Genomic DNA, 57,671 nt, shown 5'->3' on the forward strand with positions numbered 1-57,671 from the left:
CGTCCTCGCCGTCGGTCACCAGCCGGACGCGCAGCATGTCGTGCCGGTCCACCGCTGCGGTGAGCACCGCGATGATCTGGGCGCGCTCGATACCCACCGGCAGTTCCAGGACCGCGGTCTGGGCGAAGCGATCGTAGTTGCCGCCGCGCTCCAGCATGTAGTGCGTGATCGGCGGGAGCGGCAGTTCGCCGACGCCGCCGCCGGGCAGTTCGTCCAGGGTCACCGCGGTGCCCGCCGCGTCGGCGGCCGCGGCCAATGCCGCGACCGTGCGGTGCTCGAACACCTGCAGCGGGGTGCAGGTGATGCCCTGCTGCTTGGCGCGCGACACCAGCTGGATCGCCAGGATGCTGTCCCCGCCGAGCGCGAAGAACGAATCGTCGGCGCCGACTCGCGCCTCCCCGAGCAGTTCGCCGAAGATCGCGGCCAGCTGCTGTTCGGTCGGCGTTTCCGGCGCGCGGTACGCGGTGCGGTCGGCGAGGAACTCCGGTTCCGGCAGCGCCTTGCGGTCCAGCTTGCCGACCGCGTTGAGCGGGATCTCGTCCAGCACGACGAATGCCGTGGGCACCATGTAGCCGGGCAGGATATCGGCGGCGAAGGCGCGCACCTTCGCCACGTCGAGCTCGTATCCGGGTGCGCGGACCAGGTAGGCGGCCAGCGCGGTCGCGCCGGTGGGGCCGGGCACGCCGAGCGTCACCGCGAAGTCCACGCCCTCGGCCCGGCCGAGCACCGCGTCGATCTCGCCGAGCTCGATGCGCTGTCCGCGCACCTTGACCTGGAAGTCGGTGCGGCCCAGGTACTCCAGTTCCGGGCCCACGTCGCCGCGGATCCAGCGCACCAGGTCGCCGGTGCGGTACATCCGTTCACCCGGCGCGCCGAACGGGTCGGCGACGAAGCGGGCGGCGGTGAGGCTCGGCCGCGCGTGGTAACCGCGAGCCAGCGATGGTCCGGCGAGATACAGTTCGCCCGCCACGCCGATTGGGACCGGTCGCAGCCGGTCGTCCAGAACCAGCGCTTCGGTGCCCTGTACCGGGGTGCCGATGGTCACCGTGGCGCCCACCTCCAGCGGCGCACCCGTTGCCCAGATGGTCGATTCGGTGGGGCCGTACAGGTTGACCATGCTGCGCCCGGTGGCCCAGCGTTCGACTAGTTCGGCGCCGACCGCCTCGCCTGCCACCGAGAGCACCCGGACGCTGGTCACCTCGGTGGGATCAAGGGTGGCCAGCGCGGACGGGGTGATCACCAGGTGGGTGACCTGCTCGGTGTCGATCAGCTCGGCCAGCGCGCTGCCGCCGAACACCTCCGGCGGTGCGACCACCGACGCGCCGCCGGAGCCGAACGCCATGAGCGCCTCGAACACCGACGCGTCGAAACTCGGCGACGCCACCTGCAACACCCGGGAGTGCTCGTCCAAGCGCAGCGATGCCTTCTGCGCCGCGACGAGATCGGCGATACCGCGATGCGAGACCGAGACGCCTTTCGGCGTGCCGGTGGAGCCGGAGGTGTAGATCATCCATGCCGCGTTGTCCGGCCGGACCGGCGCGGGCAGTTCGCGCTCGCGCAGCGGACGGCTGCTCGCGGCGCTCCAGCGTTCGACGACGGCGAGGTCGTCGAGCACCAGCCAGTCCGTGCTGTCGGGCAGCATCGGGCGGAACGCGGCCAAGGTCAGGCCCAGTGCCGCGCCGGAGTCGGTGAGCATGTGGTCGATGCGCTCGACCGGGTGCTTCGGATCGACCGGAAGGAACGCCGCGCCCGCCTTCGCCGCGGCCCACATCCCGGTGAGCAGTTCCGCGGAGCGTGGCAGACCCAGCGCGACAACCGTTTCCGGTCCGGCGCCCGACTCGAGCAGGACTCGGGCCAGGCGGTTGGCGTGCGCGTCGATCTCGGCGTAGGTGGTGACGTGCCCGCCGACCACCAGGGCGACGCGATCCGGGTACCGCCGCGCGGTCTCGCTCAGCAGGTCCGGCAGGGTCACGGCCGCGACGGACGCGGGCCCGCGCACGGGCACCAGCGTGGCGAGCTCGGCCTCGTCGAGGATGTCGATATCGGCGATGCGAACGTCGGGCCGGGAAAGCACCGTCGTGAGCACGCGCCGCCACCGGGCGGCGAAGGAGGCCGTCGTCGCCTCGTCGAACAGATCGGTGGCGTAGGTCAGCACGGCGTCGATGCCCGCCGGACCGCTGTCGGCGAAGCGCTCGCGCAGATCCAGGGTCAGGTCGAACTGGGAGGCGTCGCGCTCGAAGTCCTCCACCTCGAACCGCAGGCCGGGCAGTTCCAGCACCGGTTCGACGAAGTTCTGCAGCGACAGCGAGACCTGGAACAGCGGGTGGTGCGCGGTCGATCGCGCCGGATCCAGCACCTGGACCAGCCGCTCGAACGGCACATCCGCGTTGGCGAAGGCGTCGAGGTCCGCGGACCGCACCGTGTCCAGGAACGTCGCGAAGCCCGCTGCCGAATCCACCGGGGTGCGTAGCGCGAGAGTGTTGACGAACATGCCGACGAGCTGGTCGAGCGCCTCCTCGCCGCGTCCGGCGACCGGGGTGCCGATCAGCACGTCGTCGGTGCCGCTGAGGCGCGCGAGCAGGACCGCGAGCGCGGCGTGCACGACCATGAACGGGCTGACGCCGTGCGCGGCGGCGAAATCCACCAGCGCCCGGTGCGTCTCGCCGTCGACGGTGAAGCCGAAGTCGGCGCTGTGCATGGTCTGTACCGCCGGGCGCGGCCGGTCGGCGGGCAGTTCCAGCACATCGGGCGCGCCCGCCAAGCTCTTACGCCAGAAGCCGATCTGGTGGGACGCCAGCGACTCCGGGTCGGTCTCGTCGCCGAGCACCTCCCGATGCCAGAGCGCGAAATCGGCGTATTGCACCGGCAGCGGAACACGGATGGCGTGCCCGCCGCAGGCCCGCTCGGAGTAGGCGGCGACCAGGTCGGCGGCCAGCGGCGCCATCGACGCGCCGTCCGCGCTGATGTGGTGCACCACCAGCACGACGACGTGCACCGGCGCAGTGGCGGCCGAGATCTCCTCGGGGCCCGCGGTATAGCTCGACGTGACCGGCGCGGTCCCGGCTACGGGCCCGGACGAGACCGGCGCTTCACCCATGGCAGGAGCCGACGACACCGGTGCCGCACTCGCGGCGGGCTCGGCGCCCCCGTGGATGCGGAACAGGCCCACCCGCAGCGGCGGCTGGGCGGCGAGATCGAAGCCGGTGCCCGCCAGCTCGGTGATCCGCTCGCGCAGCGCGTCGCCGTCCTCGGTGTCGACCACCGGCATGGCGGGCACGGCCACGTCCGCACCCACCACCACCTGACGGGGCCCCTCCGCGTCCGCCGGGTACAGCGTGCGCAGGCTCTCGTGCCGGTCGACCACGTCGACGAGCGCGGCGCGCAGCGCCTCGACGTCCAGATCGCCGGTGAGCCGCAGCGCCACCGCGATGTTGTAGGCGGGTGAGGCCGGATCCATCCGGTTGAGCACCCACATGCGCTGCTGCGCGGGGGACAGCGGAACCCGATCCGGCCGGATGCGCGGCGCGAGGGCGAACCGGCCGGGCGTCGCGCCGGTGGCGGGTATCACCCGGGCGGACAGCTGGGCCACGGTCGGCGCGTCGAACAGATCGCGCAGCGCGATCCGCGACCCGAGCGCCGCGTTCACCCGCGCCACGACCTTCGTCGCGCTCAGCGAGTTGCCGCCGAGCTCGAAGAACGACTGGTCGACGCCGACGCGCTCGCGGTCGAGCACCTCGCCGAACACCGCGGCCACCGCCTCCTCGACCGGCGTGCTGGGCGCGAGGTAGGGCCGGTGGCTCGCCGCGAAGTCCGGCACCGGAAGGGCTTTGCGATCGAGTTTGCCGACCGGGGTGAGCGGAATCGAGTCCAGCACGACGAGGTAGCCCGGCACCATGTAGCCGGGCAGTTCGGCGGCCACCCGCGCGCGCAGCCGCTCGACGTCCAGTCGCACGCCCTCGGCGGGCAGTACGTAGGAGACCAGCACGGTGGTCCCGGCCGGGCCGGGGCGCCCGATGGTCACCGCGTACTCGACCTCGTCGTCGCGGGAGAGCACCGCGTCGATCTCGCCCAGCTCGATGCGCAGGCCACGGATCTTGACCTGGAAGTCGCTGCGGCCCAGATATTCCAGCTCGTACCCGCCGTCGTCCTCGACCCAGCGCACCATGTCACCGGTGCGGTACATCCGCTCGCCGGGTTCGCCGAAGGGGTCGGCGACGAACCTGCTCGCGGTCATCTCGAACCGGTTGAAGTAGCCACGCGCCAGGGCCGCGCCCGCCAGGTACAGCTCACCGGGCACCCCCACCGGCACCGGACGCAGCCAGGCGTCCAGCACCACGGTGGCGGCGCCGCGGATGGGTCCGCCGATCGTGATCGGCTCGCCGGTGCGGAGTTCGCCGGGCCCCGTGGCCCAGATGCTGAACTCGGTGGGGCCGTACAGGTTCACCATGCGCCTGCCCGGTGACCACCGCTCGATCAGCTCCGGCGTCGCCGCCTCGCCCGCGACCGCGAGCACGCGCAGGTGCTCCAGGCCGGTGGGATCCATGGTGGCCAGCGCCGAGGGCGTGATCACCGCGTGGGTGACGCGCTGGGCGCGCAGCAGGGTTTCCAGTTCCGCTCCGCCGTAGACGTCCGGCGGCGACACCACCAGCCTGCCGCCCGCGCCGTGGGCGATGAGCAGCTCGAACACCGAGGCGTCGAAGCTGGGAGAGGCCACCTGGAGCACGCTGGCGGTGGGCTCCAGACCGAGCGTCTCCCGTTGCGCGGCTACGAGATTCGCGATGCCGCGGTGGCTGAGCAGCACGGCTTTCGGCTTGCCGGTGGAGCCGGAGGTGTAGATCAGGTACGCCGTCTGGTCCAGATCGATCGGCCCGCCGCGCTCCTCGTCGGTGATCGGCGCTTCGGAGACCGTCATCACCCGGCGGATGGTGTTGAGGTCGTCGAGCAGCAGCCAGTCGATCGTGCCGGGCAGCGTCTCGCCGGTGGCGGTGACCGTCACGCCGATCGGAGCCTTGGAGTCGCTGAGCATGTGCTCGATGCGTTCCACCGGGTAGTTCGGGTCCAGCGGCGCGAAGGCAGCGCCGGTCTTGGCCAGCGCCCACACGGCGATCACCGATTCCAGTGAGCGGGTCAGCGCCAGCACGACGAACACCTCGCGCCCGACCCCGCGGCGCAGCAGCACCCGGGCGTAGCGGTTGGACCACGCGTCGAGCTCGCCGTAGGACATGGTGAGCTCACCGGCGGTGATCGCGATCGCGTCCGGATCGATCCTCGCGCCCGCGCTGAGCAGTTCGGGCAGGGTGGCCTGCGGCACCGACTCCGGGCCGCGCACCGGCACCAGCGCGGCGCGCTCGGCGTCGTCGCAGTACTGCAGTTGGGAGACCAGCGCGCGCGGGTTGTCCCCGAGCTGGGTCAGCAGCCGGACGAAGCGATCCAGCAGCGGACGCGCCTGCTGCTGCGGAAGCTGGCCGGCCATGTACTTCAGCGTGATCCGCAGCGTGTCGCGGCCGTCGTCGCCGCGCAGCGGGATCACCATCAGATTCAGCGGATACGGCGTCGCGTCGGTGCCTTCCACGTCGAGCACCCGCATGCCCGCGATGTCCAGCGCCTGGGACAGCGCTTCGCGATCGATGGGGTAGGACTCGAACACCGTGAGTGTGTCGAACAATTCGGCCAAGCCCACCGCCTGATGGATGGCGGCCAGTCCGACGTGCTGATGGTCCATCAGGCGCGCCTGCTCGGACTGGACGCGGGCGAGCAGGTCGGCCACCTTCTCCGCCGGATCGAGCCGCACCCGCACCGGCAGCGTGTTGATGAACAGACCGACCATCTCCTCGACCCCGCCCAGTTCCGGCGGACGCCCCGAGACGGTGCCGCCGAACACCACGTCGGTGCGGCCGGTGAGCATGGCCAGCAGCATCGCCCACGCGGCCTGCACCAGGGTGTTCACCGTCGCGCCGGCCTCCCGTCCCGCGGTCTCCAGCCGGGCCACGGTGTCGCGGGACAGGTCGACGGAGAGCATTCCGGTTTCGGTCGATTCGATCCCGGCGAGGGTGGGCACCGCGCGGGTCGGCGCGTCGATACCGGCCAGCGAATCGGTCCACGCCGCGAGGGATTCGGCGTCGTCCCTGGTCGCCAGCCAGGTCAGGAACTCGCGGTAGGAGTGCGCGGGCGGCAGGGCCGCGGTGTCACCGTCGGTGACGTAGAGGGTGAGCAGTTCGCGCACGAGCAGCGGCGTCGACCACCCGTCCAGCACCAAGTGGTGGTTGGTGAGCACGAAACGGTAGGTGTCGGGGGCGATCCGGATGAGCGTGCAGCGCAACAGCGGGGGGCGGGTGAGTTCGAACCGGGTGCGGGCATCCAGTGCGACCAACCGGTCGAGTTCCCCGGTGCGTTCCTCCGCGTCGGTGATGCCGGTGAGATCCGCTTCCCGCCAGTCGATCTCGGCGTCGGCCAGGACGAGCTGACGGGGGCCGTCCTCGGTCTCGGCGAAGGCGACGCGCAGGTTCTCGTGTCGGGTCACCAAAGCCTGTGCGGCGCGGCGCAACCGGGCCGCGTCGACGGTGCCCGCCAGGGTGAGCAGCGACTGCACCGTGTAGCCGTCGGCGGTGTCGGAGTCGTACAACGCGTGGAACAGCAGCCCGTACTGCAGCGGCGAGAGCGGCCACACGTCGGCGAGGCCGGGGTAGTCGCGCTCCCAGGTGTCGATCTGCGCCTGGGTGACGGCGACCAGGTCGAAGTCCGACGGCGTGCGTCCGCCCGCGCTCGCGGATCCGGCGTGCGCGGCCAGCGCGCCGAGCGCCTGCCCCCACAGCGCGGCGAGTTCGCCGAGATCCGCCGGGTCGAAAAGTCTTCCGGCGTAGGCCCACGTCACCTCGAGGCCCGCGTCGGTGAGCACGGCGTTGATGTCCACCGCGGCGGCCAGCGGCGCGCGGTCGTCCTGGGTGGCGGCGAACCGGCGCGGCAGCCACGGCTGCGCCTCCCCGCCGGTGGACGCGCGGCCCAGGTAGTTGAAGCTGATCTGCGGGGTGGGCGCGTCCGCGAGCGCCGCCGCGGTCTCCGGGACCAGGTAACGCAACATGCCGTACCCGATGCCCTTGTCCGGCAGGGTGCGCAGCTGTTCCTTGGTCGCCTTGATCGCGGCGCCCGCCGCGGCCCCGCCGGCGAACGCATCCGCCACATCGATGCCGGTCAGGTCGACCGCGGCGGGGTAGACGCTGGTGAACCAGCCCACCGTGCGCGCGACATCGGCGCCCGGCACAACGGTCTCCGAGCGGCCGTGACCCTCCAGTGTGAACAGCGTGGAGGTACGTCCGCGCCACCGCGCGAGCGCCAGCGCGAGCCCGGTCAGCAGTACGTCGTCGGCGCCGCAGTGGAACCGGTCCGGCGCGGTGCTGAGCACCGCGTGCGCGACATCCGGCGGCACGACGGTGGACAGATGCGCCATGGTGCCCACCACATCGAGGGCCGGGTCCATCGGCGCCGACCCGAGCGCGGGGTCGGGCGTGGCCAGAACGCGTTGCCACAGCGGCAACTCGCCCGCGCGGGTAATCGCGTGCTCGCGCTGCCCGTGCGCCCAGCGCCGGAAGGAGGTGCCGACCGGCGCGAGCTCACCGCCCAGCGCGGCGGTGGCCAGATCCGGCAGCAGGATGCGCCAGGAGACGCCGTCGGTGACCAGATGATGCAGCACCAGCCACAGCAGGGGCGCAGCGCCCGCGCGGTCGATCCACACGAAACGCGCGACCACGCCCGCCTCCGGGTCGAGGTGGTCGGCGGCGCGCTGCAACGCATGCTCGCAGGTCGCCTCGGCATCCGCGCCCGCGGTCACGACCTCCAGCAGGGCGCCCGCGTTCACCGCACCGGCTTCGGCGACCACCCAGCTCCATCCGTCACCGGTGCGGCGCAGCGTCGAACGCAGCAGGTCGTGCCGGTCGAGCAGTGCTTGGAGCGCCGTGACGAGACCGGCGTGCTCGGTACCGGGGGGCAGCTCGATCAGCACCGCCTGGGCGAAGCGCCGCCAGGTGTCACCGGCCTCGAGCATCGCGTGCACGATCGGCGTGAGCTCCACCTCGCCCATCCCGCCGCCGGGCAGTTCGTGCACCACCGCGCTCGGGACTTCGGTGGCCACCGCGGCCAGCGCGGCGACGGTCTTGCGTTCGAAGACATCCCGCGCGCCGAATCCGAGTCCGGCCGCCTTCGCCCGCGACACCAGCTGGATCGAGACGATGCTGTCGCCACCCAGCGCGAAGAAGCTCTCGTCGGCACCCACCGATTCCAGGCCGAGCACCTCCGCGAACAGGGCGGCGAGCGTCTCCTCCCTCGGCGTGGACGGCGGCCTGCTCGTCGTCGTGCGCGCGCCGAATTCCGGTGCGGGCAGCGCCTTGCGGTCCACCTTGCCCAGCGGCGTGAGCGGCAGTTCGTCGAGCACCGTGACCACGGCGGGAACCATGTAGGCCGGAAGCGATTCCCCTGCGGCGGCTTTCAACGCCTCGGGCTGCGGCTGCGCTCCCGGCTTCGGCAGCACATACGACACCAGCGCGGTGGCGCCCGAACCGGTTTCGACGCCGAGGGTGAGCGCGAAGTCGACGTCGGGATGCCGCTGCAGGGCGGCGTCGATCTCGCCGAGTTCGATGCGGAACCCGCGCACCTTCACCTGGAAGTCACTGCGTCCCTGGTACTCCAGTTCGACGCGCCCGTCGTTGTACACCCAGCGCACGAGGTCGCCGGTGCGGTACATGCGCTCGCCGATCGCGTACGGATTCGCGACGAAACGATCGGCGGTCAGCCCGTTGCGCCGGTGGTAGCCGCGGGCCACGCGGGGTCCGGCGAGGTAGAGCTCACCGGTGGTGCCCGGCGGCAGTGGACGCAGCCACGGGTCGAGGACCACGGCCGCTACGCCGCCGGCCAGACCGCCGATGGTGACGGGGCCGTCCGGCGTCAGCGGGGCGCTGAGCGTCACGGTGATGGTGGTCTCGGTGGGGCCGTAGCCGTTCAGCAGTGTCCGGCCCGACCACTTCGTGACGAGTTCGGGCGGGCAGGCGTCACCGCCGACGATCACGGTGCGCAGTTCGGGCAGGGTCGCCGGATCGAGCGATCCCACGACGGCCGGGGTCACGTTGAGGTGGGTGACGCGGTGGGCGCGCAGCACCCGGGCCAGCTCCTCGCCCGCGTACGCCGCGGGCGGCACCACGGCCAGCGTCGCGCCCGCGGCGAGCGCGACCAGGATTTCCTCGACCGAGATGTCGAAACTCGGCGATACGGCGTGGGCCACAACGGAACTCGCGTCGACGCCGAATCCGGCGCCGGAACTCGCCACCAGGTCGGCCAGCCCTCGGTGCGGCACGGCCACACCTTTGGGGAGCCCCGTTGAGCCGGAGGTGTAGATGATGTAGGCGACGTGGTCCGGGCGCAGCGCGGTGAGCCGCTCGGCGTCGGTCAGCGGCGCTGCGCCCCGCTCGGCCATTTTCCGCTCGGTGTTCTCGTCATCGAGTACCAGCCAGGACACCCTGCCCGGCAACGCCTTTCGGGCGGACGTGGTCGTGATGCCCGCGACGACTCCGCTGTCGCCGATCATGTGCTCGATCCGGTCGGCCGGGTAGGTCGGATCGATCGGCACGAAGGCCGCGCCGGTCTTGACCACCGCGATCGTCGCCAGGACCGACCGGAGGGACCGCGGGATCGAGATCGCCACCGTGCGCTCGGGGCCGGCGCCCGCGGCGATCAGCACCCGGGCCAGCCGGTTGGTGTAGTCGTCCACCTGCCGGTAGGTCAGCGCGGTCTCGTCTTCCACGAGCGCGGTCGCCAGCGGGTCACGGGCCGCGCCCTCGGCGAGGATGCTCGGCAGCGTCCGTGCCGTCTCGCCGAGCGGCCCGCGCGCGGGAGCGAAGTCGGCGCGCTCGTCGTCCGACAGCACCGACACTCCGGCCAGCGGCGCGTCCGGCCCCGCGGCCAGGAAGCGGTGCAGGAACGACAGGAAACGGCGATGCTGCCCGGTCAGCTCGGCGTCGGAGTAGAGGTTGCCGTTGGCCTGGAAGTCGATGTGCGTGCTCTCGCCGCCGACGCCCGGATACAGGTTGACGAACAGGTCGTCGATCAACCCGGAGGTCAGCACGTGCAGCCGTCCGGTGACCGGGCCGAGCTGGATCCTGGTGTCGACCATCATCAGGTTCACCGTGGGGCCGAACGACCCGGCCTCGTCCATCGGCCAGCCCAGATCCCGGAAGATGTCCTCCTGCCGGTAGCGCTGGCGCCGCAGTGCCCCGGTCAGCTCACCCTGGGCCGCCCGGATCACGTCGCCGACCGTGGTGGCCGGCGTCAGCCGCAGCCGCAGGGGGACGACATTGGCGATCATGCCGCCGGAACGCCGCAGCGTCGCGGTGGTGCGCGCGGAGACCGGCAGGCTCAGCACGACCTCCGGCGAGCCGGTCATCGCGGACAGGTACGCGCCGAACGCGGCGACCACGGTCGGCGCGACACCGGAGGAGAGCTGCTCGGCGACGGCGTCCAGCAGTCGCGCGGTATCGGCGGGCAGCGCGCCCGCGACCCGGCTCGGATGCCCGTTCACACCCGCGGTGCGGCCGGCCAGGCTCACCGGATCGGCCATCCCGTCCAGATGCGCGAGCCAGTGCTCCCGGTCTGTGCCGAACCGCTCCGAGCTGCGGTAGGCCAGATCGGCCTCGACGATCTTGCGCAGGTCCTCGGCCTTCGCCGGTGGCGCTTCGCGGCCCTCCACGGCGGCGTTGTACAGCTCGCCGGTGCGCTGCACCATGGTCAGCGCGCCCATGCCGTCGAGCACGATGTGGTGGATGCGCGAGTACCAGAACCAGCGCTGCGCGCCGACGCGCAACATCGCGATCCGCACCAGCCGGTCGCGGGTCAACTCCAGCGGTGCCTCGTACTCCGCGCGCATCCACGCGCGCGCGGCCGCCTCCGGATCGGGTTCGGAGCGGAAGTCGAGCGTTTCCAGGCTGTCGTCGAGGGTGGTGTCGACGAACTGGAACGGATGCCCCTCCACTTCGATCAGGCGGAGGTAGCCGGTGCCGAACTCGCGCCCGGCCTGCCGCGCCGAGCGCGCCAGCAGGTCGAGATCGATCGGTCCGTTCAGTTCGACGTACTGGGCGATGGAGATCGGAGTGTCACCGGCGACATGCTGGGCGAACCAGATGCCGCGCTGGGCCGCCGACAGGGCGAAGGCCCCGTCGGGGAGCGCTGTGTCCGAATCTTTCACCGAAAGGGAAGGCTGTTGCATGACGTGTCCTACGTTCTGACCGTGGTCGGGCTACCCGGCGAGGACCGCCCGCAGCCACCGCGGTAGCGGTAGTACCTGCCGCCGCACAGCACGCGGCACCTCAATTCTGGACCGGCGTGGTCGGCGCTGCGGGGGTATTGCGCACACTGCGCGACCCGAACATCGCTGTTCGGGTCGCGTTCGGAGGGATATGCCCGCTCAGGCGGCGGCCGGCAGAAGATCCAGGTCGGACGCGCGCAGCGGCGCGGCGGAACTGGTCAGGTAGCGCTGCAGGGTGGAGCGCTCGTCCAGCACCAGCCAGGTGATCCGGTCGGCGTGCTCGGGCTGCTGGTCCTTGGTGGTGACGCCGACCGTGGTGCCGAGCGCGTAGGAGCCGTCATCGGTGACCGGGACGGTGATGGCGCCGATCTTCATGGCGGCCCGCTCGGCCACCACGGACTCGATGGGCTGGTCGATCGCCACCGCGATACGGGTGCCCGGTCCCGCGCCGATGCGCAGCAGCAGCCGGGCCAGGCGATTGGACCAGCGATCGAGCTCGGCGTAGGTGAGGTCGCAATCCGCGGTGGACACCACGACCGCCTGCGGGTCGACCTCGGCGACGGGCTGTGCGATCGGCAGGGCGTACAGGTTGTCGGCGAGCGAATCGGTCAGCGTGTGCATGTCGTGTCCTCGAGAGTCGATTGAGAGGTTCTTGGCGTACCTCTTAATCTCGTCCTCGAAGGGGCTTTCCGACAGCAACCCCAGCGCTGGTCCGCGCACTCCCAGGGTGGGGGAAACCGCACCCAAGGGGGTGGTGACGGTCAGTCGGTCACGTAGCCGTTCAGCGTATTGCGCAGATCGGTGAGCAGGGCGCGGGCGGCGGTGAGGCCGTCGCCGTGCCAGACGCTGTCCTCCACGGCGAACACTCGGCGATCGGTGGCGGCGCCGAGTTCCTTCCACTCGTCGGTGCGCAGCACCGCCTCGGCGTGCTTCTTGCCCTCTGGGCCCGCGAGGATCACGTAGATCAAATCGCCCTCCACCTTCGTGGCGAACGCGTCCTCGTGCACGTCGAACGAAGCGCCGCGCTGAGCCGCGGGACGCTGCACGCCCGCGTCGGCGAGCACCTGGCCGGAGAAGCTGTCGCCGCCCTGCACCCGCTCGGCGTCGGCGGTGAACCTGACGACCGACGCCTGGGTCTGGCCCGCCGCCAGCGCCACACCGGTGTCGCGCGCCTCGGTGCGGTAGTTCTGCAACGCGGTCTCCGCCGCGCCGCGACGTCCCAAACCGGCCGCGAACGCCGCGAATTCGGCCTGCCAGCTGTCGTTCGAGCCGACCAGCACCGTCGGGGCGATGGCCTGTAGCGCCGCGAAACTCGCCGACTGCGTGGGGATCTCGCCCAGAATCAGGTCGGGGTGCAGGCTCGCGATCCGCGCCGGGTCGGGCTGCGCGGCGGTGCCGACGGCGGGGATCTTCAGCACGCCGGTGCCGAGGTAGTCCGGCTGCGGACTGGGCCCGTCCATCGTCACCGTGCCCACGACTCGCTCCCACAGACCGAGTGCGCAGACCGCGTCCAGCGCGGAGGTGCTGAGCACGACGACGCGCTGCGGGTCGGCGGGCACCTCGGAGACGCCCGCCGCATGGGTGACGCTGCGGGTGGCCTCGCCCGCCGGATCCGGCGCGCTCGGCAGCGCGCACGCCCGGGTGGTGTCGCGCTCGAGTCCCACCACGCCCGCGCCCGCGATATTGGTGGTGGTGCGCACGATGGACGCGGCGTCGTCGGTGGTGCCGCCGCACCCGGCCACGAGGAGCGCGGCGCACCCCGCCACGATCGCCCGGAACCGGTGACCGCCCGCGCTGCTGCGCGACCGGACCGCGCGAATTCGGCCGCGTACATGCAAAACGTCGCTCACCGGCATGCGAGTGAGGGTACATGTCGGCGCCGGTCGTCCCATGGGTGAGGTCGGAGCCGTGAACGTCCGCGCACCGGGGTTCGGTGTGCGCCGGGGTCGGACCGTCCGCGGCCCGAAATCGAAGGGATTCAGGCTCGATTGCCGCCGATGCTGAAGCGGGCGCCGGTGGCGTCGGCGACCGCGGACATGCGGCCGTAGGGGGTGTCCTCGGGCGGGGAGAGCACCGAGCCGCCGAGTTCGACGAGGCGTTCGACGGACTTGTCCACGTCGTCGGCGCCGAAGTAGACCGTCCACCCCGCGGGGGCGCCCTCGGGCAGGAATGCCGAGGCGTCCATGACCCCGCCCAGCATCGGGCTCTCGGCGTGGATGGTGGAGTAACGGAACTCCGGAGCGTCGGAGATGGTGAAGACGTCCGACCAGCCGAAGACTTCCCGGTAGAACGCCAGCGAGGCGTCGTAGGTGCGGGTGTGCAGCTCGAACCAGGACGGCGCGCCCGCGTGATCGCGCCACTGGCCGCCCGACACCAGACCCATGGTCTCGAACCCGGGGAACGTCCCGGCCTGCCAGATTCCGACGCCCGCGCCTCCGACGTCGCCGAGCACGGCCATCGTGCCCAGTTCGCCGACCGCCATCGGCGGCACCACCAGCGACGCCCCCGCCGCGCTCGCCGCATCGGCGATGGCCTGCGCGTCGGGACCTGCCAGATACACCGTCCACTGCTCCGGGCTGTCGGTGTCGCCGGGCATCCTGGCCATCGCGCCCGCCACCGCCCGCCCGTCCTTGCGGAAGGTGACATACCCGCCGAACTCCTCGCCCGCGCTCTCGGCGGTCCAGTCGAACAGGTCGCGGTAGAACGCGATACTGCGATCGAGGTCGGAGCTGTACAGATCCACCCAGCAGGGATCGCCGGGCTTGCGGCCATTCGGTGTCGTCATCACTGGTCTCCTGGTCGAGAGGGAAGTCGTGTCACCGATACAGACGACCGTCGCCCACGGAACTCATCGGCCCCCACCCCGCCGAGTGCGACCCCTGGATGGCCGACCCCCGGCGCAAGGGCGCGAATCGCGCATACCCACCAGCGTCGAACTTGCCGACTTCCCGCTGACCCACCCCCACGCTGCCCGAACCGGCCGCGAAGCCGTCTATGTCGGCGTCACCCGGCACCGCAAGCATCCAGCTCATGGATTGTCGCCGACGCGACCACTCGGCCCAGCCGCGTCTTTCGAGCGAAGCGAAACCGAGCATGTGCCGTTCGCGAGCCATGAAGGGGCCGCGAACACGCCGCGCCGCAGGCGCGGCCGAACAACCCCGCCAAACAAATACGACAGAGAGTAGGACCCGTTCGGTCGGCTCGGGAGGCGCGGGTTTACGATTCGAAGAGCGCAAGCGAACTGTCGTCTGTCCCGACATAGGGATGGATGCGATCAGCGGAGCCTGCGGAGCGAATTGAAGGCACCTTTCAGGAGGATCAGTGACTGCCGTAGAGCCCCAGCCAGTCCCTCAGTTGGAAGCGACTCGGCCTTATCCGGCTCGGACCGGGCCGAAGGGCTCGTTCATCTACAAGATGGTCACCACCACGGACCCCAAGGTCCTGGGTGTCATGTACCTGACCACGTCGATGGGCTTCTTCCTCATCGGTGGCCTGATGGCCCTGCTGATGCGCGGTGAGCTGGCCCGGCCGGGCCTGCAGTTCCTCTCCACCGAGCAGTTCAACCAGCTGTTCACCATGCACGGCACGATCATGCTGCTGTTCTACGCGACCGCGATCGTGTTCGGCTTCGCCAACATCATCCTTCCGCTGCAGATCGGCGCCCCCGACGTCGCCTTCCCGCGCCTGAACGCCTTCAGCTACTGGCTGTACGCGTTCGGCGCCAGCATGGCGACCGCGGGCTTCATCACCCCGGGCGGCGCTGCGGACTTCGGCTGGACGGCGTACGTGCCGCTCACCGACATCCTGCATTCGCCCGGCGTCGGCACCGACCTGTGGATCCTGGGCCTGGCGGTGTCCGGTCTGGGCACCATCCTCGGTGGCGTGAACATGCTGACCACCGTCGTCTGCCTGCGCGCTCCCGGTATGACCATGTTCCGGATGCCGATCTTCACCTGGAACATCGCCGTCACCAGCGTCCTGGTGCTGCTGGCCTTCCCGCTGCTGACCGCCGCGCTGTTCGGCCTGGCCTACGACCGCCACCTGGGTGGCCACATCTACGACCCCGCGACCGGCGGCATCCTGCTCTACCAGCACCTGTTCTGGTTCTTCGGCCACCCCGAGGTGTACATCATCGCGCTGCCGTTCTTCGGCATCGTCTCGGAGATCTTCCCGGTCTTCTCGCGTAAGCCGATCTTCGGTTACACCACGCTGGTCTACGCCACGCTCGGTATCGCCGCGCTGTCCATCGCGGTGTGGGCGCACCACATGTACGCGACCGGCGCGGTGCTGCTGCCGTACTTCTCGTTCATGACCTTCCTCATCGCGGTCCCGACCGGTGTGAAGTTCTTCAACTGGATCGGCACCATGTGGCGCGGTCAGCTCACGTTCGAGTCGCCGATGCTGTTCTCCATCGGCTTCATCGTCACCTTCCTCTTCGGTGGTCTGTCCGGCGTCATCCTGGCCAGCCCGCCGCTGGATTTCCACGTCACCGACTCGTACTTCGTCGTGGCGCACTTCCACTACGTGCTCTTCGGCACCATCGTGTTCGCCACCTACGCGGGCATCTACTTCTGGTTCCCGAAGATGACCGGCCGGATGCTGGACGAGCGCCTGGCGAAGTGGCACTTCTGGACGACCTTCATCGGCTTCCACACCACCTTCCTGGTCCAGCACTGGCTGGGCGCCGAGGGCATGCCGCGCCGCTACGCCGACTACCTGCCCGGCGACGGCTTCACCACGCTGAACACGATCTCCACGATCGGCGCCTTCGTGCTCGGCGCGTCGATGCTGCCGTTCCTGTGGAACGTCTTCAAGAGCTACCGCTACGGCGAGGTGGTCACCGTGGACGACCCGTGGGGCTACGGCAACTCCCTCGAGTGGGCCACCACCTGCCCGCCGCCGCGGCACAACTTCTACGAGCTGCCGCGCATCCGCTCCGAGCGCCCCGCGTTCGAGCTGCACTACCCGCACATGGTCGAGCGCATGCGCGCCGAGGCCCACGTGGGCTGGGGCGCGGGCAAGCACGCGACCGAGCTGCACGAGCCGAACGCCCTGGCGAAGTAGGGCGTTTCCGCGCCGGGGCAACGCGCGGGCGACGTCCGGCCCCGCCGTAGGATTCATCGCGACGAGTGTGCACCCGCTGGTCATCAGCGGGTGCACACTCGTTTGTGGAGATCAGTACGCACCGTGCGTTGCGACAACGACGTCCAGCACAGCGACGGCGAACATCGAACATGGAGCGCATCAGTTGGCCGACACCACCGTCCTCGTCACCGTCACCGGACCCGACCGCCCCGGTGTGACCTCCGTGCTGCTCGCGGCCATGTCCCGGCACCATGTGAGCCTGCTGGACGTGGAGCAGGTCGTGATCCGGGGCAGGCTGACCCTGGGCGTCCTGGTCACCTGCCCGACCGACGCCGAGGCGTTGCAGGACGAACTCGAAGAGGCCATGAACACCGTCGGCATGCACGTCGACGTGGAAGTGGACGCGGCGATCGGCAGGCAGCCGATGTCCACGCACGCGGTGGTGATCCTCGGGAGTCCGGTCACCGCGCGGGCGTTCAGCGCGGTGTCACGGCAACTGGCCGTCTTGGGCGCCAATATCGACACCATCCGCGGTATCGCCGACTACCCGGTGACCGGCATGGAGCTGCTGGTCACGGCGACCGACTCCGGCCCGGACACCGACTCGCGGCTGCGCACGGCGCTGGCCGAGGTCGCCGTGGCCGAACAGGTGGACGTCGCCGTGGAGCGGGCCGGGCTGGCCCGCCGGGGCAAGCGGCTGATCGTGTTCGACGTCGATTCGACGCTGATCCAGGGCGAGGTCATCGAGATGCTCGCCGCGCACGCGGGCGTGGAGGACGAGGTCCGCAAGGTCACCGAGGCCGCGATGCGCGGGGAGATCGACTTCGCCGAATCGCTGCGGCAGCGGGTCGCGACGCTGGCCGGGCTGGACGAGTCGGTGATCGAGGAGGTGGCCGACCGGATCGAGCTGACCCCCGGCGCGCGCACGACCATTCGCACCCTGCGCCGGATCGGTTTCCGCTGCGGCGTGGTGTCGGGCGGCTTCCGGCAGGTGATCGAGCCGCTGGCGCACGAACTGGAGCTGGACTTCGTGCAGGCGAACACGCTGGAGGTCATCGACGGCAAGCTGACCGGCCGCGTCGTCGGCGAGATCGTCGACCGTGCGGCCAAGGCGACCGCGCTGCGCAAGTTCGCGGCCGAGGCCGGGGTACCGATGGAACAGACCGTCGCCGTGGGTGACGGCGCCAACGACATCGACATGCTCAACGCCGCCGGGCTCGGGGTCGCCTTCAACGCCAAGCCCGCGCTGCGCGAGGTGGCCGACGCCGCGCTCTCGCATCCGTACCTGGACGCCGTCCTGTTCATCCTCGGGGTCACCCGGCACGAGGTGGAGGCCGCCGACGCCAGGGACGGCCTGCTGCGCCGCGTTCCGCTGGGCTGAGCGGTCCGGAACCGAGCATCCGGACGACTCGCGGCCTGCCGCTGCGCAGATCACGATCGGTAGGCTCGCCGCGAGTTGATCATTCGCCGATCGGAGGACAGGTGCGCGAGTCCCTGCTGGTTCTGCTGCTCTGTTCGACGGTGGTGGGTTGCGGCAACGACTCGCGCGAGACCCATCCCGCCGAGGACGCGAAACCGGTTGTGCGGGTTGGTGATGCCGACGACGGGCAGCAGCGGCGGCTGCTGGTCGGACAGCGTCTCGTGGTCGCCCTGCCAGCCAACCCGTCGACCGGATACTCCTGGAGTGTCGCGCAGATGGATTCGTCGGCGGTCCGGCAGGACGGCGAGGCGGATTACGAACCCGATCCGGCCGTGCCGGTCGCGCCGGGCGCGGGTGGCACCGCCGTATGGAACTTCGTTGGAGTCGAGGCCGGTGTCACCCCGTTGAAGTTGGAGTACACGCGTCCGTGGGACCAGGGCTTGGCACCGGCACGGACGTTTTCGTTGACGATCGAGGTGCAGTGATGACGCGCATTCCGGAATGTGGCGCCGAAGTCGGGCGCGGCGCAGAGAATTCCACGGCCGCCCCATCCGACCTCGCCGCGGCGACCTCGGATATCGCGACATTCCATGCCAGGCATGCGGAGCTGGCGCGCGGCTACCACGGCGCGGGCGATCCGGACGACCCCGCCATGGTGCAAGCGATGCAGATGGTCCTGCACCTGCCCAAGGCCGATCCGCCCCCGCGCAGCGCGTTGCTGGCAGCGGCCGCGGCCGCCGCGGTGGCGCTGTGCCTGGACGAGCGGGTCGGGCCCGGCGGCGAGTGGGAACAGCCGTATCTCGCATGGAAGCGGTCGCGCATTCGCAAGGTGGCCCGGCGGGCGCGCGGCGCGCAGTGGCAGGCCACCTGCGCGGTACCGGGCGTCACCGTCGAGATCGACGGCGCGCAGGCGCGCGCGTTGGTCCCCGGACCGGTGGGCGAGGTCGATCCGCGGATCAAGCGTCTGCAAATCGGCGGCACCGATCTCGAGCACGACGCTCCCGGGCCGCCCGATCCGCTCCTGCCGGTGCTGTGGGTGAACGCCGCGCTCGGGATGACGCTGGGCAAGACGGCCGCGCAGGTGGGTCACGCGAGCATGCTGCTGGCCGGTGCGTTGCCGGTCGAGCACGCGCTGCGCTGGGCGGAACTGGGCTTCAGGTGCGCGGTGCGCGAAGCCGACCCGCCGCGCTGGGCGTCGCTGGCCGGGCAAGTGGCCGAGGGCGGTGCGGTCGCCGTGCGCGACGCCGGATTCACCGAAGTGGCGCCCGGCTCGATGACGGTGATCGCGGTGCCCGCCCGAACCTGGTGAAACCTCCTGCGGCGTCCCCGTCGTGGGCGTGTCGGTGCGGCGGCCGACGCGGTCGTGACAGCGGCGTTCCGGCGTAGATCCGACCGACCGGCTCGGTTTTCCCTCCCCGCGTTGGCAAGTGTCCCCTCAGGTGGGCCAAGATGGAGCGCGTGCCGCAACCGGATCCCGATCTGCTCATCGATTTCACCGACGTGACCGTCCGCCGCTCGGGCCATACTCTCGTCGGTCCGGTCACCTGGCAGGTCGAACTCGACGAACGCTGGGTGGTCCTCGGTCCCAACGGCGCGGGCAAGACCTCGCTGCTGCGGATGGCCGCCGCCGAGATGCACCCCACCGCGGGCGTCGCCCATCTGCTCGGGGAGCGGATCGGGAAGGTGGACATCAACGAGTTGCGTCCGCGCATCGGCCTGTCCTCGGCCGCGGTGGCCAGCCGGGTTCCGATCGATGAGAAGGTCAGCGACCTGGTGGTGTCCGCGGGCTACGCGGTGCTCGGCCGCTGGCGGGAGCGCTACGACGAGATGGACACCGACCGCGCCATCGACATGCTGGAAAGCCTCGGGGCCGAACATCTCTCGGACCGCACCTACGGCACGCTGTCGGAGGGCGAGCGCAAACGGGTGCTCATCGCCCGCGCGCTGATGACCGATCCCGAGCTGCTGCTGCTCGACGAACCGGCGGCGGGCCTTGACCTGGGCGGCCGCGAGGAACTGGTGGAGCGGCTCGGCGATCTCGCCGCCGACCCGGACGCCCCCGCGATCGTGCTCGTCACCCATCACGTGGAGGAGATTCCCCCCGGCTTCACCCACGGCCTGCTGCTCAACGAGGGCGAAGTGGTCGCGCAGGGACTGCTGTCCGACGTGCTCACCTCGGAGAACCTCAGCGACGCCTTCCGCCAATCGATCGCGCTGGATCGAGTCGACGGACGCTACTTCGCGCGCCGCTCGCGCCGCGCGGGCCGGCACCGCACCCGCTGACTCGGACGGTGTCCGTCGCTCACCAAGCGCGCGTTAGGGTGCAGGGGTGAGTGAGAAAGAACCGCAGGCAGACTCTCAGCAACCGATCAAAGACGCGTCGACGGTGATGCTGGTGCGCGACGGCGCCGACGGGCCCGAGATCTTCCTGCAGCGCCGGGTCGGCGCCATGGCGTTCGCCGCGGGCATGACCGTGTTCCCCGGCGGCGGCGTCGACCCGTCCGACGGAACCGCGGACATCGCCTGGTCCGGGCCCGAGCCCGCGTGGTGGGCCGAGCGGTTCGCCACCACCGAGGCCAGGGCCAAGGCGCTGGTCTGCGCGGCCGTCCGGGAGACGTTCGAGGAGTGCGGCGTGCTGCTGGCAGGCCCGACCGCCGACAGCGTCGTCTCCGACACCACCGGTTACCGGGACGCGCGCGGCAGGCTGGAGCGCAGGGAATTGTCGCTGGCATCCTTCCTCGCCGAGGAGGAACTCGTCCTACGCGCCGATCTGTTACGGCCGTGGGCGAACTGGATCACCCCGGTCATCGAGCCGCGCCGCTACGACACCCGGTTCTTCGTCGCCATCCTCCCGGAGGGGCAGCTCGCCGACGGCGCCACGTCCGAGGCGGCGGAGGTGCGGTGGAGCACCCCCGCCGAAGCGCTGGCGCGCTGGCGTTCCGGCGCCGACGTGCTGCTGCCGCCGACCTGGACACAACTGGTCGAACTCGGCGAATTCCACTCCACCGCCGACATCCTGGCAGCGCAGCGGGCGATCGATCCGATCCTGCCGGTGCTGGCCGATTCGGACGGCAGACAGTTGCTCTCCTTCCCGGACAACCACCGCTACTTCGCCGATCTCCCCGACGCCGGGCGCCTCAAAGGTTCCGTGCGGCCCTGACGGGGTGCCCCTGCCCCACGTGGAGGTTGGGCGCGGTTTGCCTCCGGCGAATGCCGCTTGCCGCCGCTCTCCGTCCTCAGGGCTGACCAAAGGTGCCGGTGCGCACCCGGTAGCGTGGCCTGCCATGGCCGAATTCGTGACCCTGGAGCTGCCCGAGGGCGATGCCGCGCGCGGCGTGGCCGTCCTGCGGTTCGCCCGCCCGCCGATGAATCTGCTGAACGCGCAGCTGGTGCGGGAACTGGCCGAGGCGGCCGACGCCGTCGCCGCCGACCCGGGCGTTGCCGCGGTGGTCGTGTACGGCGACGAACGGGTGTTCTCGGCGGGTGACGACGTGGCCGAACTGTTCGGTCTCGGCAGTGATCAGGCCGCCGCAATGGCGGCCGACTTGCAGCAGGACCTCGGTTGCCTGGCCCGGATCCCGCAGCCCACGGTCGCGGCGATCAGCGGTTACTGCCTCGGCGGTGGGCTGGAGCTGGCGCTGGGCGCGGACCGCCGCGTCATCGGTGACAACGTCAAGCTGGGTCTGCCGCAGATCAAGACGGGCTTGATCCCGCTCGCGGGCATCCGTCGGCTCGCCCTGCTGATCGGACCGGGCCCGGCCAAGGACCTCGTCTACACCGGTCGTTTCGTCGAGGCGGACGAGGCGAAGGCGCTCGGCCTCGTCGACGAGGTCGTCGCGCCGGACGACGTGTACACCGCCGCGATGCGGTGGGCACGCCAGTTCACCGACGGTCCCGCCCGCGCCCTGGCCGCCGCCAAAGCGGTCTTCGAAGCAGGTCCGCACGGCCTCGATCGCGCCCGTGGCGAGTGGTCGGCCCTGTTCACGACCGAAGATCGCCTGATAGGAACAGGTTCCTATCTGACCGACGGTCCGGGGTCGGCGGAATTCGTGGGGCGATAGCAGGCGTCAACTGCGGATTTGGGTAGGCTTGCCGACCATGACGGTACGTCCCGACGACCCCGCGCCGAACCCGCACGCCACCGAGGCAGAGGTCGAAGCAGCGCTCAAGGATACGAAGCTGGCCCAGGTTCTCTACCACGACTGGGAGGCCGAGACCTACGACGACAAATGGTCCATCTCCTATGACGAGCGCTGTATCGAGTACGCGCGCGGCCGGTTCGACTTGGCCGTGGGTCCCGCGCCACTGCCTTACGGCAAGGCGCTGGAACTGGGCTGCGGTACCGGCTTCTTCCTGCTGAACCTGATGCAGGCGGGCGTGGCGAAGTCCGGCTCGGTCACCGACCTGTCGCCGGGCATGGTCAAGGTCGCGCTGCGCAACGCGCAGCACCTCGGTCTGGACGTGGACGGCCGGGTCGCCGACGCGGAGACCATCCCCTACGACGACGACACCTTCGATCTGGTGGTCGGCCACGCGGTGCTGCACCACATCCCCGACGTCGAGCTGGCGCTCAAGGAGTGCCTGCGTGTGCTCAAGCCGGGCGGCCGCTTCGTGTTCGCCGGCGAGCCGACCACCGTCGGCAACTTCTACGCGCGCTGGCTGGGCCGGATCACCTGGAAGGCCACCACCACGGTCACCAAGCTGCCGATGCTCAGCGACTGGCGGCGTCCGCAGGAGGAGCTGGACGAGTCCTCGCGCGCGGCCGCCCTGGAGGCGGTCGTCGACCTGCACACGTTCGATCCGCGCGCCCTGGAGGCGATGGCCCGCTCGGCGGGCGCCGTCGAGGTGGCCGCCAAGACCGAGGAATTCGCGGCCGCGCTGTGGGGCTGGCCGGTGCGCACCTTCGAGGCGGCCGTGCCCGCCGAGAAGCTCACCTGGCGCTACCGGATGGCGATGTACCGCGCTTGGCTGGGGTTGAGCTGGGTGGACGAGAACGTCATGCGCCGTGTGGTGCCGCGCCAGTTCTTCTACAACGCCATGATCACCGGCGTGAAGCCGAGCTCCGCCGGAAAGTAGTGGGCCGCGCTACCTCTCGCGACCGCATCGCCGACCTGGGCAGCGACCATGCTGCCCAGGTGAGACGGCCCGCGTCTGCGCGTCGGAACCTGGAGATGGGGCGCCACCGCAACGGTGACCGGACCAAGGCTCACGGGATCGCCACAGAAATTCGGGAACAGGTCGCCGTTGAGATCACCCGCACCGGCAACCCGAGCCGGGCCGTCGCGACGACTCGGGTTGCGGTCCCGACACCCGGACTCAGGCTGGTCGGCACGGTGCGGACGACTACGGGAGCTCGGTAGTGGGCTACCGCTTCACCCGTGATGATGTCGGGTACCTCGGTAGCGCGATCGGCCGGGACGCGCTGGCCGAGGCGGATCGGCTGGCGCTCACCCCGGCGACGCACCTGCGGGATCTCGAGTTCGTGCGTCGCGCGCACGGCGACCGGGCGGCGGCCCTGATCGAGACCGTGCGATTGCGGCGCAGAGCCGCCGCGAAACTCCTCGACGCCGGGCAGTGGCTCCTCACCGACGACGCGCTTCAGCAGGCCACCCCGACGCTCGTGGCACGGCAGCGGGCCACCCGGCTGGCCGGGCGGACGGTGCACGACGTCACCTGCTCGATCGGAGCCGAACTCGTCGAGCTGGCCCGGGTGTGCCCGGCGGTGCTCGGCAGCGATCTGGACGAGGTGCGGCTGGCGATCGCCGCGCACAACCTGGGGGCGCACCGGCTCGGAGCGGGGGAGCGGGCCTGCCTCACGTCCGCCGCCTCCCCGTCGGAGCTGACCCGGAATGTGATGCTGATCAGGGCGGATGCGCTGCGTCCGAGTAGTCGCGACACCGTGATCATCGCCGACCCGGCCCGGCGCGCCGACGGCCGCCGCACGCACGACCCGGCCAAACTCCAACCGCCGCTGCCGGATCTGCTCGCGGCCTACGCCGCCCGTGATATCGCCGTGAAATGCGCTCCCGGTCTGGACTTCGACCGGCTCGACTGGTCCGGTGAGGTCGAGGTGGTCTCGCTCGACGGCTCGGTGCGTGAGGCGTGCCTGTGGTCTCCAGGGCTCACCGAGGCCGGAGTGACCCGTCGCGCGAGGGTGCTCTCGTCCAAGGGCGGCGGGTGGACCATCACCGATGCCGAACCCGACGTCATCGAGGAGCGCCCGCCGGGGCAGTGGATCATCGACCCGGACGGCGCCGTCGTGCGTGCCGGACTCGTGCGTCATTACGCCGCGAAACACGGCTTGTGGCAATTGGATCCGCGCATCGCCTATCTCACCGGAGACACCGTCCCCGAGGGTGTGCGTGGCTTCCGCATCCTCGACCGCATGGACTTCCGCGAGAAATCCCTTCGCGCCGAACTCCATCGCCGCGACTGCGGCCCTCTCGAAATCCGCACGCGAGGCGTGGATATCGACCCCGATGCGCTCCGTTCGCGCCTCAAACTCCGTGGCACTCGACCGCACACGCTGGTGATCACACGAATCGGCCGTGCCGCGACGGTCTTCCTCTGTTCCACCCCGTGACGATCCGGCTGCGTCGCGCGCTACGCCGGGAGTTTCGCGACGACGAGTCTCGCCGCGGCGGCCCACCGTCGGTCTGTCGGCGGGGCGGACAGATTGCTGCCGACGAGAAAGACGCGGACGACGAACCGGTCGGTGAGGACCCAAGCCTGCGGGAACTCGGCCTTCGCTTCGATGAGGACCGATCGCCCGATCCCCGGGAGTTCGCGCGTGGTCGGACTCTTCAGCCGCGCGATGGTCGCCTCGGTCACCGAACCCTGTTGCGGCCGCATCACCTTGATCGATGCGGTGAAGGACAGAATCCCACCGGCGGTGAGGTAGTAGGTGCAGCTTCGGCCGTAGGAACCGTCGTCGCGCTTGGTCTTGGTGTCGTGCCCGTCGCCGAGGCTCACCTCCGCCAAGGCACTGATTTCCGCCCCGCTCAGAACACACTCGTCATCGACGGCGTGTTCCTGGAACGGATCATCGGCGACCGGCGCCGGTGTGGTTGTCGCGGCCCGGCTCTGCGACGCTGCCACCGGACGCCCGTCGACCGTGCCGGCGCACGCCGCGGTAGACGTGAGTAGAGCGATAGCGACTACCGTCGCCCCGCCGAGACGCGCAAGAATCCCACTCTTCGCCAAAGTTCCCCCCTCGGACCAGCACACAACAAGATCGAGGCGACTCTACCGCCGACTCGGCCGCGCCGACCAACCGCGCTGCCGCGGCCTCAAAGATGCCATTCGCCACTTCGCGGTCCGGCTCAGACGAAGACCCGCCCGGCGTACGAGCGGGGGTGAGAGGACCGACGATGCTTACTTCTCCGGCGCGAACGCGAAGATCTCGCCGATGCGGGTGGCGACCACGACCTCGCCCTTCGCGCCGACCGATGTGCCGGTGGTGGTGCCCTTCGCGCCCGGCAGCACATCGGAGTCGAGGGTGGCTCCGGTCTGCGTGTCGAAGGTGACGAGGTTCAGGCCGTCGCCGATCGCCGCGACGGCGTAGCCGGTGTCGCCCGCGGTCTGCGCCGCGGAGCCGCGCAGCGCCAGATCCTTGCGCTCCCAGACGGTTTCCACCGCGTCGCCGTTGTCCCGCAGCCCGAGCAGGTAGCCGTCGTCGCCGGAGGGGATGATCAGGCCGTCGTCCGACACCGAGATGCCCCCGCGCGGCGTCCAGTCCAGCCGGTGGACCCACTTGGTTCGCCCGTCGGCGGTGTCCAGGGCGATCAGGCGGTTGTTGTTGTCGCCCACGTAGAGGGTGGCGCCGTCGGCGGACAGGGCCGGGCTGGTCGCGCTGCCGCCGAGCAGCAGTTCGGCGCTCCACTCCCGCACGAGCTTCTCGCCGGTGTAGCGCAACGCGACCACTGCCGCCGCGGGCCGCCCCGGCTGCCAGAGCGTCACGTAGAAGCGGCCACTGCCGGCGTCGACGGCGGAGATGGTCGCGACGGGGCACTGCGGCCCGCCGGTGGCGCAGTCGTCCAGGCCCTGGCTCGCGTCGGGCCAGCTGAGGCCCGCGTGCACGAGGAAATCCGGTTCGCCGAGCAACTGCACGGTCGGCACCGTCCGGTCGCCTGTCTGCCTCGACAGCACGTCGACCTGGCCGGAACGCGTGACGGTCAGCAGCTTTCCGTCACCGGTGAACTGCACCGAGGCCGGTGTTCCCGCGACGGGCGTGGCCCACCGTGGCTGCCCCAGGTAGTTGAACGAGATCACCCGGCTGTCGTCGCCGACGTAGACGTTGCTCATCCCGTCGACCGACGAGGGCGCGGTAATCGCGCTCGGGCCCAAGGCGTTGCAGAACCGTTTGCGGCCGGTGGCCATCTGGAAGGAGAAGATCGAGCAGTTCTGCAGGCGGGTGGTGACGAACAGCTGGCTGTCGGGCCCCAGCGTGATCGGCTGGGCGATCGGGCCGCCGACCGGCCGCTGCCAACTCAGCTCGAGCTCCCGCGATCCGGTGACCGGGCCGGTGCCGCTGTTGCGGCCGTCGTGATAGGCGGCGGTCCAGCCCTTGCCGGTGCCGACGGTGATGTCGTCGTAATCGGTGCCGCACCCGGCCAATGCCAGCGCGCCGACCGCGGCCAGCGCGGCCGCGGCACGTTTCCGGGACGGTCGCCACATGGAAGTAGCCAGTACGCCGCCGCTTCGCACCTGCCGCACTCCTGTCGTCGTTGGCGTTCGCCGTCGCCGTCTCCGGCGCAGGAGTCACTGTACGGGAGGTCCGCGCGCGGGTGAACGCGTCCCGGCGTTCTCGTCGCGGGTGCTCGTCGTGGTGCTCACCGCGGGCGATAGGCTCTATCCGTCGCCGCCGAGGCGCGCGACGGCCGGTAGGACCACGACAGGAGAACCGTTCGTGACGAGCATGTGGGGCGCACCGTTGCGCTCGCGCTGGCGGGGATCGCGCCGCCGGGATCCGCAGCAGGCGCGTTTTCTGACGCCGGCGTCGCTGCGCTGGGTGCTCGCGAACCGGGCGTACACGCCCTGGTATCTGGTGCGCTACTACCGGCTGTTGAAGTTCCGCCTGGCGAACCCGCACATCGTGCTGCGCGGTATGGTCTTCCTCGGCCGCCGCGTGGAGATCCACGCCACCCCGGAGCTGGCCCGCATGGAGATCGGCCGCTGGGTGCACATCGGCGATGGCAACGCGATCCGCTGCCACGAGGGTTCGCTGCGCATCGGTGACAAGGTGGTGTTCGGCAAGGACAACGTCGTGAACACCTATCTCGACATCGAGATCGGGGAATCGACCCTGGTCGCCGACTGGTGCTACATCTGCGACTTCGACCACAAGATGGACGACATCAACGTTCCGATCAAGGACCAGGGGATCGTGAAGAGCCCGGTGCGCATCGGCCCCGACACCTGGATCGCCGCCAAGGTGACCGTGCTGCGCGAGACCAGCGTCGGCCGCGGCTGCGTGCTCGGCGCGCACGCCGTGGTCAAGGGTGAGATCCCGGACTACAGCATCGCCGTCGGCGCACCGGCCAAGGTCGTCAAGAACCGTAAGGCGGCCTGGGAGGCGGGCGCCGAGCAGCGTGCGGAATACCTCGCCGCGCTCGAGGACATCGCCCGCAAGAAGAACGGCGCCACGCAGACCGCCTGACGGGTAGAGCTGGACGGAGTCGCGGCGGCCTCACCTCAGGGCCGGCGAGGGTCTACGCAGTGGCGCCTGAGCGCAGCGCGCGTTCATCCGCGGAGTTCGTCGCGCCGAGCCGTGCGCGGCTGTCGCTGGACGAGCGTCGCCCGCTCGGGTTCCCCACGCCCGCACCTCCGATCCGAGCGGAGACCCGAGGCTGCCCGTTCGAGGCCCGGATTCGTCGGTGCGGGCGAGTAGGTTCGGCGCTATGACTGCCTACGCCGCGCTGCTGCGCGGGATCATGCCGAGCAATCCGAACATGAGCAACGCCAAATTGCGCGGGGTTTTCGAATCGCTCGGCTTCGAAGGCGTCGGCTCGGTACTGGCCAGCGGCAATATCGTGTTCCACACCGCGGAGTCCGACGTGCCCGAGCTCGAGGATCGCATCCAGCAGGCGCTGATCCGGGAGTTGGGGATCGGCGGCGGCACGATCATCCGCAGCCACGACGAACTGCGTGCGCTGCTCGACACCGACCCGTTCCACGGTCTGACCCACGGGCGGGGCACGTACCTGATCGCGACGTTCCTCAAGGACACCGCCGAGCCGCCGGCCAGCCTGCCCGAGCACCCCGATCCGCTCACCCGGGTCGTCGGCTACGACGAGGCCGCGCGCGCCTTCCTCGCGATCATCGACAACAGCGAGCCGGGCAAGACGCCGGACTTCATGGCGTGGCTGGAGAAGACGTACGGCAAGGACATCACCACTCGCACCTGGCTCACCGTCGAGCGCATCGTCAAGAAGCTCGCGGCCTAGCCGGGCCGGATTACTTCGGATCGCGTTCCGGCAGCGGACGTTCCACGATCGAGGGGCGGCCGAGCGGGTTGCGCACCCGCCGCTTGGCCGAGTGGTACACCTGGGCGGTCTCCGCGGCCACCACGTCCCACGCGAAATCGGCGGTGAGCCGTTCGCGGGCGGCGTAGGCGCGCTGCTGCGCGGCGGCGGGGTCGTCGAGGGTGGCGCGGACCGCCTCGACCAAGCCGTCGATGTCCGCGGGCGCGAACGAGGCGCCGGTGACGCCGTCGATCACCGCCTCGCCCAAGCCGCCCGCCGTCGAGGTGATCAGCGGGGTGCCCGCCGCGGCCGCCTCGAGCGCGACGATGCCGAAGGGTTCGTACCGGCTGGGCAGCACGATCGCGTCGGCGCCGTGCAGCCAGCCGAGCAGTTCGGAGTGGTCGAGCTGACCGGCGAAGGTCACCGCGCGGGCCACGCGGTGCACCCGGGCGCGCTCGCGCAACCACTCGAACTGGGTGCCGACGCCGGCGACGGTCAGGGTGGTGCCGGGATGGGCGCGGCGGATGCGGGGCAGCGCGGCGATCGCGTCCTGCACGCCCTTCTCGTACTCGAGCCTGCCCACGTACAGCAACCGGGGCGGACCGCTGCGCGGCGAGCGCGGGCGGAAGGTCCACGCGCCCACGTCGATTCCGTTGCGGATCACCGTCATCGGGATCCGCTCCGGACCGTAGAGCCGTTCGACCTCGTCCTGCATGGACGACGAACAGGTGATCAGCGCGTCGGACTCGTTGGCAAGCCACCACTCCACCGAGTGCACCTGCTTGTTGACCTTGCCCGCGACCCACCCGCTGTGCCGTCCCGCCTCGGTGGCGTGGATGGTCGACACCAGCGGCACGTCGTAGTACTCGGCCAGGGCGATGCCGGGGTGGGCGACCAGCCAGTCGTGCGCGTGCACCACGTCGGGCGTCCAGCCGTCGCCGATGCCCGGCTTGCCGAGCGCGACGCCCGCGCGCACCATCGCGTGCCCCATGGCAAGCGTCCAGGCGAGCATGTCCTCGCCGAAGTCGAAGACCGGCGGGTCCTCCGCGACCGCCACCACCAGCACGCCGTCGGCGATGTAGGAGTGCGTGGGATGGGTCGCGGCGTCGGTGCCGGAGGGACGCCGGGACAGCACGACCACCTCGTGACCGGCCGCGGCCAGTTCGACCGCGAGGTGATGCACGTGCCTGCCGAGCCCGCCCACCACGACCGGCGGGTACTCCCACGACACCATCAAAATCTTCATGCAAGTCCTTCTGCGGCCGAGCCCGGGTCCGCCGGAACCGGCCCGCGGTCCGCGGTGGCGGAGCCCGGTCCTGGCACGGCGGCGGATACTGCCCCGGTGGCGCTGGGTACGGACCCCGCGGAGGTGAGTCGTCGCGCGTCCACGCCGGGGAAGAGTCCGTCAGCTGCCCCCCATCCTGCCGCCAACTGCCGTGCTTTCGCGAGTTGGCCCGCCCCGACGGCCGCGGCGATTTCCCGGACCGCGTGGGCGTGCCGGTGCGCCCGGTCGCGCGCGTAACCCGCGGCGGAGTCCTTGCTCACCATGAACGCCCAGTCGCTGGAGACGGTGAGGATCGCCTCGCGCAGCAGTTGATCGGCGACGTGGTCGCGCAGCCCGAGTGCGCCGCCCTGCGCGGCGCGCATCTTGTCGATGGTGTCCAGGGTCAGCCGCACGATGTCGTCGTTGAGCTCGACCAGATCCCGTACCTGCTCGCCTGCCCACACCCGCCAGTCCTTGCCCGAACCCCAGGACGAGTCGGCCAGCGGCACCGGTTCGCCCAGGTAGCCGCGTGTTCGCGCGTCGGCAAGGGTGCCCACCGTGACGCCCGCTTCCGGCAGCGCGCGCAACACCTGCGCCAGCCACTGCGGCCCCTCGTGCCACCAGTGGCCGAACAGTTCGGTGTCGAACGCGGCCACGACCAGGGCGGGCCGGCCGATCCGGTCGGACTCGGCGATCAACCGTTCGCGCACGGTCCGCACGAAGTCGTCCACGTCCCGCGCCACGGCCGCGGCGGCCAGTTCCGGATCGTAGGGAGCCTTGTCCGGGCCCGCCACGGTCTTGCCGGTGACCCGCGCGGGTTTGAGACCCGTCGCATGGTCGTAGTGATGAAAGTCACGGTAGGCGCCGTGGCCCGGGTAGCCGGATTTCGGGGACCAGACCCGGTAACTCACCTGCAGATCGCGGCCGAACGCGACCACGTCGGAATCCCGCACCGGACGTCCGAGCGTCGTGTCGCCGCGCAGCGCGGGACCGTCGACCATGAAATGTGTCACACCCGCGGCGGCGTAACCGACCTCCATGCCGGGTGTGTATCCGCATTCCGGCGCCCAGATGCCCGTCGGTGTGTGACCCCAGCGGTGCCGCGCGTCGGCCAGGCCCTCGGTGAGCTGGAACCGGCGCATTCGCGGATCCAGCAGCGGCTGGAACGGGTGGGCCAGCGGGCCGCCGAGCAGTTCGATGGTCTCCGCGTCGATGAGCGCCCGCCAGACCGGCGCCGCGCCGTGCCGCCAGTGCTGCTCGAACTCGGCCAGGGCGGCGGCGGCCAAGCGATGTTCGTGCCTGCCCAGCGCGACATTGCCCGCCATGGCGGCTTCGTCGGCGCGCAGCTGCCAGTTGCCCAGCCAGTGGTGCATGCCCGCCAGGCAGTGCGGGTCGTCCAGCTGGGCCGCGAGTACCGGCGTGATGCCGAGGCTGAGCAGATGCGAACGTCCTTCGGCCGCAAGGGTTCGCAGGACCTCGACGAGGGGCAGGTAGGACGCTGCCCAGGACTGGTAGAGCCATTCCTCGCCGACCGGCCAGCGGCCGTGATGGGCCAGCCAGGGCAGGTGGGAGTGCAGGACCAAGGTGAACTGGCCCGGCACCGGGCTTGCGGTACTGAGATCGGTCAAGGCTTCACCGCGATGGCGACCAGATCCAGACTCGCGTCGATGTCCGCGGCGACCAGCGCGAAATCGTCCACCGTGACGCTCGCGACGTCCGCGGTCAGTTCCGCAGGCCACGGTTCGCCCGCCAGCGCCCGTTCGATCTGCGCGTCGATGAACGACCCGCCGTGCTTGGCGTCCAACGCTTTCAGGCCGGGCCCGTGGTGCACGCCGATCATCTGCGTGACCTCGAAACCGGCATCGACCAGCAATTCGGTCAACTCGGCCGCGTTCAGTTCCCTGGTGTGGAACGGGTTGAGCGGAGTGTCGCGACCGGGGGAGAAGGTGATCCGGTTGGGTGTGCTGATCAGCAGTTCGCCGCCGGGGCGCAGCACCCGCAGGCACTCGCGCAGGAACTGGGACTGGTCCCAAAGATGTTCGATCACTTGGAAGTTCACCACGACGTCGACCGAGGCGTCTTCCAGCGGCAGTTCGGCGAGGTTGCCCTGGATCATCTCCACGCGGGGGTAGCGCGCGCGCACGTGCTCGACGGCGCTGGTGTCGTAGTCCACGCCGATCACCTTGGTGGCCACGCCCGCGATCATGTCCGCGCCGTAGCCCTCGCCGGAACCCGCCTCCAGCACGGTCTTTCCGGCGCAGCGGTCCAGCAGGCGGGCGTAGGCGATCTCGTGCCTGCGGAACCAGTAGTTCTCCTCGGCGATGCCGGGAACGGTGCGCTCGCCGGTCAGCGGCAGTGGTTCGACGGCGCCGACGGCGGCCTCGGTGTCCACGGAGATGCCGGACGGGTCGCCCACTGCGGCAGGGATCACAGCCTCGCTCATCACTCCGACGTTACTGGCACCGCATCCGCGGGAAACACCCCACCCGGTCGGCTCGGAAGTGCGGCTCTGGCAGGCCGGACCCGGGGCCGCCGAACCGGGGCACTGTAACGCGTGGTACCCACTTGTGAGAGAGAAGCCACCAAGTTACCCACGGGTAACTTAACGTAAGGTAATGTCACGGCCTGAGCCACCCACCCGGGCGTACGGCGCAGCTCGTGCGACCACCATTTACGTGTAACCAGAACAGGAGGTCGACGAAGACCGATGCCGAACATCGTCGTACTCATCAAGCAGGTTCCCGACACATGGTCGGAGCGCAAACTCACCGACGGTGACTACACGCTCGATCGCGAGGCCGCCGACGCCGTCCTCGACGAGATCAACGAGCGTGCCGTCGAAGAAGCGCTGCTGATCAAGGAAGCCCAGGGCGGTGAGGTCACCGTGCTGGCCGCCGGTCCCGACCGCGCCACCGAGGCCATCCGCAAGGCGCTGTCCATGGGCGCCGACAAGGCCATCCACATCAACGACCCGGCCATCCACGGCTCCGACGCCGTGCAGACGGCGTGGGTGCTGGCCAGCGCGCTCGGCCAGGTCGAGGGTGTCGAGCTGGTCATCGCGGGTAACGAGGCCACCGACGGTCGCGCCGGCGCCGTGCCCGCGATCATCGCCGAATACCTCGGCCTCCCGCAGCTGACGCACCTGCGCAAGCTGACCGTCGACGGTGACAAGATCACCGGCGAGCGCGAGACCGACGACGGCGTGTTCAAGCTGGAGGCCACCCTCCCGGCCATCGTCAGCGTCACCGAGAAGATCAACGAGCCGCGCTTCCCGTCCTTCAAGGGCATCATGGCCGCGAAGAAGAAGGAAGTGCAGACCTTCACGCTGGCCGACCTGGGCGTCGACCCGTCGACCGTGGGCGTCGCGAACGCGGGCTCCACTGTCACCGCGGCCACCCCGAAGCCTCCGCGCACCGCGGGCGAGAAGATCGCGGACGAGGGCGACGGCGGCAGCAAGATCGCTCAGTACCTGATCGGCCAGAAGATCATCTGATCTCGGTAGCGCCTGCAGACTTCCTAGGAGAGAACAAATGGCTGAAGTACTCGTGCTCGTCGAGCACGCCGAGGGTGCGATCAAGAAGGTCAGCACCGAACTGCTCACCGCGGCTCGCGCTCTCGGCGAGCCCGCCGCCGTCGTGCTCGGCACGGCGGGCACCGGCGAGAAGCTGGCCGACGCGCTGGCCGCCGCGGGCGCCGAGAAGATCTACATCGCCGAGTCCGACGATGTGGAGAACTACCTGGTGACCCCGAAGGTCGACGTGCTGGCCGCGCTGACCGAGTCGGTCTCGCCCGCCGCCGTGATCGTCGCCGCCACCGCCGAAGGCAAGGAGGTGTCGGGTCGCCTGGCCGCCCGCATCGGCTCCGGCCTGCTGGTCGACGTCATCGACGTGAAGTCCGACGGCACCGCGGTGCACTCCATCTTCGGTGGCGCGTTCACCGTCGACGCCAAGGTGACCGGCGATGTTCCGGTGATCTCGGTCCGCCCGGGCGCCGTCGAGGCCTCGGCGCAGGCCGGTGCGGGCGAGAAGGTGACCGTCGAGGTGCCCGCGCAGGAAGACGGCGTGGTCAAGGTGACCTCGCGGGAGCCGGTCGTGGCCGGTGACCGTCCGGAACTCACCGAGGCGGGCATCGTGGTCTCCGGCGGCCGCGGCGTCGGCTCCGCCGACAACTTCTCGGTCGTCGAGGCGCTGGCCGACTCGCTCGGCGCGGCGGTCGGCGCCTCGCGCGCCGCCGTCGACTCGGGCTACTACCCGGGCCAGTTCCAGGTCGGCCAGACCGGTAAGACGGTCTCGCCGCAGCTGTACATCGCCCTCGGCATCTCCGGCGCGATCCAGCACCGCGCGGGCATGCAGACCTCGAAGACCATCGTCGCGGTCAACAAGGACGAAGAGGCGCCGATCTTCGAGATCGCCGACTACGGCATCGTGGGCGACCTGTTCAACGTCGCGCCGCAGCTGACCGAAGCGGTCAAGTCGCACAAGGGCTGACACCCTCCGGACGGTCGAAAGGCGGCCCCGACCTTCAGGCCGGGGCCGCCTTTTGCTGCATACCCGTCAGATGGACCGAGACCGCTCTGGTCGGCGTGGTTGACGAATCTCGTGCGTTGCCTGCTAGTTTCAGTGGCGTCAAGTCCCCCGAAGGGGGGGAGTCATCGACACTAGGGGATCAGAAGTGAAGAAGACGGTTACGGGACTGCTGATGGGCGTGCTGGCTACGGGGGCCCTGATCGCCTCCGCGCCTGCGGCGCAGGCAAAGGTGTATCCGAACGAAAAGGAATGCCTGGCCGCCGCGAAGCAGGAGGAGGCGCGGCGCGTTTCCGCGGGCGACATCAATGTCCCCCACTACAGCTGCAGGCCCGAAGGAAACGGCTGGCGAGTGGGCATCTTCCGCTGATCGACGTGGTGAGGGCGGGCTGACCTGGTCCGTACCGCCCTCGCCGCACGATCTGCCGCACAACCCCAGGACCACCGCGTCGATTGCCGCGCGGTGGTCCTGTTCCGTTTTCGACCACAGCCGACTCGAGTCCCGCGATCAGGACGTCGAAGACGCCATCTACGACTGTGACCACACAACTGGTCGAGCGAACAGCCACCGTGCGGCCGACGTGTTGTTTGTGCGCATCGACCACGAAACCGGAGAACCGACGCCGGGGTGCGAGCAACTCCGCCTAGGCGCTGGTCGGTTCGAACCGTTGCGGTCGATGAGGATGTAGAGGCGCTGATCTTCGAGCGCTTGGTTTGTTGTGCTCGGCCGGAAAAGGTCGGCGCGAAATTGGTGCGACCTCTCGAGGCCAGGTGAGCGAAAATCGTGACAGATGCGAAAGAAAATACGGTGCAAATGATTTGACGTCGGAGATGCGGGTGGCGGACTTACACTCGGCCGGTGAGCATCCCCACGGAACCGATCGGTAGCATCCCTCGACCTCACGATCTGCTGGCCGCCATGGCCGACGATTCCGGCGACGCAACCGCGCTCGCCGAACTCCAGCGGAGCGCGGTCGCCGAGACCATCCGCAAGCTGGAAGAACTGGGCTCTCCCGTCGTCACCGACGGCGAGCAGTCCAAGCCGAGCTTCGCCACCTATCCGATCGCCGGGCTGGACAATTTGGCCCCGGACGGGGCGGTCATCCCGTTCGCCGACGGGCACCAAAGACAGCTGCCCCGGCTGGCCTCCGGCCCGTTCCGTTATGCCGCGCACGCGGCGGACTATCTGCGCGACGCGCGGCAGCACGCCACCGTTCCGGTGAAGCAGGCCGTCATCGCGCCGTCGGCGCTCAGTCTGCTGTATCCGGCCGACGGGATCGAGGGTTACCCCCGCGAGCAGTTCCTCGCAGACCTCGCCGACGCGGCCGAGGCCGACATCCGCGGCTGTCTGGAGGCGGGCGCGCACCTGGTGCAGCTGGACTTCACCGAGGGGCGGCTGTCGCTCAAACTCGATCCGAGCGGCGGCGTGCTCGACCAGTTCATCGAGCTGAACAACACGGTGCTCGATCGGTTTTCGGACGAGGAGCGGGCCAGGATCGGCGTGCACACCTGCCCGGGTGGTGACCAGGACTCCACGCACAGCCTGGACGTGGACTACGTCCAACTGCTGCCGAAGCTGCTGCAATTAAGGGTGGGCGCGTTCTACCTCCAGTTCGCCAGCGAGCCGGACCCGGAGAAGGTGCTCGCCGTGGTCGCCGAGCACCTGCCCGCCGAGGCACGGGTGTTCATCGGCGTCACCGACCCGATCGATCCGCGCGTCGAGACACCCGAACAGGTGCGTGACCGCGTGCTGCTCGCCGCTCGCTTCCTGCCCGTCGATCGGTTGGGCACCTGCGACGACTGCGGCTTCTCGCCGTTCGCCGACGACACCTCTACCTCACGGGAGACCGCGTTCGCCAAGATCCGCGCGCGCATCGAGGGCACGGCGCTGGCGGCCACGGAATTGGGTGTCTGATTCGCGCACCTGGACTCGGTTGAACGGCCCTGGCAACCCTCGGGGCCGTTCCCGATCGGTTGGGCAGGCTCGGAATGAGATGCCGCCGACGCACAATGGAGTCGGCAGCAGTTCACGGGCTCACGCGAGGCCGCTCGAGCCGTGAGCACCGTTCCGGTTCACCGGAATCACGGAATTCTCGACGACATCGCAGTGCAAGGACCGAACCCGATCGGAATCGGATTCACTCCGCTTCCCTGAGCGCTGGTGCGAGCACGCTGCCCGCTCGATCGACGCGCCAGCGATCGTCGCTGTGGACGATGCCGCCGGTTCCGTGACCGGAGCCGGGGACCGCTCGCAGCCGACGTCTCGCGGCGATGAACGGCCCGCTGACGAATGACCGTGCTCAGCAGCGGTGCAGCGCCAAGAGCAGGGTGTCCAGGATCGGTGATCGCCGGGCGTCGGCGCGCAGGACCGCCGACACGGGGATGCGCAATTTGGACTCGGCCAGCCGCAGCACCACCAGTCCCTCGGTCGTGCTCTCGGCGTACAGGACCGTCCACGCGTCGGGCCGGTTGATCAACTCCATCGTCGCCGTGTGATCGGGCGGGATCGGCGGTCCGAACGTGGGGCCGGTGGGCAGTTCGGCGAAGGCGTTGCGGATCACGGTGTGCAGCAGGACCTGTTCCTGCTCCGGCGGCAGCAGCAGCGGGTACGAACTCAGGTCCGCCAGGGTCACCGTGTCTTTGGTCGCCAGCGGATGTGCGCTGGAGGTGGCGATCACGAGGTCCTCGACCCAGAGTTGCTCCACCACGAGGCCCGGCTGGTCGACGCGGCCGCGAATGAGCGCCAGATCACAGTCCCCGTCGGCCACCGCGGTGATGCGCTGACGGAAGGGTTTGATCACGAACTCGATCTCCGCCTCCGGATGCGCGGCGCGCGCGGCCGCGATGGCCGACAGCGAGCGGGTGGCGAAGGACATGTTCGCGGCCAGCCGGATGCGCGGCCCCACCGTTCGCACGGCGGCCCGGATCGCCGATTCCAGGCTCAGCATTTGTTTCGCCAGGGGAAGTAGCCGGGCGGTCGCGTCGGTGGGGACGACCGAGCGGGTCGAGCGCTCGAACAGTTGCACGCCGAGGTCGCGCTCGAGCCGGGAGATCTGGTGGCTGATCGCCGACTGCGAGATGAAGCACCGCGCCGCGGCGCCGCTGAAGCTGAGCTCCTCGCACACCGCGACGAAGTAGGTGAGCTGCCGAAGTTCCACAGCGACCTCCTATTAATTACGAATCGAGATAAGACTCATCTGAATTATGCGCCCACACACCTGAAATATCCGTCCTCCGGATCGCGGTTGGTAATGAGAGAAGGAGGCTGTCATGCAGTACGTGGAAGCGGGAATCGAAACCGCGGGTGTCGTCATTGTCGGATCGGGGTTCGGCGGGCTCGCCGCCGCCAAGCAGCTGGCCAAGTCGGGGGTGGACTATGTGCTGATCTCCAGCACGCCCGAGCATCTGTTCCAACCGCTGTTGTACCAGGTAGCGACCGGTGTGCTCGCATCGGATGAGATCGCGCCGCCGATCGCGGGCATTCTGCGCCGCCATCGCGAGGCGGACGTGCGCCTGGGCACGGTGGTCGACATCGATCCCGATCGGGCCGTCCTCACCTACGAGCACGAGGGCGAGCGCCACCGCATCCGTTACGGCTCGCTGATCGCGGCCACCGGGGCCAGCCAGTCGTACTTCGGCCGGGACGATTTCGCCGAGAAGACCTTCTCGCTCAAGACCATCGACGACGCGCGGCGGCTGCGCGCGCAGATCCAGCGCGTCTTCACCGAAGCCGCGCAGGCCGACGAGCAGACCAGGCGCAGGCTGCTGAGCTTCGTCGTGGTCGGCGCGGGGGCGACCGGCGTCGAGGTGGCGGGACAGCTGAAGGAGCTGGCGAAACGGTATTACCACCAGGAGGTTTCGGTCACGCTCGTGGAGGGCGCGGGCGAGGTGCTTCCGCCGTTCGGGGGCGGGCTGTCGGAATACGCGAAGAAGTCGCTCACCCGCAGCGGCGTGGATGTGCTGCTCGGCACCTTCGTCACCGACATCGAGCACGGCAAGGTCACCGTCAAGAGCGCCGACGGGGTCGAGCACGGCATCGCGGCGGAGACGGTGGTCTGGTCGGCGGGCGTGCAAGCGGGCGGGTTCGCGAAGATCCTGGCCGAGGCCACGGGCGTGGCGACCGACCGGGCGGGCCGGCTGCTGATCAACCCGGACCTCACCGTCGGCGGTTACGCCGACATCTACGCCATCGGCGACATGACCTCGCTCAACGGCTACCCCGGCCAGTCGCCGGTCGCCATGCAAGAGGGCAGGCACGCCGCCGACATCATCCGCCGCAAGAAGCAGCCCGGTACCCCGTTCACCTACTGGGACAAGGGCAGCATGGCGGTCATCAGCCGGTTCAGCGCCGTGACGAAGCTCAACGAGCGCATCACCTTCCGTGGCGTCGTCGCCTGGGTCATATGGCTCGCGGTGCACTTGTTCTATCTGGTCGGCTTCCGCAACCGCTTCGCCGCGGTCGCTTCGTGGTTGGTCGCGTTCATCGGCACCGGACGTCCCGGTTTCGCCGAAGAGGACACGACTGCGCCGAAGGTACACGCCGCGCGAAGCCGCGCCGCTTGATCACTTCTCGCACCTGAGGAATCGCGCTGCTCGCTGTCGGAAGCGGCGCGATTCACGGTGTGCGGCCGGCGCGCAGCTTGCCACGCCGCACTGGACCACAACGGCGACCCGCGCGACAAACCGCATGTCGGAAGCGTTTGCGATGCCGATGGACGAACACGGTGGAACCGTTCGGTGAACGCTCGGTGTGACCGCCGTCTCGTTAACCCAACCGGCATCGCGGCGACACTTCGAGGTTGCTGAGGCGCATTGTCGGACTGGCTTCATCATGGATATGACTATTTCGTCCGTGTTGACAGCCCCGGCTCGAGCGACGGACTCCGGGGAGGGGCGGCCGCGCTACTCGCTGGTGGTCTCCTCCGACCGCGACCACCGTGTCGCCGCACAGCGCCTGCGCTACAACGTGTTCGCGAACGAGCCGGGCTTCCGGATCCCGGACGCCGGAACCGGCCTGGACGCCGACCGATTCGACGAGCACTGCGACCACATGCTGGTGCGCGACGACGCCAGCGGCGAGTTCGTCGGCTGCTACCGGATGTTGCCGCCGGACCGAGTCGCCGCCGCGGGCGGGTATTACACGGCGACGGAATTCGATCTCGCCCAATTGGATCCGGAGGGGATGCGGATCGTCGAGATGGGCCGCGCCTGCGTGGTGCCCGACCACCGCAACGGCTCGGTGCTCACGCTCATGTGGGCGGGCATCCTGCACTACATCCAGCTCACCGGCTACGAGTGGGTGATGGGCTGCGTGTCGGTGCCGATGCAGGACACCCCGGCCGACCCGCCCGGGGTGAACGTGCGCGGCGTGCGCGACATGCTGCTCGGCAGGCACGCCTCCGACCCGGAGCGCCGGGTGCACCCGCACAACCCGGTGATCGTCGACGGCAAGTCCCTGGACGAACTGACGCCGCCGTCCCGGCCGAAGCTGCCCCCGCTCGTGCGCGGGTATTTGCGGCTGGGCGCGGAGGTGTGCGGCGAACCCGCTCACGATCCCGATTTCGCGGTCGCCGACTTCGTCGTGCTGCTCGGGTTGGACACCATCAACACCCGGTACCTCGACCGACTACAAGACGCGGCCGCGTCGCTCGACGGGGGACGGTGAGGACCGTGGTTTTCGACGCGCCGCCCGCGATGTCCACCGCACACGCTTGGATGCCGTCGAGCCCCTGTGGGCCCGGCTGCCTGGATTCGATCGACGGGGTTGGACCGGCGCGGGTGGCCGCCCGGTTGGCCGGGGTCGCCGGACTGCTGCTCAGCTTCCCGTTCGCGAACGCGGTGACACCACGGGGCAAGCGCGTGCCGTTGCAGCGCGGCTACGCTCGCCTACTGCTCGGTTGCCTGGGCATGCGACTTCGGATCGTCGACAACCGAGGGGTCGTGAACGAGCGCGGTGTCGTCGATGAGGGCGACGCCGCGCTCACACCCCCGGGCTTCGGGACGGCGGGCCATGGCGTGCTGGTCGTCACCGGGCACATCGGCTGGACCGACATCGTCGCGCTGGCCTCGGTGCAGCCACTCGGCTTCGTGGCCCGCGCGGACATGGTGGACTGGCCGCTGATCGGCAAGCTCGCCGAACTGATGCGGGTGATCCCGATCGAGCGCGAGAGCCTCCGGCAGCTGCCCGGCGTAGTGGCCGCGGTAGGAGCGCGACTGGCCGCGGGCGAGCGGATCGGCGTCTTCCCCGAGGGCACCACCTGGTGCGGCCGCGCCTACGGCACCATGCGTTCCGCGCTGTTCCAGGCGGCCGTGGACACCGGCACGCCCGTGCAGCCGGTGCGATTGCGGTACCTGGACCGGCGCGGCGTGCCGTGCACGGTGCCCGCGTTCGTCGGCGCCGACACCTTCGCCTCCTCCGCGCGGCGGGTGCTGCGCTCGCGCGGGATGGTCGCCGAGGTGGTGCTGGAACCGGTGCTGGAACCCGGCACGGACCGGCGCGAGCTGGCCCGCCGCTGCGAGGCTGTCGTCCGCGGGACCGCGGTGTCGCGCCGTGGGGCGGTCGAAGCCACGGAGTGGATCGAGGCCGGGCACACGCGGGTGCAGGACCCGTCGCTCGCGGCCGACGCCCCCGAGGTACGCAGGCCACGCCGCGCGATGCTGCGCGGCCGCCGGAGCGCCGCCGCCGCGCGGTAGCGACTCGGCAGCTCGATGGCCGAGACGCCCTGGTCCGCGACATCGCTCTTCCTGAGACACTGCCGCTGCTCTCCGAGCCGGGGCCCGCACCCGCGCCCATCCGGATGTACCGGTGCCGCGCCGTGCTCACCCGCATGTGCCGCGCCGCGGTCACACGCGGGAGGCCCGGAGCGGCTACCAGCGGACTACGGCCCCTGCGTCCGGGCTACGCCATTACCGAGACACACGGTGGAGCCGTATCCACACAGTTCCGGGGCGAGCCGACATCGGCCCGCCCCGGCAACAGTGGGAGAACTCAGAAGCCGCTTCCGGTCGGCGGGCGGAAGCCGTTGTGCCAACCGGGCCTGCCGTGGTCCCAGTCGTCGTGGCGGTCGCGGCCGCGGAACCAGTCGTCGTGACGTCCACGGTCCCAGTCGTTGTGCCGTCCGTTGTTCCAGCCGTCGTGACGGTGACCGCCGTGGCCGTGCCCGGGGCGGCCGTGGGCCGCGTCGACCTGGTCGGCGGGCTCGAGCACGATCGGGTCGGCGAGCGCGGGCACCGCGACGGCGGTGAGCGGCATCAGGGCGAGTACGGACGCGGCGGCGGCGCGTGCCAGTACACGTCGCGTACGTCCATGGGTGCGTGGGTCCATCGGAACTTCCTCACTGATCGATTCGTCCGGTAGTCGACCGCCCGGCGTCCCGGTCCTGGATCCGGCTTGCGAACGGACCGACCGGCGATCAATACGTTGAACAACGTACCGCTATTCAGCGGTACATTCAATAGGTGAGAACCCTGAGATCCGGCCGGTCACATGGCTTTCGCGGCCCCGCGCGGGCGCGCGAGCAGGGGGGAATAACCGGCTCACCGTGACGGCTATCCTTAACTGGTCATGAAGTCGGCTTTTTCGGGTCCGGTCAACGGTGCTGCGCCCCACACGGTCTACCTCGATCACGCGGCCACCACACCGATGCTGCCCGCGGCCATCGAGGCGATGACGGCTGCCCTGCGCACCACGGGCAACGCCTCATCCCTGCACGGCTCTGGGCGCGCCGCCCGGCGGCTGCTCGAAGAGGCGCGCGAATCGATCGCCGCCGACCTGGGCGCCCGGCCCTCGGAGGTCATCTTCACCTCCGGCGGCACCGAGAGCGACAACCTGGCGGTGAAGGGGATCTTCTGGGCGCGCCGCGACGCCGATCCGCGCCGCAACCGGATCATCGCCAGTTCGATCGAGCACCACGCGGTGATCGATGCGGTGGAGTGGCTGGAGCGGCACGAGGGCGCCGAGGTCACCTGGCTCCCGGTGGACGCGGAAGGGATGGTCACGCCCGCCGCGCTGCGCTCCGCGTTCGCCGCGCATCCCGACGACGTCGCGCTGGTCACCGTCATGTGGGCGAACAACGAGGTCGGCGCCATCCAGCCGATCACCGAGTTGGCCGCCGTGGCAGCGGAATTCGGCGTGCCGATGCACAGCGACGCGGTGCAGGCGGCGGCGCAGCTGCCCATCGACTTCGGCGCGAGCGGCCTCTCCGCGGCGAGCTTCGCCGGGCACAAGGTGGGCGGGCCGCACGGCGCCGGGCTGCTGCTGCTCGGCAGGCAGGTGCCGTGCGTGCCGCTGCTGCACGGCGGCGGCCACGAGCGCGACCTGCGGTCGGGGACCTCGGACACCGCGGCCGCGATCGGGCTGGCCGCGGCGCTGCGCCAGACCGCGGTCGAACTGCCCGTCCGCACGGCCGAACTCGTCGCCTTGCGGGAGGCGTTGATCGACGGGATCCGCGCCACAGCGCCCGACGCGGTGCTCAACGGCCCGGCGGACGAACGGCGTCTGCCCGGCAACGTGCACGTCACATTTCCCGGCTGCGAAGGGGATTCGCTGCTGATGCTGCTGGACGCGGCGGGGATCGAATGCTCGACCGGTTCGGCGTGCACCGCGGGCGTCGCCACGCCCAGTCACGTGCTGATCGCCATGGGCGTCGAGCCGTGGCAGGCGCGCGGCTCGCTGCGCTTCTCGTTGGGGCACACCTCGACGCGCGCCGACGTGGACGCCGTGCTGAAAGTATTACCGCAGGTGGTGGAGCGGGCCAAGGCCGCGGGCCTGGCCGGTGCGAAAGGAGGTGTCTGATGCGGGTACTCGCCGCGATGAGCGGTGGTGTGGATTCGGCCGTGGCGGCGGCGCGTGCCGTCGACGCCGGTCACGAGGTGGTCGGCGTGCATCTGGCGCTGTCGGCGACACCGGGCACGCTGCGAACCGGATCGCGCGGCTGTTGCTCGAAGGAGGACGCCGGTGACGCCCGGCGTGCCGCCGACGTGCTGGGCATCCCTTTCTACGTCTGGGATTTCGCCGACCGCTTCAAGGAAGACGTCATCGATGATTTCGTCGCGGCCTACGCGGCGGGTGAGACGCCCAATCCGTGCCTGCGCTGCAACGAGAAGATCAAGTTCTCCGCGCTGGCCGACCGCGCGGTGGCGCTCGGCTTCGACGCCGTGGTCACCGGGCACTACGCACGGCTCGAGGACGGCGTGCTGCGCCGCGCCGTCGACGCCGACAAGGACCAGTCCTATGTGCTGGCGGTGCTGACCGCGCAGCAGCTTTCGCGCGCGATGTTCCCGGTGGGCGACACCCCCAAGCCGGGGATTCGCGCCGAGGCGGCCGAGCGCGGCCTGGCCGTCGCGAACAAGCCGGACAGCCACGACATCTGCTTCATCCCCTCCGGCGACACCCGCGCGTTCCTCGGCGCGAAGATCGGCATCCGGCCCGGCGCGGTCGTCGACGCCGACGGTCAGGTGCTCGCGCGGCACGAAGGCGTGCACGGATTCACCATCGGCCAGCGCAAGGGATTGGGATTGCCGGGTCCGGCCGCCGACGGCAAACCGCGATACGTCACCGGCATCGATCCCGATTCCGGCACGGTGCACGTCGGCTCGGCCGAGGACCTGCGGGTCCGGACGATCGAGGCGGAGCGCGCGATATGGACCTCCGGTTCCGCGCCCGCGGGCCCGATCGAGTGCGTGGCGCAGGTACGCGCGCACGGCGGCACCGCGCCCGCGGTCGCCGAGTCGGTCGATGACGGACTGATCGTGCGGCTGCGTGAGCCGCTGACCGGCGTCGCGCGTGGCCAGGCGGTGGTGCTCTACCGTCCGGACCCGCAGGGCGACGAGGTGATCGGCAGTGGGACCATCTCCGGTACCGTGCGGGAACCTGTCGCTAGCGAAACGGGGGCCGAGGCGGCGCGGTGATCCGGCCCGCCCGGCGCGGTCTCCGGCGTCGTCTTCTCCCTCGCCGCCCCTTGTGGTGTGGGGACCGAAAGGCCCTGTAGCTGTTGCGGACGACGGAATCCCGGAATGGCGGAATCGAACGGACGGAGTACGGCGACAGTGGACGACACCGGCACGGATGACGTGACGCGAGACGGCGGGGCGGACGTGGCGACCGAGCCGGTGCGGCTGCGGGGCGGAATCGCCACCGGTGTCGGCTCCTGGCCGGGCACCGACCCGCGCGAGGCCGCCGCGACGATCGTCGGTGAACTCGGCGAACTGCCGCACCTGGTGGAATTGCCCGCTCGCGGCGCGGGCGCGGACCTGATCGGCCGGGCCTCCGCGCTGCTGGTGGACCTGCGATTCGACACCACGCCCAGGGGCTACCGGCTCGCGCCACGCCCGGGTGCGGTCTCGCGGCGGGCCCATGACCTGCTGCGCACCGATCTGGACGCGCTCGAGGAAGCGTGGGAGAACGCCGGTCTGTCCGGCCGCGGCCGTCCGGTGAAGGTGCAGGCGGCGGGACCGCTGACGTTGGCCGCGCAGGTCGAGCTGCCCGGCGGTCATCGCGTGCTCACCGATTCCGGCGCGGTGCGTGACCTCGCGGAATCCTTGGCCGAGGGGCTGGCGCAGCACGTGGCTGAGGTGCGCAAGCGGCTCGGCGCGCAGGTTGTCTTGCAGTTGGACGAACCGTCGCTGTCGGCGGTGCTGGACGGCTCGCTGCGCGGGGCGAGCGTGCTGAACACCGTGCGCGCACTGCCCGAGCCGGAAGCGCTGGCCCTGCTCGACACGGTGATCGCCGCCCAGTCCGCGCCGGTGCTGGTGCACAGCTGCGCAGAGCCGCCCGCGCTGGGACTGTTGCGCCGCAGCGCCGCCGACGCGATCGGTTTCGACCTGAGCATGATCGGCGCCGAGCAGCTCGACGATGTCGGGGAGGCACTGGAAGCGGGCAAGCAACTGATGCTCGGCGTCATCCCGACCGAAGCGCCTGCCACGGCGGTCACCTGGCGGACCTTCGCCGAACCTGGTGTGCGGCTGATCGACCGGCTCGGCTTCGGCCGCCGTACGCTGGCCGAACGGGTCGCGGTGAGCCCGGCATGCGGTCTGGCGGGCGTGCCGCTGGAGTGGAGCAGGCGAGCGCTGCGTTTGTCCGCGGATATCGCGCGCGCGTATGCCGAAGAGCCGGAGGAGCTTTCGTTCTCCTGACGTTCTCGGTCGCGGTGCGAGGGCGCGGATCGTCGTCCAGCCGATCACTCTCGCGGCGGCAACCAGCTCGGTCGTGGGGAGGCACTGTTCGTTGGATCGCCGGCGCTGGTGCCGAACTACGGTGGGTAGGGTGCAGCGTCTGGAACGCCCGGTCGTCCTCGCGATGATCTATACCGTCGGCTCGGTTCTGCTCGGTCCGGCCATCTACCTGGGTGGATATGTACTCTTCACCGACGGGCTCATGGATTACTGCGACAGCGCTGCACGCGAAGGGGCGTTCAGAGCGGCGCAGGGCTTTCAAATCGCCGGGGCGAGCGCCATGCTGATCGCCGGGTTCGCTCTGCTCGCCGGGATGACACCTCGGGACACGGTGCTCCGATGTGGAAAACGGACCGGCCGGAATTCGTGTCCTGCGGTGCGGCGACGTGCGCGAACACGGCGATGTGCTGTCGGTGCCCTCCGCTAATGTGCGTTGGGTGAGTGACAGCGACAGCGCGGCGGCCCCGGCGTCGGCAGAGCAGCGGGTGGAGTGGCAGCGACTCGCGGACGAGGTGCGTGAGCATCAGTTCCGCTACTACGTCCGGGACGCGCCGATCATCTCCGACGGCGAGTTCGACGCGATGTTGCGGCGGTTGCAGGCCATGGAGGACGAGCAACCGGACCTGCGCACGCCGGATTCGCCGACCCAGCTCGTCGGCGGCGGCTTCGCGACCGACTTCACCGCCGTCGACCACCTCGAGCGGATGCTGTCGCTGGACAACGTGTTCGACGTCGACGAGCTGCGCGCCTGGGCCGCGCGGGTGGAGGCGGAGACCGGGCCGGACCTGCACTACCTGTGCGAGGTGAAGATCGACGGCGTCGCGCTGAACCTGGTCTATCAGAACGGGCGGCTGGTCCGCGGCGCCACCCGAGGCGACGGACGCACCGGCGAAGACGTGACGCTCAACGCGCGCACCATCGATGACATCCCCGGCGAGCTGGCACCCAGCGAGGAATTCCCGATCCCGCGGTTGCTGGAGGTCCGCGGCGAGGTCTACTTCCGGCTGGAGGATTTCGAGACGCTCAACGCCGCCATCGTGGCCGAGGGCAAGCCGCCCTACGCCAACCCGCGCAACACCGCGGCCGGGTCGCTGCGGCAGAAGGATCCGTCGGTCACCGCGCGGCGCAGGCTGCGGATGATCTGCCACGGCTTCGGCCGGATCGAGGGCTACACGCCGACCTCGCAGTACGAGGCGTACCGCGCGCTCGCCGCGTGGGGTCTGCCGGTGTCCGAGCACACCAGGCGGGTGCAGGGCATCGACGCGGTGATCGAACGGGTCGCCTACTGGGGCGAGCACCGGCACGACATCGAGCACGAGATCGACGGCCAGGTGATCAAGGTCGACGAGACGGCGCTGCAACGCCGCCTCGGCTCCACCTCACGCGCCCCGCGCTGGGCGATCGCCTACAAGTACCCGCCCGAGGAGGCGACGACCAAGCTGCTGAACATCCAGGTGAACGTGGGCCGCACCGGCCGGGTGACGCCGTTCGCGGTGATGGAGCCGGTGTCCGTCGCGGGATCCACGGTCGCGATGGCCACCCTGCACAACGCCGCCGAGGTCAAGCGCAAGGGCGTGCTGATCGGCGACACGGTCACCATCCGCAAGGCGGGCGACGTGATCCCCGAGGTGCTGGGGCCGGTGGTGGACGCGCGTCCCGAAGACGCGCGCGAATTCGTCATGCCGACGCACTGCCCCGAGTGCGGCACCGAACTGCGCCCGGAGAAGGAGGGCGACGCCGACATCCGCTGCCCGAACCAGCAGTTCTGCCCGGCGCAGTTGCGCGAGCGCGTCTATCACGTGGCCGGCCGCGGCGCCTTCGACATCGAGGCCCTCGGGTACGAAGGCGCGATCGACCTGCTGAAGTCCGGCGCCATCACCGACGAGGGCGACCTCTTCGACCTGGACGAGGCGGCGCTGCTGACCACCTCGCTCTACGCCAACAAGAACGGCAGCCTCTCCGCCAACGGCAAGCGGCTGCTGGAGAACCTGGCCGTGGCCAAGGACCGGCCGCTGTGGCGGGTGCTGGTCGGCCTGTCCATCCGGCACGTCGGGCCCACCGCGGCGCGGGCGCTGGCCGCCGAATTCGGCAGCCTGGACCGTATCGAGCAGGCGTCGGGAGAAGAACTGGCCGCGGCCGACGGCGTGGGCCCGACCATCGCGGCCGCGGTGGCGGAGTGGTTCACGGTGGACTGGCATCGCGCCGTGGTGGCGAAATGGCGGGCGGCGGGTGTGCGGATGGAGGATGAACGCGACGAATCCATCGAGCGCAACCTCGATGGCCTGTCCATCGTGGTGACCGGCTCGTTGCAGGGGTTCACCCGCGACGGCGCCAAGGAGGCGATCCTGATGCGCGGCGGCAAGGCCGCTAGCTCGGTATCGAAGAAGACCGCGTTCGTGGTGATCGGTGACGCACCCGGATCCAAGGCCGCCAAAGCGGAGGAACTCGGTGTGCCGATCCTCGACGAGGAGGGGTTCCGGCGGCTGCTGGAGGACGGCCCCGTAGCGGTCGCGCCGGAGACGGCCGCGGAGGATGCCGAAGCCGAGGAGTGATCGGCGCTTGACCTGAAGTACCGTTGAGGTATGAGGATCGACTGGTAGGCGACAACCAGGAGGTCCATCATGTCTCGTCCTACCGCACTGGTCACCGGCGCGTCGGCCGGATTCGGCGCGGCCCTCGCGCGGGCGCTGATCGAACAGGGGTGGCGGGTGCTGGGGACCGCGCGTCGTGCCGACCGGTTGACGCTGGTGGCCGCCGAACTCGGACCGGAGTTCCGCGCGATCCCCGGTGACGTCACCGATCCCGCGGATCGCGCACGGCTGGCGGATGCCGCGCGCGCTGCGGGTGAACTGGGCTTGGTCGTGAACAACGCCAGCCGCCTCGGCCCGAGTCCGCTGCCTCGCCTCGCGGACTATCCGCTCGAGGAATTCGAGCGTGTACTTCGCACGAATGTGCTTTCGCCACTCGCGATTCTGCAGTTCACGTTGCCGCTGCTGCGCCCGGGCGGCGCCGTGGTGAACATCAGCTCCGACGCCGCGTCGGAGCCGTATCCCGACTGGGGTGGATACGGGTCGTCGAAGGCGGCGCTCGACCAGCTCACCGCCATCCTCGGCGCGGAGCATCCGGACCTGTCGATCTACGCGTTCGACCCGGGTGACATGCGCACCGAGATGCATCAGGCGGCGTTTCCCGGCGCTGACATCTCCGACCGGCCGGAGCCCGCGACGGTGGTACCCGCGCTGCTGCGGCTGCTCGCGGAGAAACCCAGGAGCGGGCGGTATGCCGCAGCGGATTTCATGGCCGGACGGGCGTCATGACAGTGCGCACCACCCTGCCGTCCTTCGACCTGTCCCCGGAACGCAACGCCGCCGTCCCTCCCGAGGCGCGGGGTATCGCGCGCGACGACGTCCGCCTGCTCGTCGCCGATGGGGAACTGGCCCACGGCATGTTCCGTGAGCTACCGGACCGGCTGCGTCCCGGCGATCTCGTGGTGGTGAACAACTCGGCGACCATGTCGTCGGCCCTCGACGCCGCGCTGGAGGGCGAGCCGGTGGTGCTGCACTTCTCCACCTGGCTGGACGACGGCCGCTGGGTGATCGAGGTGCGGACGACGCGGCGCACTCCCTATCCGGCGCAGCGGCCCTCGTCCGGGACCGTGCTGCGACTACCGGGCGCCACGGCGACGCTGCGCACGCCCTGGCTGCCCGGCGGACGACGTCTCTGGAGCGCGGACGTCACCACCGACGTGCCTCGGCTACTGGCCGCGCACGGCAGACCGATCACGTATTCGTATGTGCCACAACGATGGTCGGCCTCCTACTACACGACGGTCTTCGGCCGGGTGCCGGGCAGCGCGGAAATGCCCAGTGCGGCACGCCCTTTCACAGAGCGTCTGGTACTGGATCTGATCGCCGCGGGTGTCGCTCTCGCGCCGATCACCCTGCACACCGGGGTCTCGTCGCCGGAGGCGGGGGAACCGCCGAGCCCCGAGCGGTTCGTCGTGCCGCCCGCCACGGCGCGGCTGGTGAACGCCACGAAAGCCGCGGGCGGACGCGTGGTCGCGGTCGGTACCACGGTGACGCGGGCGCTGGAAACCGCCGCCGACCCCTCGGGCCTGGTGCACGCCTCGCGCGGATGGACGGACGTGGTGCTCGGAGTGGATCGCCCGGCCCGGGTGGTGGACGGCCTGATCACAGGCTGGCATGCGCCCGGCGCGTCACACCTGGACCTCCTCGTCGCGGTGGCAGGGGAGGAAACCGTCGCCGCGGCCTACGCCGCAGCCGTGGACACCGGCTATCTGTGGCACGAGTTCGGCGACAGCGCGCTGCTGTTCGGTCCGGGCGGTCGACTCAGCCGACCGTGACCGTGGCGCCCAGCTGACCCGCGATGTCGAATCGTCCGCAGCGGCCGCCGCTCAGGTCGAGCTTCTGGGTGATCAGCTTGCCGCGGCGATTCTTGAACGTCGCTTCGGCGGACACGTCGGCGCTCGCGGTCGAGCACACTTTCGACACCACGCCGGGCGGGTCGTAACTGACCGTCCCGCTGCCCTGGCAGGTGTTCGTGCTGTCGGCCAGGAATACGCGCGCGGAGCCCTCCGGACACGGCGCGTCCGCCACCGCTTCCGGCGCCACGACCAGCGTGCCGAGCGCGAGCGCTGCGATCACCGAGCTGCCAACCACAAGACGACGAACCGTCGGTTCCATCGATACCCTCATCCCATCGAACATTCCGGCAGTACGCCGCGAAACACCGCAGCGTGCAGGCATGCTAACCCGCTATCACCAGGCTTGTCCCGGCGACCGATGTGCGGCTGCCGCGAGTCCGTGGGCGTTCACGGCGCTCGTCGTGCCGAGTTGTGCCGGGACGCACGAACACCGGGCAACGGCTGGTCGAGGAGCCGGTCGAAGGCCCGCTTCCCGGTCGAGGCGACCATCACGAGAACCGCTCGGTCGTCCCCGCCGACGTGCACAAGGTGCGCTCCGCGGTGGCGGTGAGGCGTTCCACGGCGTCCTCCACGCCGAGTCCACGTCCGGTGATCAGCAGGTCGAGACTCTCGAAACTGGTCAGCGCCCAGAGGACGTCGATGGCCCACTCGACGGAAACGTCGTCGCGGAGGACTCCCGCAGCGGCCAGGCGCTGGGCTAGATGGGCGACTCCGCCTCGTCGATCGTCCTCGATGCGGCGCACGGCTTCCGCGGCCGAGGTGGGGTCCAGGCGGTCCATCGCGTGCAGGACCCGATAGATGTCGAGATCGCGCGCCTTCATGCGACTGGCGGCGGCGATGGCTTCGCGAAGATGGGTGCGAGGATCGTCGGCTCCGACCGCGGCGGTCAGCTCCCCGATGCCCGTCCGCTCGGACAGATCGGCGACGAAAGCGTCGAAAAGTCCTGCGCGAGAGCCGAAAACAACGTAGATCGTGGAGCGGGACACGCCGGCGATCCTGGCCACCTTGTCGAGACTCAGCTGCTCTGTGGGGGCCTCACGTAACCGCTGCGCGACGGCGTCGAGGATTCTCCGCCGGGTCTGTTCGGCGCCCTCGGCGCGCGCGACCTGATCGTACTTGCGCTTGGTCATGAGCTTCATCCTGCCATTTTCAGTTGACAGACTGTCCGCCTAAAGCTCATTCTTTGACAAGACAGACTGTTCAATGAAATGGAGCCGGAGTGATGCGTTCGTCTGTACCGAGAGCCGACTACGGTCTGCTCGCGCTCTGGCCGACGGGGCTCGTTCTCGTCTTGGCGCAGGAGATGTCCGCCTGGGCCTCGCCGCTGTTCATCGCCTCGCACGTGATCTATGTGCTGTGCGCGGTGGTGCTCGTGCAGCGTCTCGCGCCGGCCACGGAGCGGGCTGCGACGACGTTCGTGCTGGTGGGGATCGGATTGTTCGCTCTCTGCGGGTTCACCGGAGGTCCCACGGCCCGCCACTCCGGGGCCATGATGGTGAACACCGCCGCGCTGCTCGTCATGTCTGTGGCGCTGCTGACCGGCGCTGTCGGACTGCTGTTACAACATCGGCGGTCGGATTCGATAGCCACGGCGGTGCGGGCGATCGTGCTCTTGGCAGTCGGTACCTGTGGGTTCTGCATGAACCTGCTGGCTCGATTCGCGATCGTGCTCACGGGCGCCGATCAGCAGCAACTTGCGGTCGAGGAAACCCATTGGATGGCCTGGCGATACCTGCGCGGGCTGGACGGCCCCGTGGACTTCGTCGGTTACACGCTGGTCTGGCTGGATCTGGTGCAGCTCGCGTACATCTGCACCGCATACATGGCGGCAGCGGCGCTGTCCCGGCTGGTCACAGCGGAAGCGGCCGTGCCTCGGCGTGCGGGAGTGGTCCTCACTCGGACCGGCTACGGGCTGGCGGCCGCTTTGTCGGCCGGTGCCGTACTCGCCGTCGTCATGCCCCGGTCGGTCGATGAGCTTCCCGCGATCATCGCCTTCGTCACCAGCATTCCATTCATGGCGACGCTGGTTCCCTTCGCCCTCGGCGTGACGGTGCTGGCCGCCACCAGGGACCGTGCTCGACAAACTCAGGAGTTGAAATGAACATCGTGACAGCGCTTGTCGGGGGTGTGCTGGCGTTGGCCGTGGCCGGTTCCGCGGCGGCTACCCTCGCACGTCAGCCGAAGCTCGTCGGTATCGTGGCCGGGGTCGGTTTCCCGGTGCGCCACATGTGGATGCTGGGAGTGGTCAAGCTCGCAGCGGCCCTCGGATTGGTCTGCGGGCTCTTGTGGTCGCCTATCGCGATAGCCGCTGCCGGCGGTCTCGTCGTCTACTTCTGTGCCGCGCTCGGAATGCATCTGCGCATGCGGCAGCGTGACATTGCGGCGCCGGCGGTATTCCTTGCCCTGTCGGTGGTGACTTTGCTGCTCGCGGCGGTCGGAATTCGCCTCACACATTAAGGACGCCAATCGTGCTCAACGACAATTTCCCTCGCTCGAACGCCTACCACCCCGATTGGGTGCGGTCCGGTGTCAGTGGGGGAGCCAATCCTCTGTGGCTCACCGAATGGTTGACAGAAGCCCTCGAGCTCCGGCCCGGTATGCGGGTCTTGGATCTCGGCTGCGGGCGAGGGGCGTCATCGGTGTTTCTGCACCGGGAGTTCGGCGTGCAGGTGTGGGCGGCAGACCTGTGGTTCAGCCCAGACGAACGCGCGGCCCGCTTCCGCGACGCGGGCGTAGCGGACCATGTGTTCCCGATCCGCGCCGACGCGCGCGCCTTACCGTTCGCCGGGGAGTTCTTCGACGCTGTCGTGAGCATCGACTCGTTCGTCTACTACGGCACCGACGACCTCTATGCCAACTACCTGGCCGCCTATGTTCGGCCCGGCGGGACGATCGCGATCGCAGGCGCGGGCCTGACCCAGGAAATCGACGAACCGTTTCCCGATCATCTCCGGCCATGGTGGGAGCCGAGCATGGCTTGCCTGCACTCGGCGTCCTGGTGGCGGCGGCACTGGCGAAGCAGCGGCGTCCTCGAAGTCGACACCGCGGACACCATGCCCGATGGCTGGCAACGATGGCTGGACTGGCAGCTCGCGGTCGCGCCGGAGAACACCGTCGAGATCCGCACGCTCGAACAGGACAGCGGTAGGTACCTCGGCTACGTGCGCGTCGTCGCCCACCGTGCCGACCGCGCCCTCGACCCGCCGATCACCACTGTGGCCACTACCTATCAGCCGCATCCACTGCTGCGTGGGAGCCGACCGGAACACCGGTGATGATCGCTACCGCAGGCACCATCGGCGGCGGAGGAACGCTCGCCGTGCACTACAGCGACGGCTCGAACGAGGTGTCGACCCCGAACAAGCCGAAGTCGTCACCGATAAGTGAGCCGGCGCGGACAGCGGTGCGTGCGCCCGGCCCGGGGCCTGCTCGCGCGAGGCGGCGTGCGGCGCGGATCGCGGGCGTCAGCGGGGTGATGTCGCTCCACACGCGAGCGGACGGAAGTATGGCGGCATGCTGCGCAGTTTTCAGGTGACCAATCACAGATCGCTGGCCGATGAGCAGGAGCTGCGGCTGACCAAGGGGAGCGGGCCGGTGGCCGTGCCGGTAACCGCTGTGCACGGCGGCGCCGCTGCGGGAAAGACGAACCTGATCGACGCGCTCGGGCAGATGCGTGACGCGGTGCTGCACTCGGTGACGGGGTGGGACCCGTACGCGGGTCCGATGCGTGCCCCGCATCTCGGATTCCCGGAGCGGCCCTCGGAATTCGTGGCGGCGTTCGTCGCCGAAGGCGTGCCGTATACCTATGGTTTCCAGCTGGACAACGCCGATGTGACGGCCGAATGGCTGCACACCCACCCGCGCTCGCGCAAGCGAATCGTGTTCGAACGCAGCGGCGAACAGATCAAGATCGGCCCGATGTTCGAAGCGGCGCGGTACGGGATCACCGCGCTGGCTCCGCTGGTCCGTCCGAACGCCCTGCTGCTCAGCCTCGCCGGCCAGATGTACTCCGACGCGCTGGTGCCCGCCTACCGATGGTTCGAGTCCATGCTCGAGGTGCAGCGCGGTCCCGCCCAACCCGACGCCATCGCCCACCGGCTGGGCAGCCACATCTCCCGCTCCCCGGACAACGCGGTGCGGCTGCTGATGCTGCTACGTACTGCCGAGCTGGGCATCACCGATCTGCTCGTCGCCGAGCCCGACCCGCTGTACGCCGATTACCTGCGCGAACTGGACGCCGACATCACCGGCCTCGGCAAACAGATCGACCTGTGCGCCACCTCGCCCGGCTATGCCGACCAATTGCTGCGCGACAACGGCCTGACCGCCGTGCTGCTCGAGCGCGAGCTGACCAACCTGAAGGCCGCGCGCGACGCCCTGTACGCGCGGATGGTGGCACGGCGCGGGGTCGGCCTGAACCTCGTGCACGACGGCATCGACACCCCGTTCGGGATCGCCGACGAATCCTCCGCCACGCTGTCGTTGCTGCGGGTGCTGCCCGCCATGCTCGACGCGCTGGACGCGGGCCGCGTGCTCGCCGTCGACGACATCGGCGCGTGCCTGTCGGCCGAGGAGACCGATCGGTTGATCCAGCTGTTCCAGAACCCGGAGACGAATGCCCGTGGCGCTCAACTGATCTTCACCACCGACAACCGGATGCTGATCGATCGGGGCAACGGGCGCTCGCAACGCACCCGCATGTCGGTCTGGCAGGTCCGGCGCACCGGCCGGGGCACCAGCGAGCTCGCCCCGGTGTGACGCGCACCTAGCATGGGGACATGCTGGAGTTCGTCGCGCTGGTGACCCTGACCGCGGTGCTCGTGTCGCTGATCGTGTTCGTGATCCGCGGCAGGCGGGGCTATCAACCGGCGAACCCGGAGGAGGGGACGCTCTACATCACCGGTGTGAGCCCGCGCCCCGATGCTCCCGGCGAGCAGTACGTGACCATCACCGGGAACCTGACCGGTCCTTCGGTCTCCGGCAAGGTCGTGTACGGCCGCTTCGTGTGGGACACGAGTTCGTGGCCGGAGACCGGCGATCTGCTCCCCGTCGTCTATCCGCCGGGCAAGCCCGATCGCTGGCAGATCGCGCGGTCCGGCTGAGCGTCCTCCGCGCACCGACGTCACGCCGCACTCGGGGGGAGCGCGGTCGCGCGAGGTGGAACTGCGGCGGCCGTCCTTCTCGCCCTGACCGGGTATGGCAGCGACGAAGCGGACGCACCGAGTCCGGAATGCCGGGCATCGCGGAGTCGACGGGCTGGGTGCCGCCGCGGGCTCGTGGCGTGCACCCTCGCAGGAGGACGGACGTGCCGTAGCCCACGTCATGGTCGATGGCATCATGCCGGGTATGGATGTGCGGGACGCGGGCGTCGTCGTCCGGGAGGCGCGGCCGGACGAGTACGACGTGGTCGGCGAGCTGACGGTGGAGGTCTACGTCGGCGAGGGCTTCGTGGAGGCGGGCAGCTGGTACGCGGGCGAGCTGGCCGACACCGCCCGCCGCGCCGGCTCGGCACGGATCCTGGTCGCCACGCACGCGGGCCGGATCGTCGGTTCGCTCACGGTCGCACCGGCGGGCAATCCGTACGCGGAGATCGCGCTGCCGGGTGAATTGGAGTTCCGCATGCTCGCCGTCGCGAAGTCCGCGCGCGGACTCGGTGCGGGAACGGCTCTGGTACGCACGGTGATCGATCAGGCTCGCGCGGAAGGCCGCGGCGCGGTCGCTCTCACCACCATGCCCGCCATGGTCGACGCCCGCCGGATATACGACCGCTTCGGCTTCCGTCCCGTGCCGAGCCGCAACTGGCGCACCAGCGCGGGAGAGCTGCTGCACGTGCTGCGGCTACCGCTCGACCCTTCCGGCGAATCCGTCTGAAGAATTATCGATTCCGGGCCGCGGAGGCGGCGTTCGCCGAAAGCGCTCGGCCGTGTCGGGCAGCGGCTGCGCCCCCGGCGTGCTTTCCGGCGGAACGATCCTCCCCGCCTCGACCGGGTGGCATCCACCGCGACGGGACCGGAACGAGGTAGGCGGCGAGAGTTCGCGTCGGTGTGCGCTCGCGGCGCGAAACCCGCGGCGCCGCCGCGGAATCAGCCGAGGACGGTGGCGACGATCCCGGAGAGGTAACCCAGCCGGGCCACCTCGGACGGCCGGAAGTCGGGGCCGCCCGGCCGGCCGAGCAGCAGCACCTTGCCGGTGTTGCCGAGCGGAGCGGCGGCCAGTTTGGTGTCCATGTCGCGCCAGATCTCCGGCACCCAGTCGGCTTCGGGATCGAGCACCGAGGGCTTCTCCAGCGGCATCCACGGCGCCGAACCCGCTTGCGTCTGCGGCGCGCTCGGGCTGCCCACCACCCGGTAGGCGCCCTGCGGCCCGATGTCGATGATCGTGCTCCAGCCCACCCGCAGTACCCGCGGCACACCGTCCACCAGTACTTGCATCCGGTCGTCGCGAGCGCTGGCGACCTGATCGATGAGTTCGAGCTCACGGTGGGTGTCGAGCACGCCGGAGTACGGGCGGATCGAGTCCACGTGCACGTCGCCGATCGATTCGGCGGCGGTGATGAGGGTGTCGGGGAGCGCTCCTGAGGGCACCTCGACGACCAGATCGTCGACGGCGTAGCCGGCGCCGCGCTCGACCACATCCAGCGAGAGGATGTCGGCGCCGACGGAGCCGAGTGCGAGAGCGAGAGAGCCGAGGCTTCCCGGTCGATCCGGAAGTTGCACGCGGAGCAGATACGACACGTGCGTTTCCTTTCTTAGAGCGGCCGAGGCTCTGAACGAATACCCGGGTCACGCAATACTTACACCCCTTACGGCCGGTTATCGAGTCGAAGACCGTCCAGTGACGCACGCCACTCGGCGAATTCGCGCCAAAGCGGCGTGTCGGGCTAGTCCGATTGGACGTGTCGCGGGCGGGAAGGGGTTGCCGGGCGTCGCCCGCGCCGCCGCGCCGACGAAGCGCGGGTGCCGGATGGTGACCTGGTCGCCGGTGGCTAGGCTGTGTGGGTTGAGCACAGTCGATAGTTGATACCGAAGCCGAAAGGGGTCCCGCGGTGCCCGCCATCTCCCGCGACGAGGTCGCACACCTCGCCCGGCTGTCCCGGCTCGCGCTGTCCGATGCCGAACTGGATCAGTTCGCCGGACAGCTGGATTCGATCCTGAGCCACGTGCGGACCATCTCCGAGGTCACCGCCGCCGACGTCCCGGCCACGGCGTCGCCGAATCCGGCGACCAACGTGACCCGGCCCGACGAGGTGGTGCCCGGCCTGACCCCGCGCGAGGCGCTGTCCGGCGCGCCCGCGGTGGAAGAGCAGCGGTTCATGGTGCCGCAGATCCTGGGAGAGGGCGAATGACGGACCTGACCACGCTGTCCGCGGCCGAGCTGGCCGACAAGATCCACGGCCGCGAGCTGTCGTCGGTGGAGGTCACCCGAGCGCACCTGGACCGGATCGCCGAGGTCGACGGCGAGTACCACGCCTTCCTGCACGTCGCGGGGGAGCGGGCGCTCGAGGCCGCGGCCGCGGTGGACGCCGCGATCGGTTCGGGCGCCGCGCCCGCATCGCCGCTTGCCGGAGTTCCCTTGGCGCTCAAGGACGTGTTCACCACCACGGACATGCCGACCACCTGTGCGTCGAAGATCCTCGATGGCTGGGTCTCGCCCTACGACGCGACGGTCACCAGGCGGCTGCGCGAGGCGGGCATCCCGATCCTCGGCAAGACCAACATGGACGAGTTCGCCATGGGCTCCTCCACCGAGAACTCCGCCTACGGCCCGACCCGCAACCCATGGGACACGACCCGCATCCCGGGCGGTTCGGGCGGCGGCTCCGCGGCGGCGCTGGCCTCGAACCAGGCGCCGCTGGCCATCGGCACCGACACCGGCGGGTCGATCCGCCAGCCCGCGGCCGTCACCGCCACCGTCGGCACCAAGCCGACCTACGGCACGGTGTCGCGATTCGGCCTGGTCGCGTGCGCGTCGTCGCTGGACCAGGGCGGCCCGTGCGGCCGGACGGTGCTGGACACC

The 57,671-nt window shown here is 70.1% G+C and carries 47 protein-coding genes (2 of these 47 only partly in view); 32 read left to right on the forward strand and 15 right to left on the reverse strand.

Going from position 1 to position 57,671, the window contains the following annotated elements; genetic code table 11:
- The 4 genes from ACZ6DL_RS01340 to ACZ6DL_RS01355 all read right to left on the reverse strand — a co-directional run.
- Positions 1–11,245, reverse strand: the 5' portion of a protein-coding gene (locus tag ACZ6DL_RS01340) for an amino acid adenylation domain-containing protein (protein WP_466048267.1). 2,066 nt of this gene lie to the left of the window's left edge; only the first 11,245 of its 13,311 coding nucleotides appear in the window; its start codon is at positions 11,243–11,245; its stop codon lies beyond the left edge, outside the window.
- A 198-nt stretch (positions 11,246–11,443) separates the two neighbouring features.
- Positions 11,444–11,905, reverse strand: coding sequence for an AMP-binding protein (locus ACZ6DL_RS01345; protein ID WP_393228146.1), 462 nt, complete (start codon positions 11,903–11,905; stop codon positions 11,444–11,446).
- A 140-nt stretch (positions 11,906–12,045) separates the two neighbouring features.
- Positions 12,046–13,140 (reverse strand): ABC transporter substrate-binding protein, encoded by a 1,095-nt coding sequence (locus tag ACZ6DL_RS01350; RefSeq protein WP_466048269.1) that lies wholly within the window; start codon positions 13,138–13,140, stop codon positions 12,046–12,048.
- A gap of 122 nt (positions 13,141–13,262) precedes the next feature.
- On the reverse strand, positions 13,263–14,069 hold the full coding sequence (locus ACZ6DL_RS01355) for a VOC family protein (protein WP_466048271.1): 807 nt from the start codon (positions 14,067–14,069) through the stop codon (positions 13,263–13,265).
- Between the two features lie 536 nt (positions 14,070–14,605).
- Between ACZ6DL_RS01355 and ctaD the strand changes: the two genes are divergently transcribed.
- From ctaD to ACZ6DL_RS01400, 9 genes are all read left to right on the forward strand, one after another.
- Complete coding sequence (gene ctaD / locus ACZ6DL_RS01360; protein WP_083863925.1) at positions 14,606–16,348, forward strand: aa3-type cytochrome oxidase subunit I; 1,743 nt, start codon at positions 14,606–14,608, stop codon at positions 16,346–16,348.
- Between the two features lie 184 nt (positions 16,349–16,532).
- Positions 16,533–17,750: a phosphoserine phosphatase SerB gene (serB, locus tag ACZ6DL_RS01365; protein ID WP_062969559.1), complete on the forward strand. Its 1,218-nt coding sequence runs from the start codon at positions 16,533–16,535 to the stop codon at positions 17,748–17,750.
- A 101-nt stretch (positions 17,751–17,851) separates the two neighbouring features.
- On the forward strand, positions 17,852–18,274 hold the full coding sequence (locus tag ACZ6DL_RS01370) for a protease inhibitor I42 family protein (protein ID WP_466048273.1): 423 nt from the start codon (positions 17,852–17,854) through the stop codon (positions 18,272–18,274).
- A complete protein-coding gene (locus tag ACZ6DL_RS01375; RefSeq protein WP_466048275.1) occupies positions 18,274–19,098 on the forward strand; it encodes an aminoacyl-tRNA hydrolase in 825 nt (274 codons plus the stop codon). Before ACZ6DL_RS01370 ends, ACZ6DL_RS01375 begins: the two co-directional genes overlap by 1 nt.
- 140 nt (positions 19,099–19,238) lie before the next feature.
- The gene (locus ACZ6DL_RS01380; RefSeq protein WP_040868647.1) at positions 19,239–20,072 is read left to right on the forward strand and encodes an ABC transporter ATP-binding protein; all 834 of its coding nucleotides are present in this window, start codon (positions 19,239–19,241) and stop codon (positions 20,070–20,072) included.
- A 106-nt stretch (positions 20,073–20,178) separates the two neighbouring features.
- Positions 20,179–20,949: an NUDIX hydrolase gene (locus ACZ6DL_RS01385; protein WP_357958004.1), complete on the forward strand. Its 771-nt coding sequence runs from the start codon at positions 20,179–20,181 to the stop codon at positions 20,947–20,949.
- A 124-nt stretch (positions 20,950–21,073) separates the two neighbouring features.
- Entirely contained in the window at positions 21,074–21,850 is a 777-nt protein-coding gene (locus ACZ6DL_RS01390; protein ID WP_062969562.1) for an enoyl-CoA hydratase-related protein, read from the forward strand.
- A 37-nt stretch (positions 21,851–21,887) separates the two neighbouring features.
- Positions 21,888–22,865, forward strand: a complete 978-nt coding sequence (locus ACZ6DL_RS01395) for a class I SAM-dependent methyltransferase (protein ID WP_181718802.1) — start codon at positions 21,888–21,890, stop codon at positions 22,863–22,865.
- 283 nt (positions 22,866–23,148) lie between these two features.
- Positions 23,149–24,372, forward strand: a complete 1,224-nt coding sequence (locus ACZ6DL_RS01400) for a class I SAM-dependent methyltransferase (protein WP_466048278.1) — start codon at positions 23,149–23,151, stop codon at positions 24,370–24,372.
- A 20-nt stretch (positions 24,373–24,392) separates the two neighbouring features.
- On the opposite strand, the gene ACZ6DL_RS01405 is transcribed toward ACZ6DL_RS01400, so the two are convergent.
- The gene (locus tag ACZ6DL_RS01405; RefSeq protein WP_466048280.1) at positions 24,393–24,887 is read right to left on the reverse strand and encodes a hypothetical protein; all 495 of its coding nucleotides are present in this window, start codon (positions 24,885–24,887) and stop codon (positions 24,393–24,395) included.
- Between the two features lie 276 nt (positions 24,888–25,163).
- Positions 25,164–26,465: an outer membrane protein assembly factor BamB family protein gene (locus ACZ6DL_RS01410; protein ID WP_466048282.1), complete on the reverse strand. Its 1,302-nt coding sequence runs from the start codon at positions 26,463–26,465 to the stop codon at positions 25,164–25,166.
- A gap of 232 nt (positions 26,466–26,697) precedes the next feature.
- On the opposite strand from ACZ6DL_RS01410, the gene ACZ6DL_RS01415 reads away from it, so the two are divergent.
- Both ACZ6DL_RS01415 and ACZ6DL_RS01420 read left to right on the forward strand, forming a co-directional pair.
- Positions 26,698–27,447: an acyltransferase gene (locus ACZ6DL_RS01415; protein ID WP_062969608.1), complete on the forward strand. Its 750-nt coding sequence runs from the start codon at positions 26,698–26,700 to the stop codon at positions 27,445–27,447.
- Between the two features lie 241 nt (positions 27,448–27,688).
- A complete protein-coding gene (locus ACZ6DL_RS01420) occupies positions 27,689–28,234 on the forward strand; it encodes a DUF1697 domain-containing protein (RefSeq protein WP_393228168.1) in 546 nt (181 codons plus the stop codon).
- A gap of 10 nt (positions 28,235–28,244) precedes the next feature.
- Here ACZ6DL_RS01420 and ACZ6DL_RS01425 read toward each other — a convergent pair whose 3' ends face one another.
- Genes ACZ6DL_RS01425 through ACZ6DL_RS01435 form a run of 3 tightly spaced genes read right to left on the reverse strand, consistent with a single transcriptional unit; the run spans position 28,245 to position 31,959 of the window.
- Positions 28,245–29,498, reverse strand: a complete 1,254-nt coding sequence (locus ACZ6DL_RS01425) for a glycosyltransferase family 4 protein (protein WP_466048285.1) — start codon at positions 29,496–29,498, stop codon at positions 28,245–28,247.
- Positions 29,495–31,144: a 1,4-alpha-glucan branching protein domain-containing protein gene (locus ACZ6DL_RS01430; RefSeq protein WP_466048287.1), complete on the reverse strand. Its 1,650-nt coding sequence runs from the start codon at positions 31,142–31,144 to the stop codon at positions 29,495–29,497. The genes ACZ6DL_RS01425 and ACZ6DL_RS01430 overlap by 4 nt, the downstream gene beginning before the upstream one ends.
- Positions 31,141–31,959 carry a class I SAM-dependent methyltransferase gene (locus ACZ6DL_RS01435; protein ID WP_245659839.1) on the reverse strand — a complete coding sequence of 273 codons (819 nt, stop codon included), beginning with the start codon at positions 31,957–31,959 and terminating at the stop codon, positions 31,141–31,143. The genes ACZ6DL_RS01430 and ACZ6DL_RS01435 overlap by 4 nt, the downstream gene beginning before the upstream one ends.
- A gap of 264 nt (positions 31,960–32,223) precedes the next feature.
- Here ACZ6DL_RS01435 and ACZ6DL_RS01440 point away from each other — a divergent pair, with 264 nt between their 5' ends.
- The 4 genes from ACZ6DL_RS01440 to ACZ6DL_RS01455 all read left to right on the forward strand — a co-directional run bounded on the left by ACZ6DL_RS01440 (position 32,224) and on the right by ACZ6DL_RS01455 (position 35,954).
- Positions 32,224–33,009 (forward strand): electron transfer flavoprotein subunit beta/FixA family protein, encoded by a 786-nt coding sequence (locus ACZ6DL_RS01440; protein WP_062969571.1) that lies wholly within the window; start codon positions 32,224–32,226, stop codon positions 33,007–33,009.
- A 37-nt stretch (positions 33,010–33,046) separates the two neighbouring features.
- Positions 33,047–34,003, forward strand: a complete 957-nt coding sequence (locus ACZ6DL_RS01445) for an electron transfer flavoprotein subunit alpha/FixB family protein (protein ID WP_040868613.1) — start codon at positions 33,047–33,049, stop codon at positions 34,001–34,003.
- Positions 34,004–34,187: 184 nt separating this feature from the next.
- Positions 34,188–34,409, forward strand: coding sequence for a hypothetical protein (locus ACZ6DL_RS01450; RefSeq protein WP_466048290.1), 222 nt, complete (start codon positions 34,188–34,190; stop codon positions 34,407–34,409).
- A gap of 489 nt (positions 34,410–34,898) precedes the next feature.
- Positions 34,899–35,954 (forward strand): uroporphyrinogen decarboxylase/cobalamine-independent methonine synthase family protein, encoded by a 1,056-nt coding sequence (locus ACZ6DL_RS01455; RefSeq protein WP_466048292.1) that lies wholly within the window; start codon positions 34,899–34,901, stop codon positions 35,952–35,954.
- A 385-nt stretch (positions 35,955–36,339) separates the two neighbouring features.
- Here the strand turns inward: ACZ6DL_RS01455 and ACZ6DL_RS01460 are convergent, their stop codons facing one another.
- Positions 36,340–37,197, reverse strand: coding sequence for a LysR family transcriptional regulator (locus tag ACZ6DL_RS01460; RefSeq protein ID WP_466048294.1), 858 nt, complete (start codon positions 37,195–37,197; stop codon positions 36,340–36,342).
- Positions 37,198–37,309: 112 nt separating this feature from the next.
- Between ACZ6DL_RS01460 and ACZ6DL_RS01465 the strand changes: the two genes are divergently transcribed.
- The 3 genes from ACZ6DL_RS01465 to ACZ6DL_RS01475 all read left to right on the forward strand — a co-directional run bounded on the left by ACZ6DL_RS01465 (position 37,310) and on the right by ACZ6DL_RS01475 (position 40,732).
- Positions 37,310–38,602 carry an NAD(P)/FAD-dependent oxidoreductase gene (locus ACZ6DL_RS01465; RefSeq protein WP_466048296.1) on the forward strand — a complete coding sequence of 431 codons (1,293 nt, stop codon included), beginning with the start codon at positions 37,310–37,312 and terminating at the stop codon, positions 38,600–38,602.
- Between the two features lie 274 nt (positions 38,603–38,876).
- On the forward strand, positions 38,877–39,704 hold the full coding sequence (locus ACZ6DL_RS01470) for a GNAT family N-acetyltransferase (RefSeq protein ID WP_466048297.1): 828 nt from the start codon (positions 38,877–38,879) through the stop codon (positions 39,702–39,704).
- 5 nt (positions 39,705–39,709) lie between these two features.
- Positions 39,710–40,732, forward strand: coding sequence for a lysophospholipid acyltransferase family protein (locus ACZ6DL_RS01475; protein WP_466048299.1), 1,023 nt, complete (start codon positions 39,710–39,712; stop codon positions 40,730–40,732).
- A 295-nt stretch (positions 40,733–41,027) separates the two neighbouring features.
- On the opposite strand, the gene ACZ6DL_RS01480 is transcribed toward ACZ6DL_RS01475, so the two are convergent.
- The gene (locus ACZ6DL_RS01480) at positions 41,028–41,363 is read right to left on the reverse strand and encodes a hypothetical protein (protein ID WP_357033520.1); all 336 of its coding nucleotides are present in this window, start codon (positions 41,361–41,363) and stop codon (positions 41,028–41,030) included.
- 240 nt (positions 41,364–41,603) lie between these two features.
- On the opposite strand from ACZ6DL_RS01480, the gene ACZ6DL_RS01485 reads away from it, so the two are divergent.
- The 6 genes from ACZ6DL_RS01485 to ACZ6DL_RS01510 all read left to right on the forward strand — a co-directional run bounded on the left by ACZ6DL_RS01485 (position 41,604) and on the right by ACZ6DL_RS01510 (position 49,574).
- Positions 41,604–42,833, forward strand: coding sequence for a cysteine desulfurase family protein (locus ACZ6DL_RS01485; protein WP_466048301.1), 1,230 nt, complete (start codon positions 41,604–41,606; stop codon positions 42,831–42,833).
- Complete coding sequence (gene mnmA, locus ACZ6DL_RS01490; protein ID WP_466048303.1) at positions 42,833–43,948, forward strand: tRNA 2-thiouridine(34) synthase MnmA; 1,116 nt, start codon at positions 42,833–42,835, stop codon at positions 43,946–43,948. The genes ACZ6DL_RS01485 and mnmA overlap by 1 nt, the downstream gene beginning before the upstream one ends.
- 138 nt (positions 43,949–44,086) lie before the next feature.
- Positions 44,087–45,172, forward strand: coding sequence for a methionine synthase (locus ACZ6DL_RS01495; protein WP_466048305.1), 1,086 nt, complete (start codon positions 44,087–44,089; stop codon positions 45,170–45,172).
- Between the two features lie 476 nt (positions 45,173–45,648).
- Positions 45,649–47,763 carry an NAD-dependent DNA ligase LigA gene (gene ligA / locus ACZ6DL_RS01500; RefSeq protein ID WP_466048307.1) on the forward strand — a complete coding sequence of 705 codons (2,115 nt, stop codon included), beginning with the start codon at positions 45,649–45,651 and terminating at the stop codon, positions 47,761–47,763.
- 69 nt (positions 47,764–47,832) lie between these two features.
- On the forward strand, positions 47,833–48,528 hold the full coding sequence (locus ACZ6DL_RS01505) for an SDR family NAD(P)-dependent oxidoreductase (protein WP_466048309.1): 696 nt from the start codon (positions 47,833–47,835) through the stop codon (positions 48,526–48,528).
- Positions 48,525–49,574, forward strand: coding sequence for an S-adenosylmethionine:tRNA ribosyltransferase-isomerase (locus tag ACZ6DL_RS01510; RefSeq protein WP_466048311.1), 1,050 nt, complete (start codon positions 48,525–48,527; stop codon positions 49,572–49,574). The genes ACZ6DL_RS01505 and ACZ6DL_RS01510 overlap by 4 nt, the downstream gene beginning before the upstream one ends.
- Here ACZ6DL_RS01510 and ACZ6DL_RS01515 read toward each other — a convergent pair.
- On the reverse strand, positions 49,561–49,914 hold the full coding sequence (locus ACZ6DL_RS01515; RefSeq protein ID WP_466048313.1) for a hypothetical protein: 354 nt from the start codon (positions 49,912–49,914) through the stop codon (positions 49,561–49,563). The two genes, ACZ6DL_RS01510 and ACZ6DL_RS01515, sit on opposite strands and share 14 nt — an antisense overlap.
- A gap of 229 nt (positions 49,915–50,143) precedes the next feature.
- Positions 50,144–50,785, reverse strand: coding sequence for a TetR/AcrR family transcriptional regulator (locus ACZ6DL_RS01520; RefSeq protein WP_466048314.1), 642 nt, complete (start codon positions 50,783–50,785; stop codon positions 50,144–50,146).
- Between the two features lie 92 nt (positions 50,786–50,877).
- On the opposite strand from ACZ6DL_RS01520, the gene ACZ6DL_RS01525 reads away from it, so the two are divergent.
- The 3 genes from ACZ6DL_RS01525 to ACZ6DL_RS01535 are packed head-to-tail and all read left to right on the forward strand — an operon-like array spanning position 50,878 to position 52,930.
- A complete protein-coding gene (locus ACZ6DL_RS01525) occupies positions 50,878–51,756 on the forward strand; it encodes a hypothetical protein (RefSeq protein ID WP_466048316.1) in 879 nt (292 codons plus the stop codon).
- On the forward strand, positions 51,753–52,112 hold the full coding sequence (locus ACZ6DL_RS01530) for a DoxX family protein (RefSeq protein WP_466048317.1): 360 nt from the start codon (positions 51,753–51,755) through the stop codon (positions 52,110–52,112). Before ACZ6DL_RS01525 ends, ACZ6DL_RS01530 begins: the two co-directional genes overlap by 4 nt.
- Before the next feature lie 11 nt (positions 52,113–52,123).
- Entirely contained in the window at positions 52,124–52,930 is an 807-nt protein-coding gene (locus ACZ6DL_RS01535) for an SAM-dependent methyltransferase (protein ID WP_466048319.1), read from the forward strand.
- A gap of 49 nt (positions 52,931–52,979) precedes the next feature.
- On the opposite strand, the gene ACZ6DL_RS01540 is transcribed toward ACZ6DL_RS01535, so the two are convergent.
- Positions 52,980–53,144, reverse strand: a complete 165-nt coding sequence (locus ACZ6DL_RS01540; RefSeq protein WP_466048321.1) for a hypothetical protein — start codon at positions 53,142–53,144, stop codon at positions 52,980–52,982.
- A 24-nt stretch (positions 53,145–53,168) separates the two neighbouring features.
- Between ACZ6DL_RS01540 and ACZ6DL_RS01545 the strand changes: the two genes are divergently transcribed.
- From ACZ6DL_RS01545 to ACZ6DL_RS01555, 3 genes are all read left to right on the forward strand, one after another.
- Complete coding sequence (locus ACZ6DL_RS01545) at positions 53,169–54,413, forward strand: AAA family ATPase (protein WP_466048323.1); 1,245 nt, start codon at positions 53,169–53,171, stop codon at positions 54,411–54,413.
- 20 nt (positions 54,414–54,433) lie between these two features.
- The gene (locus ACZ6DL_RS01550) at positions 54,434–54,757 is read left to right on the forward strand and encodes a hypothetical protein (RefSeq protein ID WP_393228214.1); all 324 of its coding nucleotides are present in this window, start codon (positions 54,434–54,436) and stop codon (positions 54,755–54,757) included.
- A 235-nt stretch (positions 54,758–54,992) separates the two neighbouring features.
- On the forward strand, positions 54,993–55,526 hold the full coding sequence (locus ACZ6DL_RS01555) for a GNAT family N-acetyltransferase (protein ID WP_466049503.1): 534 nt from the start codon (positions 54,993–54,995) through the stop codon (positions 55,524–55,526).
- A gap of 212 nt (positions 55,527–55,738) precedes the next feature.
- On the opposite strand, the gene ACZ6DL_RS01560 is transcribed toward ACZ6DL_RS01555, so the two are convergent.
- Positions 55,739–56,389, reverse strand: coding sequence for an ACT domain-containing protein (locus ACZ6DL_RS01560; protein WP_062977055.1), 651 nt, complete (start codon positions 56,387–56,389; stop codon positions 55,739–55,741).
- Positions 56,390–56,700: 311 nt separating this feature from the next.
- Between ACZ6DL_RS01560 and gatC the strand changes: the two genes are divergently transcribed.
- Together gatC and gatA are read left to right on the forward strand one after the other, a co-directional pair.
- Positions 56,701–57,000, forward strand: a complete 300-nt coding sequence (gene gatC, locus ACZ6DL_RS01565) for an Asp-tRNA(Asn)/Glu-tRNA(Gln) amidotransferase subunit GatC (protein WP_040868555.1) — start codon at positions 56,701–56,703, stop codon at positions 56,998–57,000.
- Positions 56,997–57,671, forward strand: the 5' portion of a protein-coding gene (gatA, locus tag ACZ6DL_RS01570; protein ID WP_466048325.1) for an Asp-tRNA(Asn)/Glu-tRNA(Gln) amidotransferase subunit GatA. 798 nt of this gene lie beyond the right edge of the window; only the first 675 of its 1,473 coding nucleotides appear in the window; its start codon is at positions 56,997–56,999; the stop codon falls past the right edge of the window. Before gatC ends, gatA begins: the two co-directional genes overlap by 4 nt.

The sequence above is a fragment of the Nocardia sp. NPDC041819 genome, from assembly GCF_055590505.1.

Bases quoted from the DNA above. Each gene is read 5' to 3' on its own strand.
- ACZ6DL_RS01505 (WP_466048309.1), top strand. From the start codon at position 47,833: ATGTCTCGTCCTACCGCACTGGTCACCGGCGCGTCGGCCGGATTCGGC.
- ACZ6DL_RS01480 (WP_357033520.1), bottom strand. From the start codon at position 41,363: ATGGACCCACGCACCCATGGACGTACGCGACGTGTACTGGCACGCGCC.
- ACZ6DL_RS01410 (WP_466048282.1), bottom strand. From the start codon at position 26,465: ATGTGGCGACCGTCCCGGAAACGTGCCGCGGCCGCGCTGGCCGCGGTC.
- ACZ6DL_RS01520 (WP_466048314.1), bottom strand. From the start codon at position 50,785: ATGACCAAGCGCAAGTACGATCAGGTCGCGCGCGCCGAGGGCGCCGAA.
- ACZ6DL_RS01445 (WP_040868613.1), top strand. From the start codon at position 33,047: ATGGCTGAAGTACTCGTGCTCGTCGAGCACGCCGAGGGTGCGATCAAG.
- ACZ6DL_RS01550 (WP_393228214.1), top strand. From the start codon at position 54,434: ATGCTGGAGTTCGTCGCGCTGGTGACCCTGACCGCGGTGCTCGTGTCG.
- ACZ6DL_RS01375 (WP_466048275.1), top strand. From the start codon at position 18,274: ATGACGCGCATTCCGGAATGTGGCGCCGAAGTCGGGCGCGGCGCAGAG.
- ACZ6DL_RS01440 (WP_062969571.1), top strand. From the start codon at position 32,224: ATGCCGAACATCGTCGTACTCATCAAGCAGGTTCCCGACACATGGTCG.
- ACZ6DL_RS01390 (WP_062969562.1), top strand. From the start codon at position 21,074: ATGGCCGAATTCGTGACCCTGGAGCTGCCCGAGGGCGATGCCGCGCGC.
- ACZ6DL_RS01345 (WP_393228146.1), bottom strand. From the start codon at position 11,905: ATGCACACGCTGACCGATTCGCTCGCCGACAACCTGTACGCCCTGCCG.
- ACZ6DL_RS01350 (WP_466048269.1), bottom strand. From the start codon at position 13,140: ATGCCGGTGAGCGACGTTTTGCATGTACGCGGCCGAATTCGCGCGGTC.
- ACZ6DL_RS01470 (WP_466048297.1), top strand. From the start codon at position 38,877: ATGACTATTTCGTCCGTGTTGACAGCCCCGGCTCGAGCGACGGACTCC.
- ACZ6DL_RS01395 (WP_181718802.1), top strand. From the start codon at position 21,888: ATGACGGTACGTCCCGACGACCCCGCGCCGAACCCGCACGCCACCGAG.
- ACZ6DL_RS01530 (WP_466048317.1), top strand. From the start codon at position 51,753: ATGAACATCGTGACAGCGCTTGTCGGGGGTGTGCTGGCGTTGGCCGTG.
- ACZ6DL_RS01425 (WP_466048285.1), bottom strand. From the start codon at position 29,498: ATGAAGATTTTGATGGTGTCGTGGGAGTACCCGCCGGTCGTGGTGGGC.
- ACZ6DL_RS01355 (WP_466048271.1), bottom strand. From the start codon at position 14,069: ATGACGACACCGAATGGCCGCAAGCCCGGCGATCCCTGCTGGGTGGAT.
- ACZ6DL_RS01545 (WP_466048323.1), top strand. From the start codon at position 53,169: ATGCTGCGCAGTTTTCAGGTGACCAATCACAGATCGCTGGCCGATGAG.
- ACZ6DL_RS01525 (WP_466048316.1), top strand. From the start codon at position 50,878: ATGCGTTCGTCTGTACCGAGAGCCGACTACGGTCTGCTCGCGCTCTGG.
- ACZ6DL_RS01555 (WP_466049503.1), top strand. From the start codon at position 54,993: ATGCCGGGTATGGATGTGCGGGACGCGGGCGTCGTCGTCCGGGAGGCG.
- ACZ6DL_RS01435 (WP_245659839.1), bottom strand. From the start codon at position 31,959: ATGAGCGAGGCTGTGATCCCTGCCGCAGTGGGCGACCCGTCCGGCATC.
- ACZ6DL_RS01510 (WP_466048311.1), top strand. From the start codon at position 48,525: ATGACAGTGCGCACCACCCTGCCGTCCTTCGACCTGTCCCCGGAACGC.
- ACZ6DL_RS01420 (WP_393228168.1), top strand. From the start codon at position 27,689: ATGACTGCCTACGCCGCGCTGCTGCGCGGGATCATGCCGAGCAATCCG.
- ACZ6DL_RS01385 (WP_357958004.1), top strand. From the start codon at position 20,179: ATGCTGGTGCGCGACGGCGCCGACGGGCCCGAGATCTTCCTGCAGCGC.
- ACZ6DL_RS01515 (WP_466048313.1), bottom strand. From the start codon at position 49,914: ATGGAACCGACGGTTCGTCGTCTTGTGGTTGGCAGCTCGGTGATCGCA.
- ACZ6DL_RS01465 (WP_466048296.1), top strand. From the start codon at position 37,310: ATGCAGTACGTGGAAGCGGGAATCGAAACCGCGGGTGTCGTCATTGTC.
- ACZ6DL_RS01380 (WP_040868647.1), top strand. From the start codon at position 19,239: ATGGAGCGCGTGCCGCAACCGGATCCCGATCTGCTCATCGATTTCACC.
- mnmA (WP_466048303.1), top strand. From the start codon at position 42,833: ATGCGGGTACTCGCCGCGATGAGCGGTGGTGTGGATTCGGCCGTGGCG.
- ACZ6DL_RS01485 (WP_466048301.1), top strand. From the start codon at position 41,604: ATGAAGTCGGCTTTTTCGGGTCCGGTCAACGGTGCTGCGCCCCACACG.